This is a genomic window from Streptomyces sp. NPDC005863 (assembly GCF_042871345.1).
Classification (GTDB): Bacteria; Actinomycetota; Actinomycetes; order Streptomycetales; family Streptomycetaceae; genus Streptomyces.
The window spans coordinates 1381190-1438186 of record NZ_JBIAII010000002.1; the positions used below are offsets into that span (position 1 = coordinate 1381190).

Here is a 56997-nt window from a genome sequence, read left to right on the forward strand (position 1 = left end):
GAGCCGGGAGCCGGGAGCCGGGAGCCGGGAGCCGGGAGCCGGGAGCCGGGAGCCGGGAGCCGGGAGCCGGGAGCCGGGAGCCGGGAGCCGGGAGCCGGGAGCCCACGTTCGGTCTGTCGGCGGAGTGGCTCCTCGCGGACGGCAAACCGTTCATGGACGGCCTCGTCCTGTCGCACCCGGAGCAGCTGGAGCGACTGTCGCGCGTGTGCCCCGAGGCGGTCGACGTCTCCGTACTGGCCGGCGACCCCTGCTTCGACCGCATGCTCGCCGCGCGCCCCTACCGCGACCGCTTCCGGCGCGCCCTGGGCGTACGGCGAGGCCAGCGACTCGTCGTCCTGAACTCCACCTGGAACCCCGAGGGATTCTTCGGCAACGGCCGTGACGACGACAGCGGCGACAGCGGCGACAGCGGCGACAGCGGCGACAGCGGCGACAGCGGCGACAGCGGCGACAGCGGCGACCATGACGACCTCTTCCCCAGCCTCCTCCCCCGCCTCACCGCCGAGTTGCCGGCCGACGACTACCGGCTGGCCGTCGTCCTGCACCCGAACATCTGGTACGGGCACGGCCCCGGCCAGGTCCGCGCCTGGCTGGACCGGGCCCGCCGCGCCGGGCTGACCCTGATCGATCCCGCCCACGCGTGGCGGCAGGCCCTGCTGGCGGCCGACGCGGTGATCGGCGACTTCGGTGCCGTCTCCTACTACGCGGCCGCCCTGGGCCTCCCCGTATCCCTGGCCGCCACCGGCGAGCAGCGTCTTGACCCCGAGACGCCGCTCGCCGCGTTCGTCCGGGACGCACCACGCATCGATCCGCACGGCCCGTTGCGCGCACAGGTGGAACAGCTCTTCGCCGGACACGGTCGAACCCCCGCCCCCACCTCTCCCGCCGACCCGGCCGAGTTCGTCACCTCGGCCCCCGGCTCCTCGGCAGCGCTCCTGCGCCGCCACTTCTACGCGCTGATGGACCTCCCCGAGCCGGCCTCCCCCGCCCTGCTGGAACCGCTGCCCCTCCCCCCGTACGACCCGCCCCGCCGGACCGCTCCCCTCCGTGTGCTCACGCGGGTCGACGGCGTGGACGTCGTGATCGAGCGGTCCACCGAACTCGCCTACGAAGCGGACGGCGACGTACACCTCGCCGTGCACGAGGAGACCCGGGACCCGGGCACCCTGGAGTCGGCCGACGTGATCGTGGGCGACGGTGCCCCGGACGACCCGCGTCTCGGCGGGCCGGAGCTGTGGACGGCCGAGGTGCTGCAGCGGCACGCGCACTGCTCGGTCGCCGCGTACGTCGGCGGCCCTGACGTCTGCACCGTGCGCAGCCGGGAGCACGGCCTGTTCCGCCTGTCCGCGGGGCCGGGCGCGGACGCCGATCCGGCGGCGTACGCGTCGTCGCTGTACGCGTGGCTGACGGCGGGCGGCAGCGTGCCACCGGGCGGCGTCACGCTCCGCGTGCACGTGGCGGGCGGCACCCACCCGGTGACCGTGGACCCCTTGCCGGCCCCGTCCGACGGGGGTCCCGGACCCCTCCGAGGGGATGCCTAACGCGCCCCCTCGCAGCGCTGCCGCAATCCCGCGAGATAGTGCAGGTGTGGAGTGGCCGCCGGGGTGAGCAGGGACTCCGCCTCGGCGATCCTCGTCAGCGCCTCGGTGCGCTCGCCCGACTCGGCGAGCGTCTCGGCCAGATCCGTGAGCGCGCGGGCCTGGTTGTAACCCTCGCCCCGCTCCTTGAAGAACTCCGCCGCGGACTCCAGCAGACGCCGCGCCTCCGCCGTCCGTCCCATGCCCCGCAGCGCCCGCCCTTGATGGCGTTCGGCCAGCGCGAGGGCGCGCGGCACGTCCTCCGCGCCCTCCTGGCCGGCGTCGATCCGACGGTAGATGCGTTCGGCCTCGACGAACCTCTCGTACGCGGGCTCGAACTGCCACGCGTAGAGGTTCAGCAGGCCCTGCAGTTCGACGGAGGACGCCTCGCCGCGCAGGTGGCCCGCCGCGCGCTCGCTCTCGACGGCGGCCTGCGCCGAACGGCCTGCCTCGTCCCACCGCTTGAGCTCGCCCAGGCAGTGGCCGAGTTGGAAGTGGAGGCCCGCCGCGGTGCGGGAGCGCGGCTCGTGCTCGTCGGCGCACCGTGCCGCCGTACGCAGCGCGGGCAGCACCTCGTCCCAGTGGCCCGCCTTCAGCTGCAGCGGCCACAGGGCGCGGGCCAGCCGCAGTGCGGTCGTGACGTGCTGGTGCTCCTCCGCGAGGGACACCGCGCGGACCAGGTTGCCCACCTCGGCCGCCAGCGCCGCGACACCCTCCGCCTCACCCCGGTACGGGGATCCGGCGGGCGGCGCCGGCTCGGTGCGCCAGCTCTGGGGCAGCGCCGCGTGGGCCGCGTGCAGGGCACGGTTCAGGAGGGCGTCCAGTACGCGGGCCACCGCGGCGGAGCACTCGGGAATGCCGTACTCCGGGGCCGCTGTGTCCGCCAAGTACCGCCCCACCTCGGGGCGGAAGCGGTAACGGCCGTCGGACAGGGGCTCGACGAGCTGGAGGTCGGCGGCCGCCTGGAGCATGCGGTCCGCCTCATCGGGCGGTACGTCGGCCGCCGCGGCGGCAAGGTGTGCGTCGACGGAAGGCCAGCCGCCCAGCGCCGTCAGCCGGACGAGCCGAGCAGCCGTCGGACCGAGCCGGTCGCAGGCCTGCCGGGCCGCGTGGCGCACCGGGTCCGCTCCCGAATCCCCGGCCCGCAGCGCCGCCTCGACCTCTTCCGTCTCCTGCGCCGCCCGCGCCTCCCGCGCTTCCTCGGCCAGCAGGCCCAGGGCCTCGGTCTTCAGCGCGAAGGCGTTGCCCGCGCAGTGTTCCAACAGCCGGGGCATGCGCGTCCTGGCGCGCGCGAGGCCGTCCCGTCCTGCCACCCTCCGCAGCATCTGCACGGCGTAACGGTCGGTCAGGGCGGGGACGAGTACGCGTTCGGCCTCCAGGGCGAAGGGCCGGCCGGACACGACCACCAGCAGGAAGACGTCGGGCGTGGCCGGGACGAGGTGGCGGACCTGGGCCACGGACGACGCGTGGTCGACGACGACCAGGGCCCGGCGGCCCGCGGTGAGCCGCCGGTAGAGCTCCTCGCGGCCCGAGGCGGTGGGCGGTGTCCGGTCGGGGGTGACGCCCATCTGCCGGAGCAGGAACAGCAGTACGGTGGCGGGTTCCGGGCCGTGTCCACCCGGGGCGTCCCGCAGGTCGACGTAGAACTGGCCGTCGGGGAAGCGGGCGTGCAGCTCGGCGCCCAGGCGCAGGGCCACCGCGGTGGTGCCGATCCCGGGTGCGCCGTGGAGCAGGGCGACGCGCGGCCGGCCGGCGGAGGGGCGGGTGGCCTCCCTCTTCAACTGCCGCAGGACCTGCTGACGGTTGGTGAAGTTCCGTGTGGCGGGCGGCAGTCCGCGGGCCGGGGCCAGGGTCGGGCTCTGGTCGGGGGTGCTGCGGACGAGCAGGGCCCACTCCTCCGCCCGCCGGGGGTCGTCGCCCAGCCGCGCGTGCACCTGGCCGGCCAGCGCCTGCCACCCTTCGGGCCCCGTCGGCTGCGGAGCCTCCCGCCCCATGGTCCTGCGCGCCAACGCTCCGGTGGAGAGCAGCATTTGTTTGCCCATCTCGCCCGCGGCGCCGTTGCCCGCGGCGGTGAGAAACGCGGTCAGCGCACTCAGCGCCACCACTTCCAGCACGTCGGCCCCTCCCCTGGTCCCCTGGTCATCGTTCCGACTTCGCCGGACTGTACCGCCGCGGGTGAGGACCACGGAAACATTTGAGTCGGCGTCAAATCGGGTGGGGGGCCGGGGGGAGCGGGTGTGTGCGTGGGCGCGGGGATTCGTTGGTGGCCGGACGGTCGCCCTTGGCCTCGATGGCGCGCGGCGTCACCGACGCGCCCCCATCCGTGGGCGGCGACGCACCCCCACCCCCGTGGGCGACGCACCCTCACCCGTGGATCGGCGGGCGGAATCCTCCCGCCGCCGAGCTCACGCCGCTTCGTCGCGACGGGTCTCCGTCGCCGGTTTCCGGCGGCCCAAACGTTCCTGCGAGGAGCCCAAACGTTCCTGCGAGGAGACGAGGCGCAGGTGGCGTCGATGGCGGCCGGAAGGCGGTGATCCCTCTCCGTTCAACCGGTCCTCGACCCGGTCCATCCCGATCAGCAGCAGTCCCATGACCGGCAACAACAACAGCGCGACAACTAACATCTGCGGCGACCTCCCCGCGGCGTCCCTGTTCGGCTGCCCCGCTCGACCGCCTTCACGGGCCCCGACATGTGAAGGTCCCGCAACGTCTCGACCCCCGCCCCACCGGGCCCGGCCACCGCGCCTGCCCTTCCTGACGTCAACTCCCCGTCAACGGCGCCCCCTTGACATCACCCCGGGCCAAGGTTTCATCGCCGCCCGCGCGGACATGTGGTCCTCACCGCTGGTCGGCGCGGTCCATCCGTCACCGACAAGCGACCCCCGCGACACAAACAGCACACGCAGCACCCGCACCACACGCAACACACGAGAGACGCGACGCACACACCGCACGAGACACGGATGCCGCTCGCGACGGAGAGGATCAGAGCGATGACCGACAGCCTCCAGGACGCCGGGACCCCGAACCGGGGCGTCTCCCCCGCCGACCTCGTCGGGTACGAGGTGGAAGCGAGCGACGGCTCGATCGGAGAAGTGGACCCCACCTCCGAGGAGGTGGCGCCCGACCACCTCGTCGTCGACACGGGCGGCGCGCTGCTGAGCAAGAAGGTCCTGCTCCCCCTCTGGGCCGTCGCGCACGTCGACCACGGCAACCGGACCCTGCACGTGCCCCGTACGAAGGAGCACGTCAAGGCCGCGCCCCGCTTCGACAGGGACCTGCGCGTCACCGACCCCAGCTACCGGGCACAGATCGACCGGCACTACCTCGACGAGACCGGCGACCACCTCGACGAGCCCGCCAGCTGACGCGCCGAGGTCGGAGTCGGGGGCGGGGTTGGGGGCGGGGTTGGGGCCGATCACCTCCGATCATCCAAACCCCGGGCGGCGAATGCCTCCCTTTTTGGCCGATCACCCAAGCATCAGCAAGGCATCTATGCGTTGCGGTGCCGCAGATGCAAGATGGATGTCGTCGTTCGGGGTGCGGATGCCGCCGCCCCGGCCAGACCCGAAAGACGAGGTCCCCCCATGGTCATGCGCACCCACGACGGCACCATCGCGGCCTGCGGCGCCAGAACCGTCGGCGACGCGGGCGCCGGTCACGGGCCGGCCGGGCCGGGTTCCGGCGCCCGGCGCCGCCCCGATGAGCGCATCGCGCACATCATCGCGCAGGCCCTCGGGGACGCGCGCAGCGTCCTCAACGTCGGCGCGGGCACGGGCTCGTACGAGAACGCGGCGCACACGATCACCGCGGTCGAGCCCTCACCGGCCATGCGCGCCCGCCGCCCCGCCCGACTCGCCACCGCCATCGACGCCGTGGCCGAGGATCTCCCCTTCGCCGACGGGCAGTTCGACGCGGCGATGACCCTCTTCAGCGTCCACCAGTGGGCCGACGTCGAGGCCGGGCTGCGCGAGATGCGCCGTGTGACGCGCGGCCCGGTCGCCGTACTGACCTGTGACCCCGCGCGCGTGCGCGACTTCTGGCTCTACGAGTACGCACCGGACGTCCTGGAGACCGAGGCCCGCCACCACCCGCCCCTGGACCGGCTCACGGCCGCGCTCGGCGGCGACGTCACCGTTCAGCCGGTCCCGATCCCACTGGACTGCACGGACGACTTCAACGAGGCCTACTACGGGCGCCCCGAACTCCTCCTCGACCCCGCCGCCCGCCGGGCCTGCTCCGCCTGGAGCTTCATCGACGACCGGGCCCGCCAGGACTTCGACTCCTCCCTGCGCCGGGCCCTCGGCTCGGGCGCGTGGGACGAGGCCTTCGGCCACCTCCGCGGCCGCGCGGCCTATGAGGGTTCACTGGTCCTGCTGTGCGCCACTCCGTGAACGCCCGCCCCATGAGGCAGGTGCTCATGGGGCGGGCGCGGGGCGGTAGTTGACCGTCAGCGCTCGTCGCGGCCGGCGTCGGTGTCGGACACGGTCGAGTTCGAGTGGACCGGTCTCGGGTGTTCGGGAGGATGCGCGGCGGTGCTGTCGTGGCCGTCCACGAGCCACGCGCCGACCAGCAGGCCCACGACGAGCAGGACCAGGTGCCGGTTCCTCTTCCACCACGAGGGCGAGTTGGGCTTGGAAAGAACGTATTCAACACGCACGGGCTTCGACACGGTGTTCCTCCTTCACTTGTCGATGGGGCATGGTTGGCAGGTCAAGGGAGCGCGAATAGACGGGAGTTGGCGGGGGCGAACTCACGCCCCGGAGCGTGAATCCCCGTAACCGCCTGCACTCAAGTGTGGAATACGAGCGGCCCCGGATTCCACCGGATTACCCGCCCGGGGCCGCCTTCCCTGCCTACGCTCCCCTCCATGGAGTCCATGGAGCACTCGCCGCACCACCCCGACCCCGCCGCGTCCCACGACGGAACCGTCCCCGGAAATCCACTGCGGCAGCTCTCCCTGGAGCAGTTGCGGGAGCGTACGAGCATGAAGTGGCGGGCCTATCCGGCCGACGTCCTGCCGCTGTGGGTGGCGGAGATGGACGTGCCGCTCGCCGAGCCGGTGGCGCGGGCGATCCGGGAGGCGGTGGAGCGTGGGGACACGGGGTATCCGGCGGGGACCGGTTACGCCGAGGCGTTCGCGGAGTTCGCCGCGCGGCGCTGGGGCTGGGACGGTCTGGCCGTCGCCCGCACGGCGATCGTCCCCGATGTGATGCTCGGCGTCATGGAGATGCTGAAGCTGGTCTCCGGGCCCGGTGACCCCGTGGTGGTCAACTGCCCGGTGTATCCGCCGTTCTACCAGTTCGTACGCAGCAACAGCCGGCCGGTCGTCGAGGCGCCCCTCAACGTGGAGGGCCGGATCGACTTCCCCGGCCTGAAGGATGCCTTCGGTGCGGCCGTCGCCCGTGGCGGACAGCCGGTGTACCTGCTCTGCAGCCCGCACAACCCCACCGGCACGGTGCACACCGCCGCCGAACTCGCCGAAGTCGCCCGGCTGGCAAGGCAGTTCGGCGTCCGGGTCGTGGTCGACGAGATCCACGCCCCGATCGTGGCCGAGGGCACCCGGTTCACCCCGTATCTGAGCGTGCCGGGCGCCGAGGACGGCCTGTCGCTCCTGTCCGCGTCGAAGGCCTGGAATCTGGCCGGCCTCAAGGCGGCCATCGCCGTCGCGGGACCGGCGTCCGCGGACGATCTGGCCAGCCTCCCCGAGGAGGTCGGCCACGGCCCCAGCCACCTCGGCATCATCGCCCACACCGCGGCCCTGCGGGAGGGTGGCGCCTGGCTCGACGCGCTCCTGGCCGGAGTGGACGAGAACCGTCGCCTGCTGGGCGAACTGCTGCGCGAGCACCTGCCCGCCGTACGACACCGCCCCGGCCAGGGCACCTATCTGGCCTGGCTGGACTGCCGCGGACTCGGCCTCGGCGACGACCCGTCGGCCACCTTCCTGGATCGGGGCCGGGTGGCCCTGAGCCCCGGCCCCGACTTCGGCACCGGGGGCGCGGGCTTCGTCCGCCTGAACCTGGCCACCTCCCCGGAGCTCCTCACGGAGGCCGTCCAGCGCATGGCATCGGCCGCCCGGACGCGGCACCCCTGAACCGTGGGCCTCACTGCGGCCACGCCTGTCACGACTGCGGCCACGCCCCCGTCACAACTGGGGCCACTCCCCTCACTCGCCCGAAACGCGCCCCGCGGCCACCACCGTGCGCACCTTCCTCAACGCCTCCAGGTCCGCCAGCGGGTCGCCGTCGACGAGGAGCAGGTCGGCGCTGAGGCCGGGGGCGATGCGGCCGGTGACGTCGGCCAGGCCGAGGGTGCGGGCGGCGCGGTGGGTGGCCATGGCGAGGATGCGGGCGTTCGGGATACCGATGTGGGCGTAGAAGGAGAGCGCGCCGGGCAAGCCGTCGAAGCCGGTGCGCTGGACGCCCGCGTCCGTGCCGAGGACGAGGTTCGCCCCTGCGTCGGCCATCTGCCGGATCTGGTCGAACATCGTGGCCGCGCGTTCCTCGCCGAACACCTGCGGCAGCATCCGCCAGTGCGGCGAGACGGTGAGGCCGACCGCGATGTCCTCGTCCACGATGCGCCGCAGGACGTCGGCGCGGAGGTCGAAGCCGCTCTCCGTCATCCACGTGCAGTGCTCCAGGGTCTGCACCCCTGCCCGGACCGCCTCGGTGATCGCGTCCGCGCCGTGCGCGTGCGCGGCTACCGGGAGCCCGGCGGCGTGCGCCTCGTCGACCAGGGCATGCAACTCCTCGCGGGAGAACTGGCTCTGCCAACTGCGCGGGCCGTCCTTCGTCAGGCCTCCCCCGCTGGTCATGACCTTGATGACGGCGGCGCCCGCGTCGGCGTTGCGCCGCACCAGATCGCGCACCTGCTTCTCGCCGGCGACCTCGCCACCGAGGAAGTGGCAGTGTCCGCCGGGCGGGGTCGCCGGGGTGCCGGCCGCGAGGACGCGCGGTCCTGCCAGTCGTCCGTCCGCGGTCTCGGCGGCGACCCGGAAGGCGAGGCCGTTGCGGTCGCCGAGGTCACGGGCCGTCGTCACCCCGGCCCGCAGCAACTCCTGGGCGCGGCCGCGCATCTGGCCGAGCAGGACCTCGTCGGTGTCGCGCAACCCGGCGACCGGGTCGGTGGAGCCGTCGAAGATCAGGTGAACGTGAGAGTCGATGAGGCCCGGCATGAGGGTGCCGGTGTGGGCGATGTGTCTGACGCCCGGCTCCGCCACACGACGGATCTCGTCGTGCGTGCCGACGGCGGCGATCTTCCCGCCGTCGATGAGCACGGCCCCGTTCTCCACGCACGCACCCATGTCCCAGCCCGAGCCGGTCTCCGTGGCCGCGCCTGCGTCCGTGCCCGTGTTCGTACCCGTACCTGTCAGGACTCGGTCCGCGGTGATCAGCATCCGCTCATTCTCCCCGCCGGGGCAGGGAGGTAACCGGCAACCGCGGTCCGGGCCGTCGGCGTCATGGAGCACCGGCATGGAGCACCGGCCTCGATGGTCTAAGATCAATCTTGCCTCCTCGCGCCGGGCTTCCGGCCAGGGGACCGGCGTTGGTCGTCCAAGGAAAGACGCCCCGCTTCCTGCGGGGAAATGCAGGTGCAAGGCCTGCCCAGCGCTCCACACGAGCCCTGGACTCCGTACGCGGAGTCCAGGGCTTCTTGTCTTCCCGCGCACGTCCGGGTGCACGTCGCGGCGAGCGCGTCACGCCACCCCGTGCCGCGGGTCAAACAGGGGAACACGGACAAGAGAACCAGGGAACAAGGCAACAAGAGGTGGCAGCCCCGCCGCCGACCTGCACGAAGGAGCAGCCTCCATGGACAGTCCGACGCCCCCCGTGCACGGTGTCCCCCTCCAACTCCCGCACGGCCGCGGGCCGGGCTCCTCCCCTGCGGACGGGGCCGACGCCACCCCCGACTCCCCGTCGACCTGGGCCCTGCGGCGTACCGCGCTGCGCCGCACCCCCGTCGCGATGTGGGACGACGACGTGTCGGACTGGGCGGCGGCCCTGACGTACTACGCGATACTCGCCCTCCTCCCGGCCATGCTCGTCAGCGTCAGCCTCATCAGCCTGGTCAGCCCCGGCACCACCCAGGCGCTCATCGCCGAGGTCACCGACTGGGCGCCCGCGGAGTCGGGACGTTCCCTGCACTCGGCGCTCAGCGAGATGGCCGACGCGCGCTCCGCGGCCCTCACCGTCGTGATCGCCGGAGGGGTCAGCGCGCTGTGGTCCGCCTCCAGTTACGCGGCCGTGTTCCGGCGCGCGCTGCACGCCATGCATGGCGTCGAGGACACCCGGCCCGTCTGGCGCAAGGGCCACCGCGTGCTGATGACCGCGGTGTCGCTGCTCGCGCTGCTGGTCGCCAGCGCGCTGCTCCTCGTCGTCAGCGGGTCCTTCGCCGAGAGCGTGGGGCAGCGCATCGGCCTCGGTGACGCGGGGCAGACCGCCTGGGCCGTCCTGAGGTGGCCGGCCCTGGTCTGTCTCGTGCTGCTGCTCGTCCTCGTCCTGTTCCGGAACGCGCCGCCCGAGGCCCGCGACTGGCACCACATCCTGCCCGGCGGGCTCCTCGCCGCAGTGCTCTGGCTGCTCTCCTCCGGACTGTTCACGCTGTACGCCTCCTGGTTCGGCACCTACGGCAAGCTGTACGGCTCCCTCGCCGGTGTCGTCGTCTTCCTCGTCTGGTTGTGGGTGTCCAATCTGGCGCTGCTCGCCGGGGCGCAGTTCACGGTGGAGATGGACCGCGCGCGAGCCGCCGTGCGGTAAGGCCTCGCCGCGCGGTGGGGCGTACCGCACGCATCAGGTCGGCCCGCTCGGGTAACCGGAGCAAGAACCGGACCCTAGAGGCACGGAGTACGGAGTCGGCATGGGCACATCCCTGGAAGCACTGCTCGATCAGGTGCAGGAGCGCGGAGACTTCACCAGTCGTCAGGAGGCGGCGGGGGCCGTCGAGAACGTCCTGGCCATACTGGGCGCCCATCTGGTGGGCGACGACCGCACCGACCTCGCCCGTCTCCTCCCCGAACAGTGCGGTCCTGTGCTGGCCGAGGCCGAGCCCGCCAGCGAGCCGCTCACCCCCTTGGAGTTCGTCGACGCCGTGGCCGCGCGGACCGGCGACGACCCGGCCGAAGCACGCCGCGCCGTCACCGCCGTACTCGGCACGCTCGCGAGGACCGCGGACGACGCGCTGCTGCGCCGCATCCTCACCCAGCTCCCGCCCGGGCACGCCGGCCTGTTCGGCCGCACCGAACCGACGTGAACCGGCCCGGCGGCCCACCGGCGGTCATCGGACGACGCCGCCATCGACCGGCCGATGGGCATGGCCCTTCCTGGAGGCACTGATGGCACGAATACGTCGCTCCAAGTCCGCGCGTCCCACGACGACGCGCCCCTATAGCTATAAGGGGGGCTCCGGGACGGGGCGTACCAAAACCACCGGCGAGCGGCTCGACCGGACCGCTCCCCCGCGGGCCGCGCCCCTGTCACCGCTGGCCCGGGCGGCGACCATGCTGGTGGCGTTCGCCGGCATGGTCGCGTTCGGCGTGGTGCTCGCCCGGCTGACGCTGGAGCCCTCTGCGGCCTCCGAGGCGCTGACCCACAGCAACTTCACCCCCGGTGACTCCATCGGCGACTATCTCTCGGAGCCCGCGTTCCGTGACACGGTCAAGCAGCTCGGCGGGAACATCCTGTTGGGCGTGCCGTTCGGGCTTCTGCTGCCCGTGGTTCTGCCGCGCACCCGTGGCCTCATCCGGGTGGGCCTCGCCACCGCGGTGACCATGGTGCTCGTCGAGCTGGCCCAGGGCGCGTTCGTGACCGGGCGCACCTTCGACATCGACGACGTCATCCTCAACACGGCGGGGGCCCTGCTCGGCTATCTCTTCCTGGGTCGGCGCCTCGGCCGTGCGGTCCACCCTCGTCGGCATCACTGGTGGCACCGCTTCACCCGGCGCGACACCGCAGGTGTCTGACCCCTCATCCGATGCCCTCCTCATCCGGTCGGCTCCACGGCCGGGCAGCTCGCTCCGCGGGCCGGGACCTTCGCCTCGATCAGGTAGTCGTCGACCGTCCGCTGGGCGCAGGGGCTGCTGCTGTAGGTGCCGTGGCCCCAGCCCTCGTAGGTGTGCAGGACGGCGTGGCGGCCCAGTTGGCGGGCGACGGAGGTGGCCCAGCTGTAACCGGCCGCCGGGTCGTGGATCGAGTTGGTCAGGAGCAGGGGGCGGGTGTTCCGCACCTTCAGGCGGTGTTGCGGGTTGTCGGGCTGCGGTGCGCCGAGGCAGGCCGAGACGGACATCAGGGCCCGGGGGTATCGCATGTCCGGCGCCGTCCTGGCGACGCGGCGCAACTCCCGTGCGTAATCCTGGTAGTCGCGCACCGGGAGCCGCCAGTCCTGGCAGAAGATCTCGAACGGGTTGCTCCCCAGGCTGGGTTCGGCTCCCGTGCTCGCGGGCTTGCTCGGTCCCGTGCTCGCCGCCGCGCTCGGTCCCGTGTCCCCGGCCGTCCGCGTACCCTTGCTGCCGCTTCCGTCCTCGCTCAGGCCGTGCAGGAACTCCGCGAGCCTCCGCCACTCAGGGTCGTACAGCCGCTTCATCACCAGGACGTTGAGGTCGAACGGCGCCAGTGTCGTGCCGCCCTCCGACAGGTCTCCGCGCTCGGCTCCGGCCAGAAGGTCGGTCCAGAGTGCCCGTACGTCCGAGCCGTGCAGTGCGCAGTCCTCGGACCGGTCGCACCACGCCACGAACTCGTCGAAGGAGTCCTGCAGCGTCGCGGCCTGGGTGGTGAGGAACTCGCGCGTGCCCAGGCTGTGGTCGACCACCGCCTCCAGGACCAGGGCACGGATCCGCTCCGGGTACTGCTCCGCGTACTGCTCGCCGAGCAGCGTGCCGTACGAACTGCCGTGGAAGGTCAGGGTCCGCTCGCCGAGGGCCGCTCTGATCGCGTCGAGGTCCTTGACCATGCTGAGGGTGTCCGCGTGGTCGAAGAGGCCGTGTGCGGTGTTCTTCCGGCAGTCCGCGCGCAGCTCGCGGTTGTACCTCACCGTGGCGTCGAAGGCGGCCTGGTCCTTGATGACCGTCGGCGGGCGGCGGTCCAGGAGCCGCTGCGAGCAGCGGACCGGGTTGCTCAGGCCCACCCCGCGCGGGTCGAAGCTGACGATGTCGAAGCGGCTGCGGAGTCTGTCGCTGAACCGGGCCATGTTGCCCTTGCCCACAATCCGCTCCACGCCCGAGTCCCCGGGTCCGCCGGGGCCGAACACCATGGAGCCGACCCGCGCGCCGGGGTCGGTGGCCGTGCGCCGGGCCAGTTGGAGATCGAACCGTTCCCCGCCCGGCTCCGCCCAGTTCACCGGCACCGACAGCGCGCCGCACTCCGCCGACGCGTCCTGCTCGCACGGCCGCCACGCGATGCGTGAGCCCGCACCCGCGGGCGGCCCCGGCACCGGCCCCACGCCCACCTGGTCTGCGGAGCCCACCTCGCCCACCTCGCCCACCGAGGCGGCGGGAGCCACCGAAGCCGCCGGCACCGCACCCACCGAGCCCGTATCGCCCACCGAACCCGCCGCCCCCGCGGCCCCCGCACCCCCAATGCCCACCGCGCCGACCATCACGGCGAACACCGCGCCCCAGACCAGAGACAGCCGTCCGCCACGTAACAGCCGCCGCCCTCGTCCCCGGCCGTGCTCCCGCACGTAACCGCACCCCTCACTCCCCGCGTGACGCTCCACCACGGTGACCGCTCCCTCGCCTCGTCCGGTCTCGATCTTCGCCCGCCGCGGACGCCGACCGATATCCGGCAAGACCCTGGAATGCCCCGTAGGGGTCTGACCCCAACCGCCCCTAAGGAACCACTGGTTCCCCCCACAAAATGGCCGCCGTCAGACCTTCAGCTCCCCGCTCAGCGCCCCATGCATCTTGGCGCTGTGTTCGTTCAGGCCGATGATCTCGACCGTCTTCCCGCGCTGCGCGTACTTGCCGGTGATCGTGTCGAGCGCCGCGACCGAGGACGCGTCCCAGATGTGCGCCGAGGTCAGGTCGATGACGACCTTGTCGGGGTCGCCCGGGTAGTCGAAGCGGTGGACGAGATCGTTGGAGGAGGCGAAGAAGAGCGCGCCGGTGACCGCGTACACGACCTGCGTGCCGTCGGGGTCGACGACCGCCGTGACGTCGGCGAGGTAAGCCACGCGGCGGGCGAAGACGACCATCGCGGTGACCGTGCCGACGACGACGCCGATCGCGAGGTTGTGCGTGGCGACCACGACCGCGACGGTGATCACCATGACCGCGATCTCCCCGGCGGGCAGCCGCTTCAGGGTCTTCGGGGCGATGGAGTGCCAGTCGAAGGTCGCGAAGGACACCATCACCATCACGGCGACCAGGGCGGCCATCGGGATGTCCGAGACCACCGGGCCGAAGACGATGCAGAGCACCATAAGGAAGGAGCCCGCCAGGAACGTCGAAAGGCGGGTGCGGGCGCCGGACACCCGTACGTTGATCATCGTCTGGCCGATCATGGCGCAGCCGCCCATGCCGCCGAAGAAGCCGGTGACGATGTTGGCGACGCCCTGCCCGATGGACTCGCGGGTCTTGGAGGAGCGGGTGTCGGTGATGTCGTCGACGAGCTTCGCCGTCATCAGCGACTCCATCAGGCCGACCAGCGCCATCGCGAGGGCGTAGGGGGCGATGGTGGTGAGCGTGTCGAGGGTGAAGGGCACGTCGGGCAGGCCCGGGACCGGCAGCGAGGACGGCAGGTCGCCCTTGTCGCCGACGGTCGGGACCGCGATCCCGGCGGCGAGCGTAATGGCGGTCAGGACGACGATGGAGACGAGCGGCGCCGGGACCACCTTCGTGATCTTCGGGAAGAAGACCATGAGCGCGAGGCCGCCGATGATCAGCGGATAGACGGGCCAGGGCACGTCGTGCATCTCGGGGACCTGCGCCATGAAGATCAGGATGGCCAGCGCGTTGACGAAGCCGACCATCACGCTGCGCGGGACGAACCGCATCAGCTTCGCGACGCCCAGCGCGCCGAGGACGATCTGGAAGACGCCGGCCAGGATCACCGCGGCGACCAGGTAGCCCAGGCCGTGCTCGCGGTTGAGCGGGGCGATGACCAGGGCGACGGCGCCGGTCGCGGCGGAGATCATGGCGCGGCGGCCGCCGACGATCGAGATCGTCACGGCCATCGTGAACGACGCGAAGAGGCCGATCGCGGGATCGACGCCGGCGATGATCGAGAACGAGATCGCCTCGGGGATCAGCGCGAGCGCGACGACCAGGCCGCCGAGGATCTCGGTGCGCCAGACCCTCGGGTCGTTCAGCCAGTCGGGGCGCAACGCGCGCAACCGCGCGGCCGGGGACGGTACGGAGGAGGACAAGAGAAGCGGAACCTGTCGTGCTCGGGCACGGCACCAGCGGCGGCGCCTGGAAACGGTGTCGCCGGGGGACGTGCGGAACAGTGCGGAAGACCGGGCGGAAATCCGCGGGGCCCGCTGCGGCGGGCGGAAGACCAGCGGCGGCGCGGCCCGCGAACGGGCGGGCTCGCCACACAGCAGCAGAAGATCACGAGGCGGGATGTCACGAGGCCGGATACCCCACGGACATGCCGAAGCGGAGGATCACGGCGGGCAGGCGGCGGCGCTCGGCGTCGGGGGCATGCGCACGCTCACTCCTGCGGGCGTCGGTCCTCGCCGGACACGGCCGGGAAGAGTACGGAGGCGGGGGCGGCGGCGACCCCGACACGGCTGTCGGGCGCGACAACGGGAAACGGAGCAACCGTCCCGATCATGGGCGCGGCATCACGCGATCCACCCCGACGATCACTTAGTCTACCTAACGTTACGGGACAGATCATCGGCAACGGATACGGAAGGGCGTCCGCGTGAGCAGTGAGCACATGCAGATCGGCGAGGTCGCCGCACGGACCGAGCTGTCGTTGCGCACCATCCGGTACTACGAGGACACCGGTCTGGTCACCCCCTCCGCCTGTTCGCAGGGTGGTTTCCGGCTCTACACCGAGAGGGATGTCGCACGGCTGATGGTGATCCGGCGCATGAAGCCGCTCGGTTTCACCCTCGACCAGATGCGGGACCTGCTGCACGCCGCCGACCGGCTCGACGCGCCCGAACCGCCGGAAGGCGCCGAGCTCGAAGCGCTGCTGGTACGCGTACGGCACTTCGAACAGCTCACGGCCGAGTGCGTCGCCGACCTGCGCAAACAGCTGGGCCGGGCCGAGGAGTTCGCCGGCACGCTGCGCGAGCGCCTCGAACGGGTGCCCTGTCCGTCGCCCGCCTGACGTGCCAGCCCGTGAAGGGCCACCTCACCGTCGCCCACGTACCAGCAAATAAAGAAAGTACGGCGTTCCAATCACCGCCGTCATGAGCCCGGCGCCGAGCTGCGCCGGTGCGATCACCGTCCGGCCCACGAGATCCGCCGCGCACACGAGGATCGCCCCGAGGAGCACCGCGACCGGCACCACCCGGACGTGGCGGCGGCCCACCAGGGCACGGGCCGCGTGCGGTGCGACGAGCCCGACGAAGCCGATCGTGCCGGCCGCGGCCACCGCCGTGGCGCTGAGCAGCACGCCGAGGACGAGGAAGCCGAGGCGTCCGCGGCCGAGCCGCAGGCCGAGCAGTTTCGGGGTGTCCTCGTCGAGCGACACGATGTCGAGTTCGGTGCGCCGCACCACCGCGACGGCGAGGCCCGCGGCGAGGACGACGGCGAGGGGTGTCACGTCGGGCAGGGTCCGGCCGTAGGTCGAGCCGGCGAGCCAGGTGAGCGCCTTCGTCGCGTTGAACGGGTCGGTGAGGATGATCAGCAGGCTGACGACGGCCGCCGACCCGGTGGCGACGCCGAACCCGACGAGGACGAGCCGGTTCTGCCGGAATCCGCCACGGGCCGCGAGGCCGAAGACGATGAGCGCGGCAGCGGCGGCGCCCGCGAAGGCGCCGGCGGCGATGCTCAAGGAGCCGGCCAGGGGCACCGTCGTCACGAGCAGCACCGCGCCCACCGCGGCGCCGTTCGTCACGCCGAGGATGCCCGGGTCGGCGAGCGGATTGCGGGTCACCGCCTGGATGAGGGTGCCCGCCAGCGCGAGGGCGGCGCCCGCGAGCAGGGCGGCGAGGACGCGCGGGACACGGGTGTCGAGGACGAACGAGACGGTCCGGCCGGCCCTGCCCTGCGCCCAGTTGACGACGTCGCCGAGGAGCAGCTTGCTGTCGCCGATCAGCACGGCGGCGATCGTGAGGCTTACGAGCACCGTCACCAGGACGGCGGTCGTGACGACGAGGACCGTCCTGCTGCGGATGCGCAGCCGTTCGGCCGGGGCGGCTCCTGCCGTGTCCCGCGCCCGCGCGGCCATGACGACGAGGAAGACGGCGCCGACCAGGCTGGTGACGACGCCGGTCGGCACGGCGACCGCGGTGTCCGAGGGCACGACGGCGCGCAGCAGCACATCGGAACCGAGCACCAGGGCCGCGCCGGTGAGGCCCGCGAACGGCAGCCGCGCGCGGGACCGCGTGAACGCGCGGAACCTGCGGGCGAGCGGGCGCACGAGGGCGGGCGCGCACAGGCCCACGAAGCCGATGGGTCCGGCGAGGGTGACGGCGGCCGTCGAGAGCAGGGCGGCGAGGACGACGGCGATGACGCGGGTGGCGCGGACCGGGACCCCGACACCGCGCGCGGCGTCGTCGCCGAGGGCGAGGGCGTCGACCCGGCGGGCCAGGACGATCAGCCCGGCCAGGCCCACCAGGGCGACCGGCGCCATCTGCAGGACGCCGTCGAAGCCGTTCTGCGCGATACCGCCCTGGTTCCACTGGTAGAGGCCCTCAGTCTCCTGCGGGAAGAGCAGCAGCAGGCCCTCGGTGACGGCGGTGAGCCCGAAGGTGAGGGCGCTGCCTGCGAGGACGAGGCGGACGGTGCCCGCGCCCGGACCGGAGAGCCCGAGGACGACGGCCGCCGCCGCGAGGCCGCCGGCGAACGCCACGCCCGATGAGGCGAGCACCGGCAGCGAGAGACCGGTGGCGGCGGCCAGGCCGAGGGCGAGGTAGGAGCCCGCGTTGACGGCGAGGGTGTCGGGCGAGGCGAGGACGTTGCGGCTGACGGCCTGCAGCGCGGCGCCCGCCGTGCCGAGTACGGCGCCGACGAGCAGCCCCGCCGTCATGCGCGGCAGCCGGGAGGCGACGACGACGGACGCGTCGGCGGTGTCGGCCCGTCCGGTGAGCGCCTTCCACACCTGGGAGGGGCCGACGGCGGAGGCCGTGCCCTGGGTGATGTCGACGACGGCGAGGGCGGCGACGAGGAGGATCAGGGCGGCCGTCACCGCGGCCGCGCCGGTGCGGGACGCGGTGGCCGGCGGGCGGGCGGCAGGGGTGGTGGTGTTCGCGGTGACGGCCATGGGGCTACGGGGCTACTTCTTCAGCGCCGCGACGACGGAGTCGACGTACTGCTTCATCGACTCGGTACCGCCGAACATCCAGATGCCGTCCGGCAGCCGGTGCACGTTGCCCTGCTTCACGAACGGCAGCGACGTCCACACCTTGTCCTTCTTCAGGACGCCGGAGAACGGGTTGCTGCCCTTGTCGCCGTCGTTGCCGATGTACGCGAACCGCACGTCGTCGGCCAACTTGGTGAGGCCCTCGACGTCGGTGGCGCCGAGGCCGTACGCCTTGTCGCCCTTGACCTGCCAGTCGTTCTTCAGGCCGAGCTTCTCGTTCACGGCGCCGAGCAGGGAGCCGCTGGTGTACGGGCGGATCGAGGTCTGGTTGCCGGTCACGTACCCGTCGGCGAAGGCGAACTTCGCGCCGTCGTGTCCGGCGGCGGCGAGCTTCTTCCTGCCGTCGGCGAGCTTCGCCTCGAAGTCCTTCTTCAGCTTGTCGGCCCGCGCGGTGGTGCCGGTGGCCTTGGCGAGGAGGTCGAGGTTCTCGGTCATCTGGCCGATCGGGTCCTCGGCGTCGGCGGGACGCAGGTTGAGGACCGGGGCGATCCTGCGCATCTGCTTCACGGCCGCGGCGGGCAGGTCGGTGGTGGCGACGATGAGGTCGGGCTTGAGCGACGCGAGGGTGTCCATGCTCGGCTCGCCGCGGGTGCCGACGTCGGTGGGGTCGTTCGTCAATGGGGCCGCGGTGTCCCACGTCTTGTAGCCCTTGACGTCGGCGACGCCGGTCGGCTGGACGCCCAGGGATATCAGGCTCTCGACGGCGTTCCACTCGGTGCCGACGACCTTCTCGGCGGGTCCGTCGAGGCGCACCTTTGTGCCGGTGCCGTCGGTGAGGGTGAGGGAACCCGCGCCCTTCTTTGCGTCGTCGGCGGCGGGCTCGGTGGTTCCGCAGGCGGACAGGGCGAGGGCCGCGGCGGTGGTGGCCGCCGCGGTGAACAGGAGGCGTCTCATGAGGTGGCGCTGAGCCTTTCGCTTCGCGAGTGGTGGCGGCCGACGGCGCGGGTGCGCAGGCGGCCGGTGCGGGGGTCGGAGTCGACGTCGACGCGGATGCCGTACGTGTCGGTGAGCAGCTCCGGGGTCAGGACGTCCTCGGGTGCGCCGTGCGCGACGATCCGTCCCGCGCGGAGCAGGAGGATCCGGTCGGCGACGGCCGCGGCCTGGTCGAGGTCGTGCAGGACGGCGCCGACGGCGATGCCGTGGTCGTCCGCCAGGTCCCGCATGAGGTCGAGGAGTTCGACCTGGTAGCGCAGGTCGAGGTGGTTGGTGGGTTCGTCGAGCAGGAGCACGCCCGTCTCCTGGGCGAGGCAGCCGGCGAGCCAGACGCGCTGGAGCTGCCCGCCGGACAGGTGCTCGGCGCCGCGCTCGGCGAGCTCCGTCACGCCGGTCAGCGCGAGCGCGCGGTCCACCGCGGCCCGGCCGCCCGGGTCGGCCTTGCCCCACCGTCCCCGGTGCGGGTAGCGCCCGAACTCGACGACGTCCCGCACCGTCAGTCCGCTCGGGGTGGGGCGGCCCTGGGTGAGCAGGGCGACGTGGCGGGAGAACTCGCGGGGGCCGAGCGCGAGTCCGTCGGTCGCGCCGTCGATGACGAGCGAGGCGGTACGGGCGCGCTGCAGCCGCGCGAGGGTGCGCAGCAGTGTCGACTTCCCGCTGCCATTGGGGCCCACGAGGACGGTGACGTCGCCGGACCGCAGCGTCATCGAGGCGTCGTGTACGACGTCGACGCCGTCGTACGCCACGGTGACGCCCGTGGCGGCCAGTTCGTGGCCTGGGGGGCGGGGGTTCGTACCCGTCTCTTCACCTGCGCGAGCTTCCTGCACGAGGCGAGGTTAGCCTAACCTTACTCTCGGGTGAAACAGGCTCCCAAGGTACGGACACAAGGGTGTATTCAGCCAGATTCCCTCCTGGCCGAGCCTCCGCGAGCCCCGTGCGAAACTCCGTCCATGGACAAGGGCCGTGAGTCGCGCTGGGAGAAGGACGCGATGACCGTCGAGATCGTCTTCGCGCTCGTGAGCGCGTCGGTCGTCGGCCTCCTCGTCTTCGGTGCCGTGCTGGCGCCCGCCCTGTTCTGGGAGCTGCCGGGAGGCGCCGACAAGGCGTTGCGCTGGACCGGCGGCGCGCTGGGCGGCGCGGCCGCCGTGTGGCAGCTGGTGCGAGTGCTGCTCCTGCACGACCGGGACCGCAGCGCCGGGCGTTGAGACACTACGGGGAGGTGGCCGCGCGGCGACTCAGGCGAGGTACGCCAGTCGGTCGTACGGCACCGGGTGGGCGAAGCCGTCGCCGGCGGCCCAGCGGCGGACCTCGTCGACGGCGAGTTCGGCCAGGCGCCGCCACTCGTTGCCCTGGGAGCCCGCGATGTGCGGGGTGAGGAGTGCGTGCTCGCTCTCCCACAACGGGTGCTCCCGCGGCAGGACTTCGGGGTCGGTCACGTCGAGCACCGCGCGGATGCGGCCCGCCGTGACGGCGTCGGTGAGCGCGTCCTGGTCGACGACGGCGCCGCGGGCGGTGTTGATGAGTACGGCGCCGGGGCGCATGGACGCGAGCAGGTCGGGGCCTACCAGGCCCTGGGTGGCGGGCAGCAGCGGCGTGTGCACGCTCACCGTGTCGCTGTGGGCGAAGAGTTCGGTCAGCGACACGCGTTCCACGCCGAGTGCGGCGGCCTCGTCCTCGGTGACGTACGGGTCGTGCAGGAGCACCCGCAGATCGTGCGGGCGCAGTAGCTCGATGACGCGGCGGCCGATCAGCGAGGCGGAGAGGATGCCCACCGTGCGGCGGTAGTTGCCGATGTCGCGTGACGTGCGCGACCAGTCCACCTCGGTACGGGTGGCGCGGAAGTCCCGGGCACTCTCCAGGACTTGCTTCCCGGTGAGCAGGATCATCGCGAGGGTGTACTCGGCGACGGGCAGCGCGTTGGCCGCGGCGGCGGACGACACCTGGATGCCGCGCGCCCAGCACGCGTCGGTGACGTGGGCGCGGATGGAGCCGGCCGTGTGGACGACGGCGCGCAGCCGCGGGGCGCCCGCGAGCACCTCGGCGGTGAGCGGCGGGCAGCCCCACCCGGTGACGAGGAGTTCGACGCCGGCGAGCACGCCGCGGGCCCGCCCGGTACCGAAGTCGTCGAGCACGGGCGGCGGTTCGAGGTCGGTGAGCTCGGCGAGGGAGGCGAGAACGTGCGGCTCCAGAACGGCCTCGACAGCCCTGCCCGACATGGCGAGCGCGGCGCGCGGCCGGCGGGACGATGACATCTTCCTCCTCGTGGGACGGACGGTTTCCTCCTCGCGTCTGCACATTACGTGGGGTCCGGGTCGCCTGACGTTACGTCAGGTGTCAAAGCGCCTGGCGTTACGTCAGATGCCGATCCGCTACGACGATGTGGTCCCACGACCACGGGCCGGCGGGGTCGCCGTCGAGGTCCGAGCCGTACGGCAACCGGGGCTCGTCGGGGAGGTGGCCGGCCGCACGGGACCAGCGCGCGAACTCGTCGGCCCGGGGCGACCCGGCCTTGCGCAGGGCCGTCACGAGGGCCAGGTGGCAGGAGTCCGTCGCGCCGCCCCGGTCGACGTGTGCGAGCGGGTCGCGGCGCAGCAGCACGTCGACCGCTTCGGTCTCGCCGGCCGCGAGGAACGCCTCGATCAGCCGGGCGACGCTGTTCATGTGGGTCAGGGCGGCGCCCGTGGCCGCCCGCCGGACGAGGTCCCCGCGCGGGCCGGTCAGGTCGTGGGCGGTGAGGGTGGCGATGAGCTGGCCGACGTCGTGGGTGGCGGTGAGTTCGATCGTGGCGACGGCCTGTTCGGCGATGGACACCGCCGCCTCGGTCTCCCCGAGCTCGCACAGGGTCTCGATGAGGTCTGCGGGGGTGTACCAGTCCTTGTGGTCGGTCACGTCGAGACGGTCCAGGAGTCCGCGGCCGAGCAGGATGCGTACGGCGTCGGAGGCGTCGGCCCGCAGCGTCCAGAGGACCAGGTCCATGGTGTTCACGTCCGGGTTCTCGACGTGCTCGGCGATGTGCCGGGCAAGCCGTGTGCCGGCCTCCGCCGCTCCGGCCCGGCGCAACGAACCGGCCAGGAAGACCATCTCCTCGCACGGCCGATGGGCGAGCGCCCGCTCCATCAGCGGGGCGATCCCCCGGTCCTCGCCCGCCGCCCACATCACCTGGACGACCTCATCGACGAAGTCCGGGTTGGTGATCTCCACGTCGTGGGCGACACACGCCGCCAGCGCGTCGAACTCCGCCGTCGCGCCGGTACCGAGCAACACGTCCAGAAGCGGGCGCAGTTCCGCCGGATCGTAGTAGTCGATGCCGGACATCGGGGCGCGGACCAGCAGCCGGCGTGCGCAGTCCGTCCGGCCGGCGGTGTGGAACAGGTCGAGGAACGCCGCCACCTCGTCCGGGCCCTCCACGTCGGCTCCCGCCGCCACGCGCTCGGCAAGCAGCGCGAACTCCGCCTCCGCGCCCAGGCTTTGAAGCTCGGTGAGCAGCCGGCAGAGGAGCGTTCCGATGTCGTAGAGGTCCGGGCGGCCGACCACGTCGACCTGCCGGGCGGGGGAGCGGTCGAGCAGGGTGCGTACCCCGTCGTCGTCACCGGCCTCGCGGAGCACGTGGAGCAGCCGTAGGACGACGTCGGCCTCGGTGAGGTCCATCCCGGCGGCCGGGTTCCGGGCGAGGAGGGTGCGGGCGGCTCGTTCGGCGCCGGTCTGCTGCAACATGTCTATCAGCCACGGGAGTTCGTCGGGCTGGATCTGCTCGGCGGAGGCCACGACGCGGGCCACGAGGGTGTCCAGCGCGTCGCTCGCGCCGACCTCCTTCAGTACGCGCAGGAGCTGACCCAGACGCCAACTGTGCGTCGGACCCCAGCTGTTCGCCAGCCCGGCACGGGTGGCCGCGTGGTGGGCGAGCGGTTCGACGGCCCGCTGGGCGGGCGAATCGGCCAGCTCCCGCAGCACCCAGTTGACCGCATCGGGGTCGACCCGGTCCACCTGGGCCAGCAAGGAGTCGATGAGGGGTGTGACGACTTCGTCCGGTACTCCGTACCCGGCCAGGAGCCGCGTGAGTTCGGCGAGGCCCCTGACGTCCGTGGGGTCGGTCGCCGCGACGGTGCGCCGGGCGAGGGTGGCCACCGCCGCCGGGGAGCCCGACCTGTGCAGGGCGGTGAGGAGGCGGGCGGTCGCGTTGCCGTAGGACGGGTCCCGATGGGCCGTCGCCGCCCACGCGGCGGCCTGCGCGGCGTCGGGGTGACCGGCCATGCGCTCGACGACGCGCGTGCACGCGTCCGCGGCGCCGGCGAGCGCGGCGCGCCGGTCGAGGCGCAGGGCGTATGCGATCAGGCCGCGCCGCCAGGCCGCACCTTGGAGCCGGTGCAGGTCCTCGAGGTCGGGCGTGTGCCGGACGAGCGCCTCCCACAGCGCCGCGGAGCCCGCGGGGCTCGGGTGGGCGGGGGCGGCGTGCTGGACGAGGTAGTCGGCGGGTTCGTAGCGCGGCGGCGCGCCGGCGAACTCCCGCACCGCGCTCAGCGGTACGAGGGTGCGGCGCGCACCGTCCCCGCGTACGCCGCCCGTCAGCGCGTCCAGTTCGGGACCGGCCCAGTCCGCGGCGGACGCCCGGTCGTACGGGGCGAGGGTCCCGTCGGCCGCCGCGGCAAGGAGGGGCGCGGAGAGCGGCGCCTGGTGGCCGAGGCGGCGGGCGTCGAGCGCGGCGGTGACCAGGGCGTGTTCGCGCGGGGTGAAGTGGCCGCCGGGTCCGCTCCGGTAGTCGGCCAGCAACTCGGGGCCGCCGCTCAGGTGCTGGACGACCTGCCCGTCCTCGGCGCCCGCGCGTCCGGCCGAGTGGAGGCGGAAGTCCTGGTGGTCTAGGGCGAGTTCACGCCACCGGGCGCGTTCCGCGACGGTCAGCGTGCGGGGCACCCGGAAGCGTCGGGCGTGCGGCCCGCTCAGCAGGGTCCGGGTGTGCCGGGACGGGTCGCCGGGCCGCCCCTGGGCGGTGAACCCGCGCCAGTACGGGTCCTCCCAGAGCGCCGCGACGGCGACGATGCCTGCGCGCTCCTGGAGGACTGCGGCCAACTCGGCGGCGGCGTCGTCCCCTTCGCGGTCGTGCAGGATCCGCTGGAGCTCGTTGAGCCAGAGCACGCATCCGTCGCCGATCTCGCCGTCGGCCAGCTGGGCGAGGAGTGCGCGGGCGGTCGTCGGCCGCACCAGCCGGTGGTCCGGGGCGACGTCCAGGACCGCCTCGTACAGGGCCCGCGTCTTCCCGGTCGACGAGTCGCCGGTCAGTACGCCGAGCACCGAAGTCCCGCCGTGGAGCGCGGACTTGAGGTGATCGCGCAGGGCGTGGTCGTGGTCGCGGATGAGGTACGGGGTGAGGGGCGCGGCGGACGGGTCGGGGGCGCCGGGGTACTGGGCGCGGCGGACCTCCAGGTGCCAGGGGGTGACGTCCCGTACCGTCGGATGGTCACGGAAGGACCGCTGCGCGCCCCCGTCCCCCCGCTCCTGCATCCGCTCGCGCGCCTGCTCCTCGCGCGCCTCGTCCAGCAGGTCGCGCAGTCCGCGTCCGGGCGCGGGTTCGCCGGCCCACTCGGCCAAGAGGCGGGCGAGCGCGATGACGCGGTCGTCGTTCCGCGCCTGGGGGATGACCTGGCGCGACGCCTCGGCGGGCACCCACTCACTGATCCGCTTGCCGGAGAAGCCCCGCGCGCCCGCCGGACCACGGGCCCTGAGCTCCCGCTCCATCGCGGCCTGCCCGTCGGACAGCCCCTGGGCGCGCCGGGCCGCCGACGCCCGCTCGTACAGTCCGCGCAGCTGGGACCAGAGCCTGTGCTTGGCCGTGCCCATCCTTCCGCGCCCTCCCCCGTCGGCGTTCACCCCTTCCGGCCCGCCCCTTCCTGCCCACCCTGCCCGTTCTCCCCGGAACGGGTGATCCGGGCGGCGGCCCGCAGAGGGCGCTGACCAGCAGGATAGTGCGCCGCTCGCCCGGTTCGCCCGGGAGTACGGGGTCACGGCGCCGTACGGCCAGAGAGTGAGGTCACCGGCCGCACACCAGGTGCGGTCGAGGGCAACGAGCCCTGGGGCGGAGGAGGTTGGCGTGCGAGACGACCGAGGTGAGGTTCGGGGGGACGGCGAGGCGACGGAGGGCCGGGCGCCGACGGGGCAGGACGCGGCCCCCGAGGCGCGGGACCGCCCCCTGTGGCGGGCGGCGGGGCGGCGCGCCGTCCTGAGCGTGGCCGAGACGGCGGGCCCGCTCCTGCTGGCGGGCGCCGACTGGTGGGCGCGGGGCCACTAAGGCGGGGGGGGTGGGTGCGCTGCGGGGCGCACGCCACGGGGACCACGCGCGGGGCCCAAACCAACGGCCACCACGGACCGCCGCCGACCCCCACCTAGGCACCGAACACGGAAAGCGCCCAGCCGATCATGCACGAGTGAGGGCGAGCGGACCTCTATAAACTAGGTGTATACACCGCGTGTATAGTGCTTGCATGCCCGCTCTGAACAGCCCTTCCGACAGCAAGATGACGCGATCGCCCAAGAGGTTCCGTCGTACCGCCTCCGTCCTCGCGACGGGGGCGGCGCTCACCCTCGTGATGACGGGGTGTACACAGCTCCACACCACCTCGCCCAGCTCCGTGCGCAACGCGGCGGCGGCCGTGAAGGCCGCCGATCAGGGGAAGACGGGTGCCGTCGACTGCCGCAAGGCGAAGTGCGTGGCGCTGACCTTCGACGCGGGCCCCAGCGAGAACACGCCCAGACTGCTCAAGATCCTCAAGGAGATGCAGGTCCACGCCACGTTCTTCACGCTCGGCAAGAACCACATCGAGAAGTACCCCGAGCTCGTGAAGCAGATGGACGCCGAGGGCCACGAGGTCGCCAGCCACACCTGGTCGCACAAGATCCTGACGAAGGTCGACGCCTCGGAGGCGCGCGAGGAGCTGGAGCGCCCCAACAAGGCGATACAGAAGCTCATAGGCAAGAAGCCGACGCTGATGCGCCCGCCGCAGGGCCGCACCAACGACGACGTCAACAAGCTCTCCAAGGAGCTCGGCCTCTCTGAGGTCCTGTGGACCGTCACGGCCAAGGACTACACGACCAATGACTCCAAGCTGATCCAGAAGCGGGTCCTCGACCAGACGAAGCGGGACGGCATCATCCTGCTCCACGACATCTACAAGGGGACCGTGCCGGCCGTCCCCGGCGTCATCGACGAGCTGAAGAAGCGGGGCTACGTCTTCGTGACGGTGCCGCAACTGCTCGCGCCGGGCAAGGCGGAGCCAGGCAAGGTCTACCGCTAGGACCTGCCGTCACGGGACCCCGCCCCCGTGGCCGCGCGCCTCGATGCGTCAGGCGAGCAGACCCGCGAACTCGGCCATCTCGGCATCCGGGTCCACGACCGGCTGGATGATCAGCTCGTCGACCCCCGACTTCTCCAAATGACCGATGCGCGCGGCGAGTTCGCCCCTGGTGCCGACCAGGCCGAACCTGTCCACCAGGGACGGCACGACGAGGTCGCGGTCCTCGGGGGCCAGTCGGCCCAAGTAGTTGCGGTAGAGCGCCTGGTGGAACCTGGGGTCGGCGGGAGTGGTGCCGCGCAGTCGGAGCAGGCGGTCGACCGCGGCGGCCTCGTCCGGTGGGAGGGCCGCGCGGAGGGCGGGGGTCTCCGCCGCGAGTATCAGGGCGCTCAGCGCGATGTGCCCCGTCGCGTCCTTGGCCCGGTCGCCGTAGCGGGCCTCGCCGTCGGCGAGGACATGCAGGGACGTCATGAGGTACGAGGGGGGCTTCCCGGCGCCGTCCGCGTCCCGTGCCTCCGCCCGCCGGGCCCGGTCGAGGGCGGACCAGGCCGCGGGGTCGTGCAGACCGAAGGAGATCAGCCCCGCGCCGAGCCGGCCGGCGACTCCGGCGGCCTTCGGGCCGAAGGCGGCGACCACGAACTCCACGGGTGCCTCGGTGTCCACGTACGGGCCGGCGGTGCACACGTACGGGCCGCCGACATCCGCGTACGGCCCGCCACGCACGTACGGCCCGGTGTGCAGGAAGCGCACCCTGCTCGACCGGGCGCCCTCGCGGTAGTCCGCCTCGCGGCCCGCGGTGAGATCGCGAAGGGCCGCCGTGAACGACTCCAGTTCCGCCGTCCTCGTGGGCCGCATGCCGAGCGTTCGGCGCGCCGTGTTGCCGGTGCCGACGCCGCACACGATGCGGCCGGGGGCGAGGGCGTTGAGGCTGGCGATGGCCGCCGCGGCGGCGGGCGCCGAGCGCAGTGCGGGGGACGTGACTCCGATGCCGAGCCTGATCCGGTGGGTGGCCTTGGCGCAGAGGGCGAGCGTCACGAACGGGTCGCCATGCAGCATGGGCGTGTCGTACACCCAGAAACTGTAGAAGCCGAGTTGCTCAGCGCGGACGGCCAGGCGTTCCGCACCCGGCCCCGCTGCCGTGACGATGCCGGTGCGCATGGCGACTCTCCTCGGGGTGGGTGAGGGGGGTTGAGCCGGCTGATCGTCGTCGCGCGGCGGTGGCGTGCCAGTGCCCGAGCCGGCCTGGTCCGTGGGCGGACGACGAACGTGGCCTTCCCGCCCCGGCCCGCGCCCACACCTCGGGGCCCGAAAGCTACGGTCACCGGGACCCGGCGGAGGCGGCCGTTCGCGCGCCGACCTGGCAGGCCCGAGCACCGACCTGGCAGGCTCGGCGCCGTGGCCATCTTCCAGATCACCCGAGACGTGTCCCTGCCCGCCGACGAGGTCTGGTGGCGGCTGACCACCTGGGAGCGGCACGGCGACGTCGTCCCGCTGACCCGCGTCGCCGTCCGTACTCCCCCGCCCAGCCACGTGGGCACGGTCTTCGTCGCGCGCAGCGCGCTCGGTCCCGTCGGCTTCGACGACGTGATGGAGGTCGTGGAGTGGTGCCCGCCGGACGGCACCGCGCCGGGGCGGTGCCGCCTGGAGAAGCGGGCGACGTTCGTGACGGGCTGGGCCGAGATCGAGGTCTACCCCGCGTCCACGGGGGTGGGCTGCACCGTCGTGTGGCGCGAGGACCTCCGCGTACGGTGGCTGCCCGCGCTCTGCGACGGGGTCCTTGCGGCGGTGGCCCGCCGCATGTTCGCCCACGCAGCGGACCGCCTCATCGCGACCGGACCACGCACGTGACGGCCGCGCCTGACGCGGAAACGGACGAGGGCTACGGGCTGGACCGGCCGGCCCCCTGATCCCGCCCCCCAACCGCCTCAGGCCACCGACCCGATCCGTCCCGAAGGGGACCGCGATCCGTCATGGTGGATAGGTGTATGCGCTCCGGTCAGAGAGACGCCGCTGCCTCCGCGTCGGTGGGCGACGATTTCCGCCGCGATGGACAGGGCCGTCTCCTCGGGCGTGCGCGCGCCCAGGTCGAGGCCGATCGGGGAGCGCAGCCGGGTCAGCTCCAGTTCCGTGACGCCCACGTCACGCAGGCGCTGGTTGCGGTCCTGGTGCGTGCGGCGCGAACCCATCGCGCCGACGTAGGCGACCGGCAGCCGCAGCGCGAGCCGCAGCAGCGGCACGTCGAACTTGGCGTCGTGGGTCAGCACGCACAGCACGGTGCGGCCGTCGACCTCGGTGCTCTCCAGGTAGCGGTGCGGCCACTCGACGACGATCTCGTCGGCGTCGGGGAAGCGCGTCGCCGTGGCGAAGACGGGCCGCGCGTCGCACACGGTCACGCGGTAGCCGAGGAACTTTCCGATGCGGACCAGCGCCGAGGCGAAGTCGATCGCACCGAAGACGATCATGCGGGGCGGCGGGACGCTCGACTCGACGAGCACGACCAGCGGCTGACCGCACCGCGATCCGTCCTCGCCGATCTCCACGGTCGCGGTGCGACCCGCGTCGAGCAGGGCGCGGGCCTCCGCCGCCACCGTGCGGTCCAGCTCCGGGTGGCCGCCGAGGCCGCCCTCGTACGTCCCCGCCTCGTCCGACGCGCGGATGAGGAGGGCACGCCCCAGGAGATCGGCGGGACCGGAGGTGACCCGCGCGACCGCCGCCGCCTCCCCCGCGGACGCGGCGGCCAGGGCGGCGGCGAACACCGGCCTGGCCGGGGCGTCCGCGCGGACCGGGGTGACGAGAATGTCGATGATGCCGCCGCAGGTCAGACCCACGGCGAAGGCGTCCTCGTCGCTGTAGCCGAAGGTCTCGAGGACGGTCTCGCCGTCCTCCAGCGCCTGTTGGCAGAGTTCGTAGACGGCGCCCTCCACACACCCGCCGGAGACCGAGCCGATCGCCGTGCCCTCGCTGTCGACGGCGAGCGCGGCGCCCGGTTGCCGGGGTGCGCTCCCGCCGACCGCCACCACGGTGGCGACGGCGAAGTCACGTCCTTGCTCGACCCACCGGCTCAGCTCGTCGGCGATGTCCAGCATCACGGCCTCCTCAAGGCTCTACGGGTGTGCGGAGGGCACGGCGCCTCAGTGGACGCCCAGCCAGCTCTCGATGGGATTGAGCGCGAAATAGATGATGAAGACGAGCGTCAGGCCCCACATGAAGGCCCCGATCTCGCGGGCCTTGCCCTGGGCGATCTTGATGGCGACCCAGGAGATGACGCCCGCCGCGACACCGGTGGTGATGGTGTACGTGAAGGGCATGAGCACGACGGTCAGGAAGACCGGGATGGCGGTGGCGCGGTCGGCCCAGTCGACGTGCCGGGCGTTCATCATCATCATCGCTCCGATGACGACGAGCGCGGCGGACGCGACCTCCTGGGGCACGATCGCCGTGACCGGCGTGAAGAAGAGACAGGCCGCGAAGAACAGACCGGTGATCACCGAGGAGAGGCCCGTACGGGCACCTTCGCCGACGCCGGTCGCGGACTCGACGAAGACGGTCTGGCCGGAGCCGCCCGCCACGCCGCCGATGGCGCCGCCGGCACCGTCGATGAACAGCGCCTTCGACAGGCCGGGCATGCGGCCCTTGTCGTCGGCGAGGTTGGCCTCGGTGCCGACGCCGATGATGGTGGCCATCGCGTCGAAGAAGCCGGCCAGGACCAGGGTGAAGACGATCATGCCGACGGTCATCGCGCCGACCTCGCCCCAGCCGCCGAACTCGACGTCGCCGAGGAGGGAGAAGTCGGGCGAGGAGACCGCGCTGCCGTGCAGTTCGGGGGCGCCGTTCGCCCACTGCTTGGGGTCGATCACGTCGAACGCGTTGAGTGCGACGGCCACGACGGTGCCGGTGACGATGCCGATCAGGATCGCGCCCGGGGTGTTGCGCGCCTGCAGCATGAAGATCAGGAGCAGGGTGCCCGCGAAGAGCAGCACGGGCCAGCCGGAGAGTTCACCGGCGGGGCCGAGCGAGAGCGGGGTGGCCTTGCCGGGGTGCACGAAGCCGCCCTTGACCAGGCCGATGATGGCGATGAAGAGCCCGATGCCCATGGTGATGCCGTGCTTGAGGGCGAGCGGGATCGCGTTCATGATCATCTCGCGTAGCCCGGTGACCACCAGAAGCATGATCACGGCGCCGTACATGACGCACATGCCCATGGCCTGCGGCCAGGTCATCTCGGGTGCGACCTGCGAGGAGATCACGCCGGACACGGAGAGCCCGGCGGCGAGCGCCAGGGGCACCTTGCCGACGAACCCCATCAGGAGCGTGGTGACCGCCGCGGCGAGCGCCGTCGCGGTGATCAGGGCCTTCTGGCCCATGGTGTCGCCCGCCGCGTCCTTGCCGGACAGGAGGACGGGGTTGAGCAGGACGATGTACGCCATCGCCATGAAGGTGGTGATACCGCCGCGCACCTCGCGCGCGACCGTGGATCCCCGCCGGGATATGTGAAAGTACCGGTCGAGCCAAGACCTTCCGGCCGGGACGCGTGAGCCGGGGCCCGCGTCCTCTGCGGTGGTCTTGGGCTCCACTGACGACTGGGTCATGGTGCCTACTCCCAAGGTTCACAGGGGCACCCGCTGGATTGCGGGATTTGGGATGGTGCGTTGGCTGCACGACCCGGGGGACGGCCCGAGACGAACGACGTCTCCCTCGACGAGAGGGGGAGCTGGGGCTCCGAGCGGTGTGGGCGTCGGAAGTGTGACGTTCCTGGGAGGCACACACCGCTCGGAGAGCTGTACTGATCCCTGAGCGGGGGATCGGAGCGGGCGGATCCCCGAGCGGGGGGATCGGATCCCTAGTGCGGGATCACGTTCCGGTGAGGTGCTCGGGCCGTACCGGCGTCTTGTTGAGCTCCAGGCCCGTCGCGTTCCGGATCGCCGCGAGGACGGCCGGGGTGGACGACAGGGTCGGGGCCTCGCCGAGTCCGCGCAGGCCGTACGGCGCGTTCGGATCGGCGAGTTCGAGCACGTCGACCGGGATGGTCGGGGTGTCGAGGATGGTGGGGATCAGGTAGTCCGTGAAGGAGGGGTTCCTGACCTTGGCGGTCTTGGGGTCGACGATGATCTCCTCCATGACCGCGACGCCCAGGCCCTGGGTGGTGCCACCCTGGATCTGGCCGATCACGGACAGCGGGTTGAGCGCCTTGCCGACGTCCTGGGCGCAGGCCAGTTCGATGACCTTGACCAGGCCGAGCTCGGTGTCGACCTCCACGACCGCGCGGTGCGCCGCGAAGGAGTACTGCACGTGGCCGTTGCCCTGGCCGGTGCGCAGGTCGAAGGCCTCGGTGGGGCGGTGGCGCCACTCGGCCTCGATCTCGACCGTCTCGCCCTCCAGGACGTCGACCAGGTCGCCGAGGACCTCGCCGCCGTCGGTGACGACCTTGCCGCCCTCCAGGAGGAGTTCGGCGGTGGCCCACGCCGGGTGGTACGTGCCGAACTTGCGGCGGCCGAGCTCCAGGACCTTCTCGCGGACGAGCTCGCAGGAGTTCTTGACCGCACCGCCGGTGACGTACGTCTGGCGCGACGCGGACGTCGAGCCCGCGCTGCCCACCTGGGTGTCGGCCGGGTGGATCGTCACCTGGGTGACGCCCAGCTCGGTGCGGGCGATCTGCGCGTGGACGGTGACGCCGCCCTGGCCGACCTCGGCCATCGCCGTGTGCACGGTGGCGACGGGCTCGCCGTTGATGACCTCCATGCGCACCTTGGCGGTGGAGTAGTCGTCGAAGCCCTCGGAGAAGCCGACGTTCTTGATGCCGACCGCGTAGCCCACACCGCGTACGACGCCCTCGCCGTGCGTGGTGTTGGACAGGCCGCCGGGCAGCTGGCGCACGTCGGCGCCCTCGCTGGACTCCCACTGGCGCTCGGGCGGCAGCGGGCGGGCCTTGATGCGGCGCAGGATCTCGGCGACCGGGGCCGGCGAGTCGACCGGCTGCCCGGTCGGCATGATCGTGCCCTGCTCCATGGCGTTGAGCCTGCGGAACTCGACCCGGTCCATGCCCACCTTGTCGGCGAGCTTGTCCATCTGGGCCTCGTAGGCGAAGCACGCCTGGACCGCGCCGAAGCCGCGCATGGCGCCGCAGGGCGGGTTGTTCGAGTAGAGGGCGATGGCCTCGATGTCGACGTCGTCGATCACGTACGGGCCGACCGACAGGGACGAGGCGTTGCCCACGACCGCCGGGGAGGCCGACGCGTAGGCGCCGCCGTCCAGGACGATCTTGCACTTCATGTGCGTGAGCTTGCCGTCCTTGGTGGCGCCGTGCTCGTAGTAGAGCTTCGCCGGGTGGCGGTGGACGTGACCGAAGAAGGACTCGAACCGGTTGTAGACGATCTTGACCGGCTTGCCGGTGCGCAGCGCCAGGAGGCAGGCGTGGATCTGCATCGAGATGTCCTCGCGGCCGCCGAAGGCACCGCCGACGCCGGAGAGCGTCATGCGCACCTTCTCCTCGGGCAGGCCGAGGACGGGGGCGATCTGGCCGAGGTCCGAGTGCAGCCACTGGGTGGCGACGTACAGCTCGACGCCGCCGTCCTCGGAGGGCACCGCGAGGCCGGACTCCGGGCCGAGGAAGGCCTGGTCCTGCATGCCGAAGGTGTACTCGCCCTTGACGATGAAGTCGGCCTTCTTCGCGGCCTCGTCGGCGTCGCCGCGGATGATCGGCTGGCGGTGCACGATGTTCGGGTGCGGCACATGGCCGATGTGGTGGTCGTCGCGGCCCTCGTGGACCAGGACGGCGTCCGGAGCGGTCGCCGACGCCTCGTCGGTGATGACCGGCAGCTCGCGGTACTCGATCTTGATCTTGGCGGCGGCGCGGCGCGCGGTCTCCGGGTGGTCGGCGGCCACGATGGCCACCGGCTCGCCGTGGTGGCGGACCTTCTTGTGGGCGAGGACCGGGGTGTCCTGGATCTCCAGGCCGTAGTTCTTCATCGCGGCCGGCAGGTCGTCGTAGGTCATCACCGCGTAGACGCCGGACTGCGCGAGCGCCTCCGAGACGTCGATGGAGACGATCTCGGCGTGCGCGACGGTCGAGCGCAGGGTGTGGCCCCAGAGCATGTCCTCGTGCCACATGTCCGAGGAGTACGCGAACTCGCCGGTGACCTTCAGGGTGCCGTCGGGACGCAGCGTCGACTCGCCGATGCCGCCCTTGGTCTTGGAACCCTGCGTGATCTTGGTGGGTGTACCTGTGGTTCCCATGGCGTCAGACCCCCTCGGACTGGCGCGCGGCCGCGAGGCGGACCGCGTCAAGGATCTTCTCGTAACCGGTGCAGCGGCAGAGGTTGCCGGAGAGCGCCTCACGGATGTCGGCGTCGGACGGCTGCGGGTTGCGCTCCAGCATCTCGTCGGCCGCGACGAGCAGGCCGGGGGTGCAGAAGCCGCACTGGACGGCGCCGGCGTCGATGAACGCCTGCTGGATCGGGGAGAGCTCGCCGCCCTCGCCGGTCTGCGAGTCGGTGGCGCCCTTCTCCGGGTTGGCCTGCCACGCCTTGGCGTCCTGGATCGAGGTGCCGCACGCGCCGGAGGCGCAGCCGCCGCCCGGGTGGGCGTCCTCACGGTGCTTGGCGTAGTCGGCGAGGCCCTCGACGGTGGTGACCTCGCGGCCCTCCACCTGGCCGGCCGCGACCAGACACGAACAGACCGGCACACCGTCCAGACGGACGGTGCAGGAGCCGCACTCGCCCTGCTCGCAGGCGTTCTTGGAGCCGGGGAGCCCCATGCGCTCGCGCAGCACGTAGAGCAGGGACTCGCCCTCCCACACGTCGTCGGCTTCCTGCTGACGGCCGTTGACCTTGAAGTTCACGCGCATTATGCGACTCCCTCAGTGCTGCGGCCCGTGCCGCGGTACGACTCCCAGGTCCAGCCGAGCGTCCGGCGGGCCATGATCCCGACGGCGTGCCGGCGGTAGTTCGCCGTGCCTCGTACGTCGTCGATCGGGTTGGCGGCACCGGAGGCGAGCTCCGCGAACTGCTTGGCGATCGAGGGGGTGATGATCTTCTTGCTGTCCCAGAAGCCGCCCTCTTCGAGGGCCGCGTTCAGGAACTCCTCGGCCGCCTTCGCCCGGATGGGGGTCGGGGCGGCGGAGCCGATGCCGGTCCGCACGGTGCGGGTCTCGGGGTGCAGCGCGATGCCGAAGGCGCACACCGCGATGACCATCGCGTTGCGGGTGCCGACCTTGGAGTACTGCTGCGGGCCGTCCGCCTTCTTGATGTGGACGGCCTTGATGAGCTCGTCCTTTGCGAGCGCGTTGCGCTTCACGCCGGTGTAGAAGTCGTCGATCGGGATCAGGCGGGAGCCCCGCACGGACTCCACCTCGACCTCGCAGTCGGCGGCGAGCAGGGCCGGGTGGGCGTCGCCCGCGGGGGACGCGGTGCCCAGGTTGCCGCCGACGCCGCCGCGGTTGCGGATCTGCGGGGAGGCCACGGTGTGCGAGGCGAGCGCAAGACCGGGGAGCTCGGTGCGCAGCTCCTCCATGATCTGGGTGTACGGCACGGAGGCACCGAGCCGGACCGTCTCCTCGCCGACCTCCCACTCGCGCAGTTCGACGATGCGGTTGAGGTCAAGCAGGTATTCCGGACGGCGGTGGTCGAAGTTGATCTCGACCATCACGTCGGTGCCACCCGCAATCGGCACAGCCGTGGGGTGCTCGGCCTTGGCGGCGAGCGCCTCCTCCCAGCTGGCGGGGCGAAGGAAGTCCATGAGGCTCTCTTCTTCGTGTCGAGGGTCTTTCGCTTCGAGGGACCGGAAAATCCGTACTAAGGGATTCCGAATCAGGGATTCCGTTCAAGCCACTCGGGCCGTTGGTCCCTCGACTGCTCGTTCATGTGCTGTTAACGCGGAGTGGGGCAAGTACACCGCTCGCTCGTCCGATGGGGTCAGTCACCGAAACCATGAAGGAGTTGGCTGGCCAAGCCGCGCGTCTTGTAGATTCGTATGAAGAACGGGCCCCGGGAGCCTCGCGGGTTCCCCCCGAAACCCGGAGCCACGCTGCGGCTCAGGGCCCCGGCGTTACAGAGCGCACATGTTTGTACACACCATTCGAGACAGATCGGCGGGCGACTCACCATGCGGCTGCGCGCACTCCTGGACACCGACGCGCTGGGCCTGCGGCTGCTCGGCGGCGAGGACGAGCTCGATCGCACCGTGCGCGGTGTGATGACCACGGACCTGCGGGACCCGAGCCGCTATCTGGCGGGCGGCGAGCTGGTCCTCACCGGCCTCGCCTGGCGCCACGACGCCTCGGACACCGAACCCTTCGTACGGATCCTCGCGAGCGCCGGGGTCGCGGCGCTGGCCGCCGGCGAGGCCGAGCTCGGCGACATCCCCGACGACATCGTGCAGGCCTGCGCCCGGCACCGGCTGCCGCTCTTCGCGGTCAACGAGTCGGTGGCCTTCGCGACCATCACCGAGCACGTGGTGCGGCAGGTCTCCGGCGAGCGCGCCGGGGACCTGGCCGCGGTGGTCGACCGGCACCGCCGCCTGATGACCTCGGGCCCCGCGGGCGGCGGCCCCGACGTCGTCCTCGACCTGCTCGGCACCGACCTGGACCTGCGGGCCTGGGTCCTCTCGCCCGCGGGCCGGGTCATCGCCGGGTCGGCCACGGCGGGCACCGCCCTGCCCGGACCGCTCTGCGCCCGCCTCGCCGGGGAGCACCTGGCGGCCGTCAGGACCGGCCGGCGGGGCCCGCACCGCGTGACGGTGGACTCGGTCACGTACTCACTGTTCCCCATTCGGACCAGTGGGCGCGGAGCAGCCGGCGCCTCGCGCGACGTGCGCGAGTCGGTGCTCTCCGACTGGGTGCTCGCCGTGGAGGCCGACGCGGGCGACTGGCCCGAGGAGCGCCTCGACCTGCTGCAGGGCGTGACGCAGCTGATCGCGGTGGAGCGGGACCGGCGCGACGCGTCCCGCACCGTGCGGCGCCGGCTCGCCCAGGAGGTCCTGGAACTGGTGCAGACGGGCGCGGCGCCCGCGGAGATCGCCGCCCGGCTGCGCGTCGCCGCCCCGGTGCTGCTGCCCGGCCTCGGCGCGGCACCGCACTGGCAGGTCGTGGTGGCCCGGGTGGAGTGGGAGGGCGGCGAGATCGACGGCGGCCCGGTCGCCCAGTCGCTCCTCGAGGAGATCCTCGTCGACCCGCTCTCGGCGGGCCCCGAGCCCTCCGACCGGATCGCGGTCGCGCACACCGGCGACGAGGCCATCGCGCTGGTGCCGCTGCCCGCGGTCTCCGGCGAGCACGACGGCGCGGACACGGGCCTGATCGCGGACGCGCTGCTCGCCTCCGTCCACGACCCGCTCGCCGCGGGCCTGGACGGCGACGGCCGGCTCACGCTGGGCGTCAGCGCGTCCGTGCACTCGGCGGAGGGGCTGCGCGGCGCCCTGGAGGAGGCGCGGCACGCCCGCCGGGTCGCCGCGGCGCGCCCCGGCCGGGTCTGCGCGGCCGGCCACCAGGAGCTGGCCTCGCACGTGCTGCTGCTGCCCTTCGTCCCGGACGACGTGCGCCGGGCGTTCACCGCGCGCCTGCTCGACCCGCTGCGCGAGTACGACTCGCGGCACCGCGCGGAGCTCATCCCGACCCTGGAGGCGTTCCTCGACTGCGACGGTTCGTGGACGCGCTGCGCTGCTCGACTGCACCTGCACGTCAACACGTTGCGCTACCGGGTGGGCCGCATCGAGCAGTTGACGGGCCGTGACCTCTCGCGCCTGGAGGACAAGCTCGACTTCTTCCTCGCGCTGCGCATGAGCTGAGGGAATGCGACGAGGGGCCGGCCGGCGGCGACAGGACACCGGCCGGCCCCGACTCGTTTCCTTGCCCGCCCTTTGTGAATTCTTTCACCCAGCCTCTTGGCCCGGCGCCGCGATCCATGCTGAGATTCGCCCACGACTCAACAGCTCAATGGGGTGCTCGGGGAGGGCAACGTGGCGCATACCGCCATGTCTGGTACCGGAACGACCGCAGAGCACGATCCACTCCAGACCGCGGTATGGCGGCTGCGCTCACGCGGCTGCTGGACCGACGCCGCAGCGCTGCTCGCCCCGCGGCCGGGGGCCGCGGCGGCCCTCCAGAGGACGGCGCTCCTCGTCGAGCGGTGCCTGTTCACGGGGGACGGCTGGGGCGAGGCCGAGGACGGCCTGCGGACCGCGGAGGCGATCGCCGAGGACGACGACGACCGCGGCGCCGCCGCCTGCGAGCGCGGCCAACTGGCTTACGCTTCCACCGTGTTGGGAGTACGGGACCGGGCCGACGAGGCGCGTACGGCGCTCGGCAGGGCGGCCGCGCTGCTCGCCCCCAACACTCCGGGACGCCCGCTCCTGGACTTCCGCAGGGGTCTGATCGCGGAGCACATCTCCGACTCGCCGCAGTCCGCGAAGGCGGCGTACCGCAGGGCGCACGCGGGCGCCACCGCCCACTCCGACCCGCTGCTCCTCTCCTTCACCTGGCGCCATCTGGCCGGACTCGCCCTGCGCGACGGCGAGTTGGCGGAGGCGCGGCACGGCTTCGCCGAGTCGCTGCGCATCCGCGAGGAGCTCGGCTACCTGGTCGGCACCGCGCCCGCGCTCGCCGCGCTCGCGGAGGCGGAGACGGAGCCGGAGGCCACCCGGCTGCGCGCCGAGGCCACCCGGCTCTTCCGCCTCCTTGGCGGCGTACCGTCCTGGCTCGCCCACCATCTGCAACCGCCGGCCGCCGCGGTCTGACTCCTGGCCGCGCGGTCCGAGCTCCCGCCCGCGGGCGCCCTGTTCGTCACCGGGGCGCCCGCGGGGCGTTGGCGCGGCGGCGGGATTTCGCCGGGCGGGAGACGTCAGTGGGCGGTCCAGCCGCCGTCGAGGACGAGATTGGCGCCGGTCATGTACGAGGAGCGGTCCGAGGCGAGGAACAGCGCCGCCTCCGCGGCCTCCTCCGGGGTGCCGAGCCGCCCCAGCAGGGTGCGTTCCTCGAACTCCCTGCGCCGCTTGTCGGCGTCGCCCGTCGAGTCCAGGGCCGTCTGCAGCAGGTCAGTGAGGATCACGCCGGGGCTGAGGGTGTTGACCCGGACCCCGTCGCCCGCGTGGTCGACGGCGAGCGCGCGGGTCAGCTGGAGGACCCCCGCCTTGGACGCCGAGTAGGCCGCGACCGCCTCCGAACCCACCAGCGCGAGCTCGGAGGCGACGTTGACGATGACGCCGCCCCCGCCGTCGCGCATCGCGGGCAGCGCGTGCTTGGCGCAGAGGAAGACACCCTTGAGGTTGACGTCCATCAGCCGGTCCCACTCCGCGACCGTGGTGTCCTCCACACGCTTGGCGAACTCCATCCCCGCGTTGTTCACCAGCACGTCGAGACGCCCGAACCGCTCCACGGCCCGGCGCGCCAGGGCGGCCACGTCCTCCTCGCGGGTGACGTCGCAGCGCACCGCGACCGCCGCACCGCCGTCGCCCTCGATCAGCTCCACGGTCCGCGCCAGCGGCCCTTCCTTGTCGCCCGCCACCACGACGCGCGCACCGTCCGCCGCCAGGCGCCGCGCGATGGCGCGGCCGAGACCGCTTCCGGCGCCGGTCACCACCGCGCATCGACCCTCCATGGACATGCCCTGCTCCTCTCCGTCGGCCTCACTCGGCCCTCACTCGGCCCTGACCGGGGCATCACCCGGCGGTGTCGCCGGCCCCGGGCCCCGCGTGTCACCCCGTACGGCGGGTTCGAAACGGGACCTCCGACACGGGCCCTTGCTGCGAGGTTCAGCTCTCGGAGCCGGTGAAGTGCTCCTTGACCAGGGACGCGACCACGTCGAGCTCCTGGGCGGTGAGGGCTTCGAGGAGGGCCATGTGCTCGGCGGCGTCCGCGAGGAGGTCGGCCCTGCGGCCCGCGACAAGGCCGCTGACCAGCGGCCACTGCGAGCGCCTGTGCAGATCGTCCGCGACCTGCACCAGCTGCTGGTTGCCGGACAGGGAGAGGACCGCGCCGTGGAAGGCGCGGTCGGACTCGGCGTAGTGCGCGAGGTCGCCGCCCGCCGCCGCGGTCGCGGTGGCCTCGGCGAGCGGCCGCAGTGCGGCCCAGCGCTCCGCGGGCACCGTACGGGCCAGGCGCAGCATCACCGGCACCTCAAGGAGGGCCCGCACCTCGGCCAGCTCCGCCAGCTCGCGCGTGCTGCGCTCGGTGATCCGGAAGCCGCGGTTGGGGACGACCTCGACCGCGCCCTCGACGGCCAGCTGCTGCATCGCCTCGCGTACGGGGGTCGCGGAGACGCCGAAGCGCTCGGCGAGGGCCGGCGCCGAGTACACCTCGCCGGGCGCGAGCTCGCCGCCGACGAGGGCGTGCCGCAGGGCGGCGAGGATCTGGCCGCGCACGGAGCTGCGGCGGACCGGGCGGCGGGGTCCCGGCACGGCGTGCGTCCGCTCGGGCCGGGCGGGGCCGCGCCCGCGCGACTCGCCCGTCGCCTGTCCCGGCACCCGGGCGCGCGCCGCACCCGCCGGGGACTCAGCTACCGGAGACTCGCCCACCGGGGGCTCGCCTGCCGGGGACTCCCCCGTCAGGGGCTCCCCTGCCGAGGGTGCCGAGGGCTCCCCCGCGCGTGCTCCGGTCTGCTCCACGACGTCCGTTCCTGCCTGTGACTGCTCGAAAGGTCCGACAGGCACCATAGGCGGCCACGACCGGAGTTGAAACCTCGATCACCTCGGGTAAGGTAAGGCTAACCTGCTATCGATCGCGATTCGGTGGTCCTCCGCATGTCCGTTTCCACCTTGGCCGCACCCGCCCTGGGCGCCCCCAGCGCCGTAGCGGACTCCTACGCCCGCCTCTCCGAGGTGTACTCCGGACTGCGCGTCACCGAGCTCGCCCCCGGAGAACGGACCCCCGAGGGCGGCGGCTGGGTCTCCGCCGCCCGGCTCGCGGAGGGCGGGGCCGACCTCGACGCGTTCCTGGCTTGGGACAACGCCCAGGTTCTGAAGGACTACGGGACGCAGGCGCGGCCGGACGTGGTGGCGAGCTTCGGGCTGCACCGGTACGCCTGGCCGGCCACGCTGCTCATCACGGTCCCCTGGTTCCTGCACCGCCGCGTCCCCCGCTTCCCGGTCGCCGACGTCTCCTTCCAGCGCACGCTGGGCCGGATGGCGGTACGTACGGACTCTTTCGCGTGTCTTCCCGGCGACCCGGCCGCCGCGCTGCCCGGCGCCCGTGTGGTGCCGGACGAGGAGGCGCTGCGGGCGGCGGTGCGGGCCTCGGTCGCCGAGCACCTCGGGCCACTCCTCGACGCGTTCGGCCCCCGGATGCGGCGCCGCTCGCGCGCGCTGTGGAGCCTCGCCACGGACGAGATCGTCGAGGGCCTCTGGTACGTCGCCCACCTCTTCGGCGAGGAGGAGCGCGCGGTGACGGAGCTGGAGCGGCTGCTGCCGGGCGCCACCAAGCCGTACGTCGGCACGGCCGGCTTCCGGGAGCTGACGGGGCCCGACGGCGAGGCGCTGCCGACCCGGGACCGGGCGAGCTGCTGCATGTTCTACACGCTGCGCCCCGACGACACGTGCGTCACCTGCCCGCGCACCTGCGACGAGGAGCGCGTGGCGCGCCTGAGCGCGGGCGCGGCGGCGAGCTGAGACGCCGGGTTCCTTCCCCACCCGGCCGGTTCCGCTCGCCGGCCCGGCCGGGCGGCCATGACGACCGCGTCTGATCCGCTGTGCTCGTCCGCGGGGGGGCGCCGACGCGGGGCGCGCCGATGAAGTGACGGCGACCGCCGCCCGAGCACGCCGCCCCACGCCCGTAGGGCGCGCGGGCCCCGTCGAGAACGGCCGGCAGAGGTGCCCGCCCTCGCGGAGCCGACCACCCCTGTCGGACAGCTGTCGGTGTCGTCCTCCGTCTGTCGGTGGTCTGTAGGTCATCTGTCGCCGGGCCCCGGGAGATTGGAACAGGTCGGAACCGGGCGGCGACGCCGTCGGATCCGGCCCCGCATCGTCCCGGCCCGCCGGCGCGGCGCGCCCGGCGTGACCCGGCACGTGCCCGCCCCGGGGGCCACGGTCAGGAAGGAAGCCCTCATGACGAATGACGTCACGATCATCGGCGCCGGACTTGGTGGCCTCACGCTCGCCCGTGTCCTGCACCTCAACGGCATACCGGCCGCGGTGTACGAGGCGGAGCCCTCCCCCGCCTCGCGTGCCCAGGGCGGCATGCTCGACATCCACGACTACAACGGTCAACTCGCCTTGCAGGCCGCCGACTTGATGGGCGGGTTCCGCGAACTCGTCCTGGAGGGCCGGCAGGCCATGCGGATCCTCGCCACGGACGGGACCGTCCTGCTCGACGAGGCCGACGACGGCACCGGCGGCCGCCCCGAGGTGCTGCGCGGCGAACTGCGGCAGCTGCTGCTCGACTCGCTGCCGCCCGGCACCGTCCGGTGGGGCCGGAAGGTGACCGGCGCCCGCGGTCTCGGCGACGGGCGCCACGAGGTGACCTTCGCCGACGGCGCCACCGTCACCACCGGCCTGCTCGTCGGCGCGGACGGCGCCTGGTCCCGGGTGCGGCCGCTGCTGACCTCCACCACCCCCGCGTACAGCGGCAAGTCCGTCGTCGAGACCTACCTGTTCGAATCCGACACCCGGCGCCCGGCCGTCGCGAAGATTGTCGGCGGCGGATCGATGCTGGCGTTCGCGCCGGACCGGGAGATCTTCGCCCACCGGGAGCGGGGCGACACCCTGCACGCCTACGTGGGACTGACCCGCCCGGAGGACTGGTTCGACGACATCGACTTCGGCGACGGCCCCGCGGCCGCCGCGCGGCTCGCCCGCGAGTTCGACGGCTGGGCGCCCGAACTGGTCTCGCTGATCACCGACGCCGACGGCGCGCCCACCCTGCGCCGCCTCTACGCCCTGCCGACCGGGCACCGCTGGGAGCGGGTGCCCGGGGTGACCCTGATCGGGGACGCCGCCCACCTGTCGATCCCGAACGGCGAGGGGGCCAACGTCGCCATGCACGACGGCGCCGAACTCGGCGCGGCGCTCGCCGCCCGACCCGACGACGTCGAGGCCGCCCTCGCCGCGTACGAGGAGGCCATGTTCCCGCGCAGCGCGGAGGCCGCCACCTTCGGAGGGCCCGACGGCCCCGCTGCCGAGCCCGGGGAGGGCCCGGTCCAGGACATGATCGCCGCGTTCTTCCAGCAACAGCAGCAGGAGTCCTGACCGGCCCACGCAGCCGGTTCACGCACCCGGTTCACGCAGCGCACGATTAATCGAACTCAACGCCCGGCGTTCCCCCGTGAGTTCGAGCAAAAGTGCGCCCTGCACGCTCCCTTGCACCCCCATGGCTGTCTCTTGCCCCGAAACCCCCTGCGGGTCTTCGGGGTTGGGTCAATATGGCGCCCGTTACGCCCTACCGCAATGCAAGGGACCCCCAGATGAGACTGACCGACATATCGCTGGACTGGCTGCTCCCCGGCAGCGTCCTGCTCCTGGGCATGCTGGTGGCGGTGGCGGTGCTCACGCGCGGCAAGCGAGGCCACGACAAGACGGCCAAGGGGACCGCGAGCGACGACTCGTGGGAGCGCAGCGAGGAACGCCGCAGACGCAAGGAAGCCGTCTACGGAACCGCCTCCTATGTGCTGTTGTTCTGCTGCGCGGCCGTCGCCGCGGCGCTGTCCTTCCACGGCCTGGTCGGCTTCGGGCAGCAGAACCTCAGCCTCTCCGGGGGCTGGGAGTACCTGGTCCCGTTCGGCCTCGACGGCGCGGCGATGTTCTGCTCCGTCCTCGCCGTGCGCGAGGCCAGCCACGGCGACGCGGCGCTCGGCTCGCGGCTGTTGGTGTGGACGTTCGCGGGCGCGGCCGCCTGGTTCAACTGGGTGCACGCGCCACGGGGGTTGAGCCACGCGGGCGCCCCGCACTTCTTCGCGGGCATGTCGCTGTCGGCGGCGGTGCTCTTCGACCGCGCGCTCAAGCAGACCCGCCGTGCGGCGCTGCGCGAGCAGGGTCTCGTGCCGCGTCCGCTGCCGCAGATCCGCATCGTGCGGTGGCTGCGCGCGCCCCGGGAGACCTTCGCCGCCTGGTCGTTGATGCTCCTCGAAGGCGTCCGCACGCTGGACGAGGCCGTCGAGGAGGTGCGCGAGGACCGGCGCGAGAAGGAGCGCACCCGGCTGCGCAGGCGTGACCAGGAGAAGCTGGAGCGGGCGCAGCTCAAGGCGCTCAGCCGGGGCCACCGCACCTGGCAGGGCCGCGGCGGCGGCCGTCAGGTGGAGGTGCCGGCCGTCGCGTCGGGCGCAGGGTCCGCGCAGGTCGGCGCGGACCCTGCCATACCGGCGCAGGACCAGTTGCCCCTGCGCTCCCGACCCTCCCTCCAGGCCGTCAGGAACGGCCCTGACGGCGCCGAACCTGTCGCCCCCCTCACCGTCGACCTGACGGCCGAGGACGACACGCAGGCGCTGCCCCGGCTCGACTCGCTGGAGCGGAAGCTGAAGGACCTGGAGCAGCAGTTCGGCTGACCGCGCCAGGACCGCCTCGTCACCCGAGAGGAACGTCCCGTCACCCGAGGGCGGCGGCAGGGCTCACGCCGTGCCGCCGCCGTCGAGTTCGAACCACACCACCTTCCCCACCCCGTGCGCCCGCACGCCCCACGCGTCGGCGAGGGCCTGCACGAGGAGCAGACCCCGGCCGTTCGTACCGCTGTCGGCGTCCGGTACCCGCGGCTCGGGGCGGCTCCCCGCGAAGTCCCGCACCTCGACGCGCAGCCCGCGCGGGCCCACGGTCGCGGTGACGAACGCGTCGTGGTCGGTGTGCACCAGCGCGTTGGTGACCAGTTCGCTGGTGAGCAGCTCGGCCGTCTCGGCCCGTCCCGGCCTCCCCCACGGCCGCAGGAAATCCCTCAGGGCCTTTCTGACCTCGGACACCGCGCGCAGATCCGACCTGCCGAGGCGGCGCGTGAACTGCCCGCCGCCGGGGCCGCCGCGCGCCGCGCCGGTTCTCTCGTCCCGTTCCTTCCGCGGGGTGGCCCCGATGCTCCCGGAGCCTCCCGTCCGTGACTGGCTTGTCATGACCCCCGCCCACAAAGCGATGTCTCTGCCCCCTTGCTCGAACAACTTCACGGGATGCATGCCCTTCGCCAGGGGCGGCACGCTTGTCGAATCATCAACCAATGGCGGGGGGTGCGCCCCCGGATCGGGGGGAAGTGAAGCGGAGAGCCCCACCTCCGAGCCTCCCGAGGAGCCCGAGTGCACGACGACCGACTGCTGGTGGAAGGCCGCCTGGAGCGCGCGCTGCGCCAGTTCATCCGCCCCGCCCAGTACGCGCGACGTACCCCGCTGACCCTCTCCGTCTGGCACGCGCCGGGCGAGCCGGTGCCCGTCGCGACCGCCCTCGATGCGGTGTACGAGCCCTTCGAGACCGGCACCGCGTGGGGAAACCCCTGGTCCACCAGCTGGTTCAGGCTTCAAGGGCAGGTGCCCGAGGAGTGGAGCGGGCGGCGGGTCGAGGTGGTGATCGACCCCGGTTTCAGTGCGGAGGGGCCCGGCTTCCAGGCAGAGGGCCTGGTGTACGACGCGGCGGGCGTACCCCTGAAGGGTATTCACCCGCGCAATCGGCATATTCCGGTGGCCTCCCCCGCCCGGGGCGGCGAGGACGTGCACCTGCTCCTGGAGGCGGCGGCCAATCCCGCCGTTCTGCACGACTTCGTGCCGACACCGCTCGGCGACGTACTGACCGCAGGCAATGGTCCGATCTACCGATTCGCGTCTGCCGACCTCGCCGTACTGGACGAGGACGTATGGCAGCTGACCCTGGACATCGAGGTCCTCTCCGAGCTGATGCGCGAACTGGACGCCGACCGTCCGCGGCGCCACGAGATCCTGCGCGCCCTGGAGGACATGCTCGACGCGCTCGATCTGCACGACGTCTCCGGCACCGCCGCCGCGGCCCGCGCCGAGCTCGCCGACGTCCTCGCGCGGCCCGCCCACGCCAGCGCGCACCGCGTCTCGGCGGCCGGACACGCGCACATCGACTCGGCGTGGCTGTGGCCGCTGCGCGAGACGGTGCGCAAGGCCTCGCGCACCTTCGCCAATGTGACGGCGCTGGCGAAGGAGTATCCGGAGCTGGTCTTCGCCTGCTCGCAGGCCCAGCAGTACGCCTGGGTGAAGGAGCACCAGCCGCACATCTGGGAGCGCATCAAGAAGGCCGTCGCGGACGGCAACTGGGCGCCGGTGGGCTCGATGTGGGTCGAGTCGGACGCCAACATGCCGGGCGGTGAGGCGCTCGCCCGGCAGATCACGCACGGCATGCGGTTCTTCCGCGAGGAGCTCGGCGTCGAGACGGAGGAGATCTGGCTGCCGGACTCCTTCGGGTACACGGCCGCCTTCCCGCAGCTGGCGAAGCTCGCGGGGGTGCGCTGGTTCCTCACCCAGAAGCTGAGCTGGAACCAGTCCAACAAGATGCCGCACCACACCTTCTGGTGGGAGGGCATCGACGGCACCCGCGTCTTCACCCACTTCCCGCCCGTGGACACCTACAACTCCCAGTTCCACGGCGCCGAACTCGCCCACGCCGAGCGGAACTTCGCCGACAAGGGCCGGGCGTCGCGCTCCCTGGTGCCGTTCGGCTGGGGCGACGGCGGGGGCGGGCCCACCCGCGAGATGATGGAGCGGGCCCGGCGGCTGCGCTCCCTGGAGGGGTCGCCGCGCGTCGAGATCGAGAAACCGTCGGCGTTCTTCGCGGCGGCCGAGGAGGAGTACGGGGCGCAGGCGCCCGTCTGGTCGGGCGAGCTGTACCTGGAGCTGCACCGCGCGACCTACACCACCCAGGCGGCCACCAAGCGCGGCAACCGGCGCAGCGAACACGCCCTGCGCGAGGCGGAGTTGTGGTGCACGGCGGCCGCGGTGCGCGATCCGGCGTACGTCTATCCGTACGACACCCTGGACCGGCTGTGGAAGACGGTGCTCCTGCACCAGTTCCACGACATCCTGCCGGGCTCGTCGATCGCCTGGGTGCACCGGGAGGCGCGCGAGACGTACGAGCGGGTCCTCGCCGAGCTCGACGAGCTGACCGCGGCGGCCGTCCGGTCGCTCGGCGCGGGCGGCCCCGCCGCGCTGAACGCCTCGCCCTACGCCCGCAGCGAGGTCGTCGACACGGGCGACGGGACGCTGGTACACGTCGACGTCCCCGCGCTCGGCACCCGCAGCCTGGACGCCGCGCGGGAGGCGGGCGCCGGCGCGGTGGCGCACACCACCGGCGACACCATCCTGCTCACCAACGAGCATCTGATCGTCACCGTCGACGCCGCCGGACTGCTCACCTCCGTGACGGACCTGGACGCCGGCCGCGAGGTCCTCGCGGCCCCCGCCAACCTCCTCCAGCTGCACCCCGACCACCCCACGCACTACGACGCCTGGGACCTGGACCGGCACTACCGGCGCCGGCACACCGACCTCACCGACGCCGAGTCCGTCGAGCTCGTCGAGGACGGGCCACTGCGGGTCGCGGTGCGCGTGGTGCGGGCCTTCGGGGCGTCGCGGATCACCCAGGAGATCCGGCTCGCGGCGGGCAGCCGGCGCGTGGACGTCGTCACGGATGTCGACTGGCACGAGTCGGAGAAGGTCCTCAAGGCGGCCTTCCCCCTTGACGTGCACGCCGAACGGTCCGCCGCCGAGATCCAGTTCGGCCATGTGCACCGGCCGACGCACGCCAACACCGGCTGGGACGCGGCGCGTTACGAGATCTGCGCGCACCGCTGGCTGCGGGTGGCCGAGGAGGGGTACGGCGTGGCGGTGCTCAACGACTCCACGTACGGCCACGACGTGACGCGCACCGAGCACGACGGCACGCTCGGCACGACCGTGCGGCTGACCCTGCTGCGGGCCCCGCACAGCCCGGACCCGGAGACCGACCAGGGCCCGCACCGCTTCACGTACGCGCTGCTGCCCGGGGCGGGCACCGGCGACGCCGTCGCGGAGGGGCTCGCGCTCAACCTGCCGCTGCGGGTGGCCGACGCGCCCGCGCTGGCGTCGCTGGTGAGCGTCGACCACCCCGCCGTCACCGTCGAGTCGGTGAAGCTCGCCGACGACCGCAGCGGCGATGTCGTCGTACGTCTCTACGAGTCGCGCGGCGGGCGGGCCGCGGCCGTGCTCGGCACGTCGTTCCCGGTGGCCCGCGCGGAGGTGACGGACCTCCTGGAGCGGCCGCTGCACGAGGCGCAGACCGGCGAGGCCGGACTCGCGCTGGCGCTGCGGCCGTTCCAGATCGTCACGCTGCGGCTGCGGCCCGCCTGACCCGAGCGGGTGCCGGGGCCGATGTCACGGCCTCGGCACGTTCCGCAGGTTGGAGCGCGCCATCTGGAGCATCCGGCCCACTCCGCCGTCGAGCACGATCTTGCTGGCGGAGAGGGCGAAGCCGGTCACCATGTCCGAGCTGATCTTGGGCGGGATGGAGAGGGCGTTCGGGTCGGTGACGATGTCGACGAGGGCGGGACCCTTGTGCGCGAAGGCGTCCTTGAGGGCGCCGGCGAGCTGCTTCGGCTTCTCCACGCGGACGCCGTAGGCACCCGCGGCGCGGGCGACGGCGGCGAAGTCCGGGTTGTGGTTGGCCGTGCCGTACGAGGGGAGGCCGGCGACGAGCATCTCCAACTCCACCATGCCCAAGGAGGAGTTGTTGAACAGGACGACCTTCACCGGCAGGTCGTGCTGGACGAGGGTGAGGAAGTCGCCCATCAGCATCGAGAAGCCGCCGTCGCCCGACATGGAGACGACCTGGCGCCTGCGGTCGGTGAACTGGGCGCCGATCGCCTGCGGCAGGGCGTTCGCCATCGAGCCGTGACTGAAGGAGCCGATGATGCGGCGCCTGCCGTTGGGCGTGAGGTAGCGGGCTCCCCAGACATTGCACATACCGGTATCAATGGTGAACACGGCATCGTCCGCGGCGAGTTCGTCGAGGACGGCGGCGACGTACTCGGGGTGGATCGGGACGTGCTTGTCGACCTTGCGGGTGTACGCCTTCACGACCCCTTCGAGGGCGTCCGCGTGCTTCTTGAGCATCTTGTCGAGGAACTTGCGGTTCGTCTTCGGCGTGACGCGCGGCGTCAGACCGCGCAGCGTCTCGCGCACGTCGCCCCAGACCGCGAGGTCCAGCTTGGAGCGCCGCCCGAGGTTCTCCGGCCGCACGTCCACCTGCGCGATCTTCACGTCGTCGGGCAGGAAGGCGGTGTACGGGAAGTCCGTGCCGAGCAGGATCAGCAGGTCGCACTCGTGGGTGGCCTCGTACGCGGCGCCGTAGCCGAGCAGGCCGCTCATGCCCACGTCGTACGGGTTGTCGTACTGGATCCACTCCTTGCCGCGCAGCGCGTGGCCCACCGGGGACTTGATCTTCTCGGCGAACTCCATCACCTCGGCGTGCGCGCCCGCCGTGCCGCTGCCGCAGAAGAGGGTGACCTTGTCCGCCTCGTCGATCATCGCCGCGAGCCGCTCGATCTCCGCGTCGCCGGGGCGCACGGAGGGCCGGGAGGTGACCAGGGCCGTCTCGGGGGCCTTCTCCGGGGCGGGCTCGGCCGCGACGTCGCCGGGCAGCGACACGACGCTGACGCCGCTCTGTCCGACGGCGTGCTGGATGGCGGTCTGCAGCAGCCGCGGCATCTGCTTCGGCGTGGAGATCAGCTCGCTGTAGTGGCTGCACTCGCGGAACAGCTGGTCCGGATGGGTCTCCTGGAAGAACCCGAGCCCGATCTCGCTCGACGGGATCTGCGCGGCGAGGGCGAGGACCGGGGCCATCGAGCGGTGCGCGTCGTAGAGGCCGTTGATCAGGTGCAGGTTGCCGGGGCCGCAGGAGCCCGCGCAGGCGGCCAGCTTCCCGGTGATCTGCGCCTCGGCGCCGGCCGCGAAGGCGGCGGTCTCCTCGTGCCGCACCTGGATCCAGTCGATCCCCTTGGTGCGGCGGATGGCGTCCACGACCGGGTTGAGGCTGTCGCCGACGACTCCGTACAGGCGCTTGACGCCCGCGCGGACGAGGATGTCGACGAACTGCTCGGCGACGTTCTGCTTGGCCATGCTGTACGCACCTCTCGACACCGGTGGACCGTGGCTCACCCCGGGCGACCCGTGGGTCCGCGGAGTCACCGGTTCCATGAAGTCACAGGTGCGGCGGTCATGCCTCCCAGACCGCGGCGGCGGTGCGGTCGTCGGCGTACCCCTTGACCCTGACCTGGATGTCGGCGAGGAAGGCGGCGAGCCCCGGCGGACCGCTCTTCTCCCATCTGCGGGTGAGGTGTTCGGCCAGTTCGGGCTCGCCGCGCAGCGGTTCGGCGAGGCCGCCGCTGCACAGGACGAGGGCGTCACCCGGGCGGGCGACGGAGGCCCGGAAACGGAACGGCTCGCGGGGCGGCTCGGGCGCGGGTTCGTACGGGCTTGGCGGTGTGCTGATCCCCAGGTCCATGGTGAGGTGCTCGTCTTCGGGGAGCCGGTCGGGCGGCGAGCCGAAGCCCACCACGGCGTCGCCGGTGGCCTCGGCCACGCGGGGCTCGATGTCCTGCCAGGCGCCGTCGCGCAGCCGGAAGAGGCCGCCTGTGCCGACGCCGAAGAAGACGCGGGTACGGCAGCGGGGGTCGGCCGGCAGGAGCAGGCAGCGCAGCGACGCGGCGTACTCCTCCGGCTCCAGGCCCAGGTCGGCGGCGCGGGCCCGGAGTCTGCCGAGGCTGCGGTCGGTGAGCCGGTGCAGCCCCGACTTCAGGTCGCCGCGCCGGGCCGCCCTGAGGTCCTCGGCGAGCCGCCGGTGACTGCGGCCCACGGCCCGGCCGATCCACTGGCACGCCTCGGCGGCGGCGCGGTGCGCTCCCGGGGTCGCGCGGGCGCCGGTGGCCATGGCGACGAGGACGAGGGCGTCGTCGCCGCTCCCGAACCGGGCGGTGAGCAGGGAGTCGCGCCGGGGCTCGCCCCGGTACCGGGCGGAGTCCCCGCGCACGGAGGCGGCCCGCAGCGTGCTGCTCCCGTACCGCGCCCCGTCGAGCACGGTGTCGGCGACGAGATCCCCGAGGTCGTCGGGGTCGGCGGCGGGCAACACGGTGGGCTCGGCCTCGTAGGTAGGGGGCCCGTCCCCGACGTGAGGGATGTGAGGGTTGCCGGGGGCGGGGGCGTCGGGAGGCCGAGGGGCGGACCCGCCGGTACGTGCCCCTCCCGTAGGGCCCGCGGGGAAGGACACGGGTCCGCCGGGGGCGGAGGAGGGCGGCGCCCAGGGGGCCGGGGCGGTGAAGGTGGGGGTTTCCGATGGGGGTGCCTGCGGTGCCTGCGGGGGCCGGGAAGGACGAGCGGCGGGGGCCGGTGGGCGAGGCGGGTCCGAAGGCTCGGGCGGCGCGGGAACCCAGGCCTCACCTGCACCCGGCGAACCCGGCAGCCCACTCGCCCGGTCCGACCCTCGGGCCGGCGTCGACGCCGCACCCGGCTCGGAGGAGGGCTCTGCCTCCGGGACCGCCGGCGGCCAGGGCTGCGGACTCGCCGGGGCCGGTACGTGCGGGGGTGTGGGCGCCGTACGCCCCGTCGGCGGCACCGACGCGGGGCCGGGCGGCTCAGCTCCCGGCGAGGGGGTCCGTTCAGCTCCCGGCGAGGCATCCAGTCCAGCTTCCGGCAAGGGGGTCCGTTCAGCTCCTAGCCAGGGGGTCCGTTCAGACCCCGGCGGGAGGGTCCGTTCAGACCCCGGCGAGGCGTCCCGTCCAGCTCCCGGCGAGGGGGTCCGTTCAGACCCCGGCGAGGGGCCCCATCCAGCTTCCGGCGAGGCATCCCCTCCAGCCCCCGGCGAAGCGCCCCGTCCACCCCCCGGCGAGGGGTCCGCCTGCCGCCCCCCTGGCGCCCCCTCCCGGCGGGGCGGAGGGAGGGGGACGTTCGGCGCGGGGCACCCGACCGCGTCTGCCGCCGAGGCGAATCTGTCGTCCAGGGTATCCCGCGCGGCCGCGGGCCCCGTGTCCGGCGCCGCGTCGTCGTACAGCTGTCCCCACCAGTCGTCGTCGCGATCGGCGGGCCTGTCCCCCTGCTGGCTCATGCCCCTAATTTTCCACCGCGAGGGCCGTACGAAAACGGTTCTTCCGGAAATTCCGGCCATCACGGAGACCGCCGGGCGGGCCCACCCCCCACGGGAGGACCGCCCGGCGGGGCCGGTGTGACTACCGCACGTCGTAGGCGCGGGCCACGGTCTGTGTGACGGAGTTCCCGTGGGCGTCCGTCAGCCGGGACTTGAGCCAGACCTGTTTGCCGGAGGCGCCCGCGTGGTGCACGGTCGCGCGCCATGTGCCGTCGTGCTCGGCGGTGGTGGCCGCCTGCCACGTCGTGCCCTCGTCGTACGAGTACGACAGCTCCGCCTTCGTGAGCGGGCCCGGCTCGTAGCCCGCGTGCCCGGTGGCGCCGAGTTCAATCCGCAGACCGTCCTTGGCGGGCAGCGTCTTGAGGCCGTCCTCCGGGAGCCGGTAGGTGGGGAAGAGCATGGGGATGCCCTGCGAGTAGACGTCCTCGTCCAGGTGCGAGCGGAACGACCAGGTCGTCTCCGTCCCCGTCGACCGGTGCCACACGCGGGAGCCGATCTTCTGTGTGGTGAGGGTCAGTTCGTACGCGGAGTCCTCCGCCGGGACCGTGAACACCCCGGACGGCCAGCCCGAATCGCCGACGATCTCGCCGTTCCGCTTGAGCTGTACGGAACCGATGTCGCCGAAGCTGCCCTGGATGCCCGCGTGTTCGGCGTCCGACCAGAAGCCGGGCGCGACCCCGATCAGGTTGCCCTGCCGCTCCCCGGCGAGGGCGGGATCGCCCGCGGCGTCCCGCGGGGTGCCGGGCACGAGGACCCCGTCGTACCAGGTCTCCGCGCGCCGTTCACCCTTCTCGTACGTGCGCACCGGGTCGATCATGAACTCGCCGTACGGGAAGCTGCTGGAGACCTGGTGGCCCCAGCCGGTCGTACCGGCCGAGTAGTACTCGGTGCGCTTGCCGGGTGCCGGTACGGACGCCAGGTCGGCGAAGTAAACCTCGACGCCGCTGGGGCGGACGGCCGAGGGCAGGTCCACGTAGTCCGTGGCCTCCCCCATCGCCCGGTAGGCCGCCTTGTTCGCGGCGAGGTCCTTGTCCCGCACCCGGTAGGTGCGGTCGTCGCGGATCTGGCCGGTCTCGGGGAACGCCAGGTTGTAGACGTACGGGCTCTTGGCCGTCGCCTTCCACATCAACTGGACCTGCCCCGAGTGGAGTCGGGCGAGCAGCGCGTCCGCCTCCGCGGTGGGGAGGCCGAGGACGGGCAGCGGGGAGCCGACGAAGCCCGCGGCTGGGTACCAGCGGCCGGCCGCCTTGCGGTGGGCGACGACGGCGATCGCTCCCGCCTTCTTCGCGTCGTTCGCCACGCCCGCGGCGTCCCCGCTGTCCGGGACTTCGACGAGGGCGATCCTGCCCTTGACCCCGGCGGCGGCGAGCTCGTCGGGGGTGCCGGACCTGGCGTCGACGAAGACCGCGCGTCCGGTGCCGTCCAGGTTGGCGGAGCCGGTCGACGCCGTCACCGGGTGCAGCACCGGGCCGCCCGCGACGGCGAGCCGGGAAATCTGCGGCGCGGCGGCCCGCCAGTAGCTGCCGGACTCGAAGGTGCCCTGGGAGGGCTTGCCCTCGACGGACTGGTAGTAGGCGCGGACGGTGCGCGGCCCCGCGGCGGTGCCCGCGTGCAGCCAGTGGTCCTTGCCCCAGCCGCGCGAGAAGGCGAGGGTGGCGCCGCAGACTTCGGAGGCCTGGTCGGTGCGGATCTTCAGGCGGTGCGCCGTGCGGGCGTCGAGCGTGATCGTGGTGTCCTTCTTGATCTCGACCTGGGGGCGGGCGAGATGGGTGAGGGAGTCGACGAGCTTGCCGTCGCCGTGCGCCTCGGGCGTCGCGATGAACCCGGTCAAGAAGTAGGCGCCGGGGCGCACTTGGTACGTCTGGTCGTTGGCGCCCTCGTTGAAGCGCCGCTCGCCGGTCGCCGTGTCCGTGCCGATGAGGTCCACGGACGACGCCCCGTCGGCGGGCCTGCCGTTGCGGTCGACGAGCTTCACGCGGAGGCTGACGGTCTCCGGCTGCACGTAGAGCGAGAAGGGCGTGGAGACGCGGCCGCCGTCGCCGGTCTCGGCGAGCACGCGGCCCGTGATGTCGCCGTACTGGGCGCGCTTGAGGTCCGCGTCGGGGCTGAGCTCGAGCGGCACCTCGACGGTGGCGCCGGCCGGGAGGGTCACGGAGCGCTTGCCGAGCCGCGCCACGCCGGACCCCACGGCCGAGCCGTCGTTGCCGGTCACTCCCGCCACCGACAGCTTCAACTTCACCGTCTTGTCCGTGGTGTTGGTGTAGGGGACGCCGACCGTGGTGCGGTCGGAGGCGTCCTGCGGCCAGCCGAAGCTGCCGCCCCGCACGGCGGGCGAGCCGAGCACCCGCTGGTCGATCGCGGCCTTCGCGTCGAGCCGTCCGCCGCCGGTCTCGCGCGCGTCGCCGGGGACCCCGCTGTCGGCGGACGAGACGAGGGCCGCCTTGATCTGCTGGGCGCTCCAGTCGGGGTGGCGCTGCTTGACGAGGGCGGCGGCGCCCGCGACGTGCGGGGTCGCCATCGACGTACCGCTCATGGACCGGTACGCGTAGACGCCGCGCCCGCCGGCCGACGCGGCGGAGATGTCGACGCCGGGGGCGGCGATCTCCGGCTTGAGCGTGTGCGAGCCGTACGCGGGCCCGCGGCTGGAGAAGGAGGCCGTGGTGTCGTCGCGGTCGACGGCGCCGACGGTCAGGACGCCGGGCGCGCAGCCGGGCGAGGAGACGGAGTTGAGGGACGGGCCCGTGTTGCCGGCCGCGACGACGAAGAGGGTGTCCTTCGCGGACCGCGCGAGCTCTTCGGTCGCCGTGCTCATGGGGTCGGTGCAGTCGGTCTGCGCCGGGTTGCCGAGGCTCATCGAGACGACGTCGGCCTTCTGGTCGACGGCCCACTCCATGCCCGCGATGATCCAGGAAGTGGCCCCGGAACCGCTGTCGTTGAGGACCTTGCCGTGCAGCAGTTCGGTGCCGGGCGCGACGCCCTTCTTCTTGCCGCCGCTCGCCGCGCCGGAGCCGCCGACGGTGGAGGTGGTGTGGGTGCCGTGGCCCTGGCGGTCCTCGGTGTCCGGCGAGTCGGTGAAGTTCTTCGTCGCGCCGACGCGGCCCTTGAGGTCGGGGTGTTCGGCGTCAAGGCCGGTGTCGAGCACGGCGACCTTGGTGCCCTTGCCGTCGTAGCCGGCGGCCCAGGCCTCGGGGGCGTGCACCTGCTTGGTCGACCGGTCGAGGGTGGCCTCGACCTTGGCGTCGAGCCAGAGCTTCTTGACGTCGGCCGTGGCGCGTGACCTGGGTGACGTGATATCCGCCCAGAACGCCGCGGCCTTCTTCTTGTCGGCCTTCAGGGCGACGCCGTCGACGGGGTCGAGGACGAGTCCGCGCGTGGCGCCGCGCGGGGTGGCGGGCACCTTGCGCGCGACGTCGACCGACGTGTCGTACACGGCGATGAGCGGGAGCTTCTTGGTGTGCGCGTCGTCGTAGCCCTGGCGGACGAGCCCGGTGACGTTGAACAGTTCCTCGTCCACGAGGCCCTGGGCGAGGGCGTGTTCGGCGCCCTCGGGGTAGACGTACAGGTCCTTGCCGGACTGCCGCGTCTGGATCAGCGGCGCGGTGCCGTCGGCGCCGGGCAGCGCGACGGCGCCCGATCTCCCCTTGCCGTCCGAGGTCACGAGGACCCGGTCGCCGGTGACGAGGGTGACCACGGAGCCGCCCCCTCCGCGCGCGGCGCCCTGCGGCACGCTCCCCGCCAACGGGGGCCGCTCCGGCGTCGGATGTGGCTCGGCCACGGACGGGACGGCCGCGGTGACGGCGAGGACGACGGCGGACGCCGCCCCCCATGCCGTACGCGATATCGGGCGCATCGCTCTCCCCAGGGTTGACGGTCGGCGGGCACACGGAACCACGGGCCGATGGGACCCAAAGGCCGCATATCCGGCCGCGGTTGGTGCTGCGGTGGCGTCACCTTGGCAGAGAGACGGGTGGTGCGGGGATGATGTCCTGGGGCGGGTTTACGCCGTGGCTCTTTCCCGCCACGACACCGTCCGAGCAGAGCCTTTTCGGAAACGGAGCCTGGGGAGGGACGTCGCCGCATGCTGGCAGCGATCGGTCTGGACGAGACGCACGAGTCGGCGTACCGGGCGCTGGTGTCGGTGGGCGCCGCCGACATCGCCGACCTCGCGCGCAGGCTCACCCTCGGCGAGCCGGAGACCGAGCGGACCCTGCGCCGCCTGGAGCGGCACGGCCTGGCCGCGCAGGCCTCCGGCAAGGCCGGCCGCTGGGTGGCGGCGCCGCCCGGGGTCGCCCTCGGCGCGCTCCTCGCCCAGCAGCGCCACGAGCTGGAGAAGGCCGAACTCGCGGCCACCCTGCTCGCCGAGGAGTACCGCGCGCAGGCCGCCGAACCCGCCGTCCACGACCTGGTCGAGGTGGTCACCGGGGCGGCCGCGGTCTCGCAGCGCTTCCTCCAGCTGCAGCTGGGCGCGGCAGACGAGGTGTGCGCCCTGGTGACCGGCAGCCCCGTGGCGATCACCGGCACGGAGAACAGCGCCGAGGAGCAGGCGACGGGCCGCGGGGTGCGCTACCGCGTCGTCGTCGAACGCGCCGTCCTCGACCTGCCGACGGGCCTCGTCGAGCTGTCGACGGCGATCGGCCGCGACGAGCAGGTACGGGTCGTCGACCGCGTACCGACCAAGCTCGTGATCGCCGACGGAACGCTCGCGATGGTGCCGCTGACCTCGCGTACGGCCGAGCCCGCCGCGCTCGTCGTGCACGCCAGCGGTCTGCTCGAATCGCTGTCGGGCCTCTTCGAGGCGGTCTGGTCCCAGGCGCTGCCGCTGCGCATCGGCGAGGCCGGTGGCGCGCCCCGCGAGGTCGCCCCCGAGGGCCCGGACGGCACGGACCTGGAGATCCTCTCCCTGCTTCTGGCGGGCCTGACGGACGCGAGCGTCGCCAAACAGCTCGACCTGGGGCTGCGAACGGTGCAGCGCCGGGTGAAGCGCCTGATGGAGCTGACGGGCGTCACGACACGGCTCCAGCTGGGCTGGCACGCGTACGAGCGCGACTGGGTCTCGCGGGCCGCCGGGCCCCCTCAGGACTGACCCGACCTGACCTGACCTGCGGTTTCGTCGCGTCTGGTGCAGGCTGGACAGATGGGAGCGTGGGAACTCCTGCTGGTCGGGGTGGTCATGCTGCTCGGCCTGTGCGGAGTGCTGGTACCCGGAGTGCCCGGCTCGTGGCTGGTGTGGGCCGCGGTCCTCTGGTGGACCCTGTACGACCCGAACGGCCTGGCCTGGGGCATCCTCGTCGGCGCGACCCTGGTGCTCCTCGCGGCCCAGGCCGTGCGCTGGCAGCTGCCGCCCCGCCGGCTGCGGGAGAGCGGCGCCACGCCCCGGATGGCGGTCTGCGCCGGGGCCGGCGCGCTGCTCGGCTTCTGCGTGGTCCCGGTGATCGGCGCGATCCCCGGCTTCGTCGGCGGGATCTACGCGGGCGAGCGACTGCGGCTCGGCCGGCACGGTGAGGCGGCGGCGTCGACGCGGAACGCGATGCGGATGGGCGGGAGCAGCGTGCTGACGGAACTGTTCGCGTGCCTGCTGATCGTGGGGGCGTGGCTGGGGGCGCTGCTCTGGGGCTGAGAGGTCCTCTTAGAGGTCGTTTTCCTCTGTGCTGCGGTGTTATCTGTAGGTATGCGCCCGATGATGATCTGATGCTGGTGAGTCTGTAGTGCGGCTCGTGG

The 56997-nt window shown here is 72.8% G+C and carries 43 protein-coding genes; 20 read left to right on the top strand and 23 right to left on the bottom strand.

Annotated elements, in window-relative coordinates; translation table 11 throughout:
• A partial coding sequence (locus ACFYO9_RS12175; RefSeq protein WP_388666165.1) for a hypothetical protein occupies positions 1-1541 on the top strand: 1541 nt, incomplete at its 5' end.
• On the opposite strand, the gene ACFYO9_RS12180 is transcribed toward ACFYO9_RS12175, so the two are convergent.
• Both ACFYO9_RS12180 and ACFYO9_RS12185 read right to left on the bottom strand, forming a co-directional pair.
• A complete protein-coding gene (locus ACFYO9_RS12180) occupies positions 1538-3691 on the bottom strand; it encodes an ATP-binding protein (RefSeq protein WP_358773416.1) in 2154 nt (717 codons plus the stop codon). The two genes, ACFYO9_RS12175 and ACFYO9_RS12180, sit on opposite strands and share 4 nt — an antisense overlap.
• A gap of 291 nt (positions 3692-3982) precedes the next feature.
• Positions 3983-4201, bottom strand: a complete 219-nt coding sequence (locus ACFYO9_RS12185) for a hypothetical protein (protein WP_355805484.1) — start codon at positions 4199-4201, stop codon at positions 3983-3985.
• Positions 4202-4570: 369 nt separating this feature from the next.
• On the opposite strand from ACFYO9_RS12185, the gene ACFYO9_RS12190 reads away from it, so the two are divergent.
• Positions 4571-4945 (top strand): PRC-barrel domain-containing protein, encoded by a 375-nt coding sequence (locus ACFYO9_RS12190; protein ID WP_355805481.1) that lies wholly within the window; start codon positions 4571-4573, stop codon positions 4943-4945.
• Between the two features lie 219 nt (positions 4946-5164).
• The gene (locus ACFYO9_RS12195) at positions 5165-5971 is read left to right on the top strand and encodes a class I SAM-dependent methyltransferase (RefSeq protein WP_358773413.1); all 807 of its coding nucleotides are present in this window, start codon (positions 5165-5167) and stop codon (positions 5969-5971) included.
• Positions 5972-6027: 56 nt separating this feature from the next.
• Here the strand turns inward: ACFYO9_RS12195 and ACFYO9_RS12200 are convergent, their stop codons facing one another.
• Positions 6028-6249, bottom strand: coding sequence for a hypothetical protein (locus ACFYO9_RS12200; protein ID WP_358773411.1), 222 nt, complete (start codon positions 6247-6249; stop codon positions 6028-6030).
• 207 nt (positions 6250-6456) lie between these two features.
• On the opposite strand from ACFYO9_RS12200, the gene ACFYO9_RS12205 reads away from it, so the two are divergent.
• Positions 6457-7671, top strand: a complete 1215-nt coding sequence (locus tag ACFYO9_RS12205; RefSeq protein ID WP_358773809.1) for a MalY/PatB family protein — start codon at positions 6457-6459, stop codon at positions 7669-7671.
• Positions 7672-7743: 72 nt separating this feature from the next.
• On the opposite strand, the gene ACFYO9_RS12210 is transcribed toward ACFYO9_RS12205, so the two are convergent.
• Positions 7744-8973: an amidohydrolase family protein gene (locus ACFYO9_RS12210; RefSeq protein ID WP_358773410.1), complete on the bottom strand. Its 1230-nt coding sequence runs from the start codon at positions 8971-8973 to the stop codon at positions 7744-7746.
• A 412-nt stretch (positions 8974-9385) separates the two neighbouring features.
• Here ACFYO9_RS12210 and ACFYO9_RS12215 point away from each other — a divergent pair, with 412 nt between their 5' ends.
• The 3 genes from ACFYO9_RS12215 (at position 9386) to ACFYO9_RS12225 (ending at position 11535) form a co-directional block, all read left to right on the top strand.
• A complete protein-coding gene (locus tag ACFYO9_RS12215; protein WP_358773408.1) occupies positions 9386-10333 on the top strand; it encodes a YihY/virulence factor BrkB family protein in 948 nt (315 codons plus the stop codon).
• Positions 10334-10433: 100 nt separating this feature from the next.
• On the top strand, positions 10434-10826 hold the full coding sequence (locus ACFYO9_RS12220) for a DUF2267 domain-containing protein (RefSeq protein ID WP_355805466.1): 393 nt from the start codon (positions 10434-10436) through the stop codon (positions 10824-10826).
• A gap of 82 nt (positions 10827-10908) precedes the next feature.
• Positions 10909-11535 carry a VanZ family protein gene (locus ACFYO9_RS12225; RefSeq protein WP_358773407.1) on the top strand — a complete coding sequence of 209 codons (627 nt, stop codon included), beginning with the start codon at positions 10909-10911 and terminating at the stop codon, positions 11533-11535.
• A 20-nt stretch (positions 11536-11555) separates the two neighbouring features.
• Here ACFYO9_RS12225 and ACFYO9_RS12230 read toward each other — a convergent pair whose 3' ends face one another.
• Both ACFYO9_RS12230 and ACFYO9_RS12235 read right to left on the bottom strand, forming a co-directional pair.
• On the bottom strand, positions 11556-13289 hold the full coding sequence (locus ACFYO9_RS12230; protein ID WP_358773405.1) for an alpha/beta hydrolase: 1734 nt from the start codon (positions 13287-13289) through the stop codon (positions 11556-11558).
• Positions 13290-13436: 147 nt separating this feature from the next.
• On the bottom strand, positions 13437-14936 hold the full coding sequence (locus ACFYO9_RS12235) for a SulP family inorganic anion transporter (RefSeq protein WP_358773403.1): 1500 nt from the start codon (positions 14934-14936) through the stop codon (positions 13437-13439).
• 503 nt (positions 14937-15439) lie between these two features.
• Between ACFYO9_RS12235 and ACFYO9_RS12240 the strand changes: the two genes are divergently transcribed.
• Entirely contained in the window at positions 15440-15853 is a 414-nt protein-coding gene (locus ACFYO9_RS12240) for a MerR family transcriptional regulator (protein WP_355805454.1), read from the top strand.
• A gap of 24 nt (positions 15854-15877) precedes the next feature.
• Here ACFYO9_RS12240 and ACFYO9_RS12245 read toward each other — a convergent pair whose 3' ends face one another.
• The 3 genes from ACFYO9_RS12245 to ACFYO9_RS12255 are packed head-to-tail and all read right to left on the bottom strand — an operon-like array spanning position 15878 to position 19812.
• Positions 15878-17953: an iron ABC transporter permease gene (locus ACFYO9_RS12245; RefSeq protein WP_358773401.1), complete on the bottom strand. Its 2076-nt coding sequence runs from the start codon at positions 17951-17953 to the stop codon at positions 15878-15880.
• A 12-nt stretch (positions 17954-17965) separates the two neighbouring features.
• Positions 17966-18946, bottom strand: coding sequence for an iron-siderophore ABC transporter substrate-binding protein (locus ACFYO9_RS12250; protein WP_358773399.1), 981 nt, complete (start codon positions 18944-18946; stop codon positions 17966-17968).
• Complete coding sequence (locus ACFYO9_RS12255; RefSeq protein WP_358773397.1) at positions 18943-19812, bottom strand: ABC transporter ATP-binding protein; 870 nt, start codon at positions 19810-19812, stop codon at positions 18943-18945. The genes ACFYO9_RS12250 and ACFYO9_RS12255 overlap by 4 nt, the downstream gene beginning before the upstream one ends.
• A gap of 123 nt (positions 19813-19935) precedes the next feature.
• On the opposite strand from ACFYO9_RS12255, the gene ACFYO9_RS12260 reads away from it, so the two are divergent.
• Positions 19936-20190, top strand: a complete 255-nt coding sequence (locus tag ACFYO9_RS12260; protein ID WP_355805443.1) for a DUF6332 family protein — start codon at positions 19936-19938, stop codon at positions 20188-20190.
• 30 nt (positions 20191-20220) lie between these two features.
• On the opposite strand, the gene ACFYO9_RS12265 is transcribed toward ACFYO9_RS12260, so the two are convergent.
• Positions 20221-21237 carry a hydroxyacid dehydrogenase gene (locus ACFYO9_RS12265; RefSeq protein WP_358773395.1) on the bottom strand — a complete coding sequence of 339 codons (1017 nt, stop codon included), beginning with the start codon at positions 21235-21237 and terminating at the stop codon, positions 20221-20223.
• Positions 21238-21334: 97 nt separating this feature from the next.
• Positions 21335-24817 (bottom strand): hypothetical protein, encoded by a 3483-nt coding sequence (locus ACFYO9_RS12270; protein ID WP_358773393.1) that lies wholly within the window; start codon positions 24815-24817, stop codon positions 21335-21337.
• Between the two features lie 250 nt (positions 24818-25067).
• Between ACFYO9_RS12270 and ACFYO9_RS12275 the strand changes: the two genes are divergently transcribed.
• The gene (locus tag ACFYO9_RS12275; protein ID WP_358773391.1) at positions 25068-25265 is read left to right on the top strand and encodes a hypothetical protein; all 198 of its coding nucleotides are present in this window, start codon (positions 25068-25070) and stop codon (positions 25263-25265) included.
• Positions 25266-25458: 193 nt separating this feature from the next.
• Complete coding sequence (locus ACFYO9_RS12280) at positions 25459-26268, top strand: polysaccharide deacetylase family protein (protein WP_388666168.1); 810 nt, start codon at positions 25459-25461, stop codon at positions 26266-26268.
• 48 nt (positions 26269-26316) lie between these two features.
• Here the strand turns inward: ACFYO9_RS12280 and ACFYO9_RS12285 are convergent, their stop codons facing one another.
• Entirely contained in the window at positions 26317-27423 is a 1107-nt protein-coding gene (locus tag ACFYO9_RS12285; protein ID WP_358773389.1) for an LLM class flavin-dependent oxidoreductase, read from the bottom strand.
• A gap of 237 nt (positions 27424-27660) precedes the next feature.
• Between ACFYO9_RS12285 and ACFYO9_RS12290 the strand changes: the two genes are divergently transcribed.
• A complete protein-coding gene (locus ACFYO9_RS12290; protein WP_358773387.1) occupies positions 27661-28113 on the top strand; it encodes an SRPBCC family protein in 453 nt (150 codons plus the stop codon).
• A 77-nt stretch (positions 28114-28190) separates the two neighbouring features.
• On the opposite strand, the gene ACFYO9_RS12295 is transcribed toward ACFYO9_RS12290, so the two are convergent.
• The 5 genes from ACFYO9_RS12295 to ACFYO9_RS12315 form a co-directional block, all read right to left on the bottom strand.
• Complete coding sequence (locus tag ACFYO9_RS12295; protein WP_355805424.1) at positions 28191-29351, bottom strand: XdhC/CoxI family protein; 1161 nt, start codon at positions 29349-29351, stop codon at positions 28191-28193.
• A 45-nt stretch (positions 29352-29396) separates the two neighbouring features.
• Positions 29397-30854: an NCS2 family permease gene (locus ACFYO9_RS12300; RefSeq protein ID WP_355805421.1), complete on the bottom strand. Its 1458-nt coding sequence runs from the start codon at positions 30852-30854 to the stop codon at positions 29397-29399.
• 262 nt (positions 30855-31116) lie between these two features.
• The gene (locus ACFYO9_RS12305; protein WP_355805418.1) at positions 31117-33498 is read right to left on the bottom strand and encodes a molybdopterin cofactor-binding domain-containing protein; all 2382 of its coding nucleotides are present in this window, start codon (positions 33496-33498) and stop codon (positions 31117-31119) included.
• Positions 33499-33502: 4 nt separating this feature from the next.
• Positions 33503-34108 carry a (2Fe-2S)-binding protein gene (locus tag ACFYO9_RS12310; protein ID WP_355805415.1) on the bottom strand — a complete coding sequence of 202 codons (606 nt, stop codon included), beginning with the start codon at positions 34106-34108 and terminating at the stop codon, positions 33503-33505.
• Positions 34108-34998 (bottom strand): xanthine dehydrogenase family protein subunit M, encoded by an 891-nt coding sequence (locus ACFYO9_RS12315; protein WP_358773385.1) that lies wholly within the window; start codon positions 34996-34998, stop codon positions 34108-34110. The genes ACFYO9_RS12310 and ACFYO9_RS12315 overlap by 1 nt, the downstream gene beginning before the upstream one ends.
• 366 nt (positions 34999-35364) lie before the next feature.
• On the opposite strand from ACFYO9_RS12315, the gene ACFYO9_RS12320 reads away from it, so the two are divergent.
• Positions 35365-37041, top strand: coding sequence for a PucR family transcriptional regulator ligand-binding domain-containing protein (locus ACFYO9_RS12320; protein ID WP_358773383.1), 1677 nt, complete (start codon positions 35365-35367; stop codon positions 37039-37041).
• 186 nt (positions 37042-37227) lie between these two features.
• Complete coding sequence (locus ACFYO9_RS12325; RefSeq protein ID WP_358773381.1) at positions 37228-37989, top strand: hypothetical protein; 762 nt, start codon at positions 37228-37230, stop codon at positions 37987-37989.
• Positions 37990-38093: 104 nt separating this feature from the next.
• On the opposite strand, the gene ACFYO9_RS12330 is transcribed toward ACFYO9_RS12325, so the two are convergent.
• Entirely contained in the window at positions 38094-38855 is a 762-nt protein-coding gene (locus tag ACFYO9_RS12330) for a glucose 1-dehydrogenase (protein WP_358773379.1), read from the bottom strand.
• A gap of 148 nt (positions 38856-39003) precedes the next feature.
• Positions 39004-39855 (bottom strand): GntR family transcriptional regulator, encoded by an 852-nt coding sequence (locus tag ACFYO9_RS12335; protein ID WP_388666171.1) that lies wholly within the window; start codon positions 39853-39855, stop codon positions 39004-39006.
• A gap of 135 nt (positions 39856-39990) precedes the next feature.
• Between ACFYO9_RS12335 and ACFYO9_RS12340 the strand changes: the two genes are divergently transcribed.
• The 3 genes from ACFYO9_RS12340 (at position 39991) to ACFYO9_RS12350 (ending at position 43721) form a co-directional block, all read left to right on the top strand.
• On the top strand, positions 39991-40854 hold the full coding sequence (locus tag ACFYO9_RS12340; RefSeq protein ID WP_358773375.1) for a (2Fe-2S)-binding protein: 864 nt from the start codon (positions 39991-39993) through the stop codon (positions 40852-40854).
• A 435-nt stretch (positions 40855-41289) separates the two neighbouring features.
• Positions 41290-42429 carry an NAD(P)/FAD-dependent oxidoreductase gene (locus ACFYO9_RS12345; protein ID WP_358773374.1) on the top strand — a complete coding sequence of 380 codons (1140 nt, stop codon included), beginning with the start codon at positions 41290-41292 and terminating at the stop codon, positions 42427-42429.
• A gap of 215 nt (positions 42430-42644) precedes the next feature.
• Positions 42645-43721 (top strand): DUF2637 domain-containing protein, encoded by a 1077-nt coding sequence (locus ACFYO9_RS12350; RefSeq protein ID WP_358773372.1) that lies wholly within the window; start codon positions 42645-42647, stop codon positions 43719-43721.
• A 63-nt stretch (positions 43722-43784) separates the two neighbouring features.
• Here ACFYO9_RS12350 and ACFYO9_RS12355 read toward each other — a convergent pair whose 3' ends face one another.
• Positions 43785-44270 (bottom strand): ATP-binding protein, encoded by a 486-nt coding sequence (locus ACFYO9_RS12355; RefSeq protein ID WP_358773370.1) that lies wholly within the window; start codon positions 44268-44270, stop codon positions 43785-43787.
• A gap of 177 nt (positions 44271-44447) precedes the next feature.
• Here ACFYO9_RS12355 and ACFYO9_RS12360 point away from each other — a divergent pair, with 177 nt between their 5' ends.
• A complete protein-coding gene (locus ACFYO9_RS12360; RefSeq protein ID WP_358773368.1) occupies positions 44448-47492 on the top strand; it encodes a glycoside hydrolase family 38 C-terminal domain-containing protein in 3045 nt (1014 codons plus the stop codon).
• Between the two features lie 24 nt (positions 47493-47516).
• Here the strand turns inward: ACFYO9_RS12360 and ACFYO9_RS12365 are convergent, their stop codons facing one another.
• The 3 genes from ACFYO9_RS12365 to ACFYO9_RS12375 all read right to left on the bottom strand — a co-directional run bounded on the left by ACFYO9_RS12365 (position 47517) and on the right by ACFYO9_RS12375 (position 55129).
• The gene (locus ACFYO9_RS12365; protein ID WP_355805386.1) at positions 47517-49259 is read right to left on the bottom strand and encodes a pyruvate dehydrogenase; all 1743 of its coding nucleotides are present in this window, start codon (positions 49257-49259) and stop codon (positions 47517-47519) included.
• 97 nt (positions 49260-49356) lie between these two features.
• Positions 49357-50268, bottom strand: a complete 912-nt coding sequence (locus tag ACFYO9_RS12370; RefSeq protein ID WP_388666174.1) for a protein phosphatase 2C domain-containing protein — start codon at positions 50266-50268, stop codon at positions 49357-49359.
• A gap of 1093 nt (positions 50269-51361) precedes the next feature.
• On the bottom strand, positions 51362-55129 hold the full coding sequence (locus ACFYO9_RS12375; RefSeq protein ID WP_358773364.1) for a S8 family serine peptidase: 3768 nt from the start codon (positions 55127-55129) through the stop codon (positions 51362-51364).
• A gap of 228 nt (positions 55130-55357) precedes the next feature.
• Between ACFYO9_RS12375 and ACFYO9_RS12380 the strand changes: the two genes are divergently transcribed.
• Together ACFYO9_RS12380 and ACFYO9_RS12385 are read left to right on the top strand one after the other, a co-directional pair.
• On the top strand, positions 55358-56362 hold the full coding sequence (locus tag ACFYO9_RS12380) for a helix-turn-helix domain-containing protein (protein WP_358773362.1): 1005 nt from the start codon (positions 55358-55360) through the stop codon (positions 56360-56362).
• 51 nt (positions 56363-56413) lie between these two features.
• A complete protein-coding gene (locus ACFYO9_RS12385; protein WP_358773360.1) occupies positions 56414-56896 on the top strand; it encodes a DUF456 domain-containing protein in 483 nt (160 codons plus the stop codon).
• Positions 56897-56997 lie beyond the last annotated feature (101 nt).

Coding starts and splice junctions, on each gene's coding strand:
- ACFYO9_RS12265 (WP_358773395.1), bottom strand. CDS start 21,237: ATGTCATCGTCCCGCCGGCCGCGCGCCGCGCTCGCCATGTCGGGCAGG.
- ACFYO9_RS12310 (WP_355805415.1), bottom strand. CDS start 34,108: ATGCGCGTGAACTTCAAGGTCAACGGCCGTCAGCAGGAAGCCGACGAC.
- ACFYO9_RS12260 (WP_355805443.1), top strand. CDS start 19,936: ATGGACAAGGGCCGTGAGTCGCGCTGGGAGAAGGACGCGATGACCGTC.
- ACFYO9_RS12205 (WP_358773809.1), top strand. CDS start 6,457: ATGGAGCACTCGCCGCACCACCCCGACCCCGCCGCGTCCCACGACGGA.
- ACFYO9_RS12385 (WP_358773360.1), top strand. CDS start 56,414: ATGGGAGCGTGGGAACTCCTGCTGGTCGGGGTGGTCATGCTGCTCGGC.
- ACFYO9_RS12185 (WP_355805484.1), bottom strand. CDS start 4,201: ATGTTAGTTGTCGCGCTGTTGTTGTTGCCGGTCATGGGACTGCTGCTG.
- ACFYO9_RS12350 (WP_358773372.1), top strand. CDS start 42,645: ATGAGACTGACCGACATATCGCTGGACTGGCTGCTCCCCGGCAGCGTC.
- ACFYO9_RS12380 (WP_358773362.1), top strand. CDS start 55,358: ATGCTGGCAGCGATCGGTCTGGACGAGACGCACGAGTCGGCGTACCGG.
- ACFYO9_RS12190 (WP_355805481.1), top strand. CDS start 4,571: ATGACCGACAGCCTCCAGGACGCCGGGACCCCGAACCGGGGCGTCTCC.
- ACFYO9_RS12355 (WP_358773370.1), bottom strand. CDS start 44,270: ATGACAAGCCAGTCACGGACGGGAGGCTCCGGGAGCATCGGGGCCACC.
- ACFYO9_RS12250 (WP_358773399.1), bottom strand. CDS start 18,946: ATGAGACGCCTCCTGTTCACCGCGGCGGCCACCACCGCCGCGGCCCTC.
- ACFYO9_RS12295 (WP_355805424.1), bottom strand. CDS start 29,351: ATGCTGGACATCGCCGACGAGCTGAGCCGGTGGGTCGAGCAAGGACGT.
- ACFYO9_RS12375 (WP_358773364.1), bottom strand. CDS start 55,129: ATGCGCCCGATATCGCGTACGGCATGGGGGGCGGCGTCCGCCGTCGTC.
- ACFYO9_RS12340 (WP_358773375.1), top strand. CDS start 39,991: ATGTCCGTTTCCACCTTGGCCGCACCCGCCCTGGGCGCCCCCAGCGCC.
- ACFYO9_RS12215 (WP_358773408.1), top strand. CDS start 9,386: ATGGACAGTCCGACGCCCCCCGTGCACGGTGTCCCCCTCCAACTCCCG.
- ACFYO9_RS12325 (WP_358773381.1), top strand. CDS start 37,228: ATGTCTGGTACCGGAACGACCGCAGAGCACGATCCACTCCAGACCGCG.
- ACFYO9_RS12270 (WP_358773393.1), bottom strand. CDS start 24,817: ATGGGCACGGCCAAGCACAGGCTCTGGTCCCAGCTGCGCGGACTGTAC.
- ACFYO9_RS12365 (WP_355805386.1), bottom strand. CDS start 49,259: ATGGCCAAGCAGAACGTCGCCGAGCAGTTCGTCGACATCCTCGTCCGC.
- ACFYO9_RS12300 (WP_355805421.1), bottom strand. CDS start 30,854: ATGACCCAGTCGTCAGTGGAGCCCAAGACCACCGCAGAGGACGCGGGC.
- ACFYO9_RS12285 (WP_358773389.1), bottom strand. CDS start 27,423: ATGCGCACCGGCATCGTCACGGCAGCGGGGCCGGGTGCGGAACGCCTG.
- ACFYO9_RS12220 (WP_355805466.1), top strand. CDS start 10,434: ATGGGCACATCCCTGGAAGCACTGCTCGATCAGGTGCAGGAGCGCGGA.
- ACFYO9_RS12225 (WP_358773407.1), top strand. CDS start 10,909: ATGGCACGAATACGTCGCTCCAAGTCCGCGCGTCCCACGACGACGCGC.
- ACFYO9_RS12280 (WP_388666168.1), top strand. CDS start 25,459: ATGCCCGCTCTGAACAGCCCTTCCGACAGCAAGATGACGCGATCGCCC.
- ACFYO9_RS12320 (WP_358773383.1), top strand. CDS start 35,365: ATGCGGCTGCGCGCACTCCTGGACACCGACGCGCTGGGCCTGCGGCTG.
- ACFYO9_RS12315 (WP_358773385.1), bottom strand. CDS start 34,998: ATGGACTTCCTTCGCCCCGCCAGCTGGGAGGAGGCGCTCGCCGCCAAG.
- ACFYO9_RS12330 (WP_358773379.1), bottom strand. CDS start 38,855: ATGTCCATGGAGGGTCGATGCGCGGTGGTGACCGGCGCCGGAAGCGGT.
- ACFYO9_RS12245 (WP_358773401.1), bottom strand. CDS start 17,953: ATGGCCGTCACCGCGAACACCACCACCCCTGCCGCCCGCCCGCCGGCC.
- ACFYO9_RS12305 (WP_355805418.1), bottom strand. CDS start 33,498: ATGGGAACCACAGGTACACCCACCAAGATCACGCAGGGTTCCAAGACC.
- ACFYO9_RS12210 (WP_358773410.1), bottom strand. CDS start 8,973: ATGCTGATCACCGCGGACCGAGTCCTGACAGGTACGGGTACGAACACG.
- ACFYO9_RS12195 (WP_358773413.1), top strand. CDS start 5,165: ATGGTCATGCGCACCCACGACGGCACCATCGCGGCCTGCGGCGCCAGA.
- ACFYO9_RS12345 (WP_358773374.1), top strand. CDS start 41,290: ATGACGAATGACGTCACGATCATCGGCGCCGGACTTGGTGGCCTCACG.